The following is a 57,671-nucleotide window of genomic DNA, read 5'->3' as shown; positions in this document are numbered from 1 at the left end:
TGCTCTGCGTGCGGGTTGTATTTGTAATGTTCTTTCAGGTAGTGGAGTGCAGAGATTTGTCCATCATCATAGTAACCTGTAATAGAAAGGACAGGGATCGTAATTCCGGAGAAGTCCTTTTGATAGGGTACCATGTTCTGCCAGTAGGCATCAAATGCAGGATGTAACAGCCACTTTTGCAACCATGGATTGGGCTGACCCTCTATACTATCTATCTTATTGTAAGGCTTGCCGCTTTCGTACCAGCTATTCATCATTTTTCGCCAGCGTTGCGGAGTAGTATAGATGGTATTGTCCATATACTTGTTGTTTGTGACATGAAATGCCCAGCCATAATTGGCATTGATGAAAACATTGTTTTCCATGGGTAATCCTTTTCCTGGAATCGCTGCTGCATAGGGAACGATGGTTTTAAGGGCAGGATGCAGATGTTTGGCTGCTGCCCATTGAGCAAATCCATTATAACTCCCCCCATACATCCCTACTTCTTTGTTACTCCAGGGCTGCCGGATGATCCAGTCAATCACTTCATTCACATCCTTACTTTCCATTTCGTAAGGCACTATAGCATCCGTACTTAGCCCTTTTCCTCTGGTATGGGCTACGACCCCAATATATCCATGAGCAGCCGCATTTTTAGCTTGTGTGATATTTCGCATGTCTGCATAGATAGTATAGGCCAGTGCTGTAGGCTTGGGTTCTGTACTGTTTTTGGGTCTGGCAACAATTGCCCATAGTCTGGCACCATCTTTCGTAGGAATAAGTACATTGTCTTGGATGTCATACCGTTTGTCATCCTGCTCTTTCAGTAGTTTTCGGGCTATTGGTATCATTTGTCTATGTACTTCATACAAAAAGTAGGACTTGCATAACCGAACAGCTTCAGTCAGCGAAAGGCTGTCTCTGTCTTTTAGCTGAGAAACTTCCTGTTGCCAGTCTCTTTCAAAGGGTTGTATATCATTTAAAAATGCTCTCTCATTGAGAAGCAGTGTTTGGTTATCCATCGCCTCAACATATTGGCGGAATGTTTGGGTAAATGTATCCGTGAAAGACTGTTTTGTCTGAGATTGCTGCATACGACTATATGTATACACTTCATATTGTAGATAGAGTGTACCTATAGTCCATCGGGTAGTAGCTAGCTGTCGACACGCTTTCAGAGATTGAAGAGCTTGTTTGTATTCTCCGGCAAGGATCTGGAGGCGAAAAGCTGTATTCAGGTAATCTGATGGATTAGTATCCTGCTGACTTGTGTAGTGTGAAAGGACATTGCGTGAAAAATCAGCCATAATTTTTCCTGTAGTCAGGGTATCTGATAGGCTAATATTCGGACACACAAAGGATTGAGTTATTCCGGATGAAACAGTCAGGAGACTGATACAAAGGACTTTTACGAGTTGTAAATAGATGTGTAGCGTTTTCATAGGTATAGTTTAGGTAATACGATAGCAGGGAGCCATTTGTATGGTTCCTGAAAATCAGGTTTCTGAGATATTATAAGCTATTTATCTTTTTGAATTTGATTGACTGTCGACTCGATACATCCAGTCGCTGACCTGTCGTCAGTTCCAGTTGAAGTTTTCCTTTGGGTAAACGATGGACATCTTTAATATAGGAACGGTTTACAATATGGGTGCGGCTAATCCGGAAGAACAACGTAGCGTCAAGCAGTTCCTCCCACTGATTCAGTGATCGTTTCTGATATGTTTTTTTAGTATTGAAATAAATGCGTGAATAATTTTCCAGTGACTCAATAAGCGAAATGTCGCCTACACGTATAAAATAATAATGCACCCCATCCTTGACAAATAGTTGCTGATCAGCAGTCAGCCGTGTGCTTTCTGCAGTTGTCATCTGATGCACCATTGTATCGGTCTGAATTCTGTCTCGTATTCGTTCCAGAGCTTTGGCAAATCGTTCTTCCCGTATAGGTTTTGTCAGGTAGTCCAGAGCATTGATTTCAAACGCCTGTACTGCATACTGATCAAATGCGGTAGTAAAGATGACAAGAGGTACCCGATTCAGCGATTCCAGCAGATCAAAACCGGACTTTTCGGGCATTTGAATATCTAGAAAAAGCAAGTCAGGCTGCAGTGTTTCAATCTGATCCTTTGCCTCATCTGCATTGCTTGCCTCTGCTATGATTTCAAAATCAGGATGAGGAAGCAATGCCGTTCTTAATTCTGCACGTGCCGAACGTTCATCATCAATCAGTATAACACGGATTTTTTTCATAGTGCAGGAATACAAATGGTTGCCAGAACTTTATCATCTTCCTGTGCTGTCAGTGCAAACATCACCTTTCCTGCAAACTGCAGATTGAGCCGTTCCGTCAAATTTCGTATACCAAGGCCAGGCGTTGTAGAGTCACTAAGCTTTCCGGAGTTTTCTATAGTGATTTTGAGATAGGAGGTCTGTTTTTCTATACAGATGCTTACCAGTCCACCTTCCTTCCGGGTACTGATGCCATGTTTAATGGCATTCTCTACCAAGGTCTGAATACTGAAAGGTGGTATTTCATAGGCCATAACCTCTTCCGGGATATTCATCTGAATCTGCAACCGTTCTTCAAAGCGTAGTTTTTCGAGTTCCAGGTAATCATTCACCAGATTTAGCTCCTGTTTGATAGAAACCACATGTTCCTCTTTTCGATAAAGAGACGTACGCAACAGGTCAGACAACAGGTCGATAGCCCGGCGAGCTTCCTGAGGATTTTCAATCACCAGAAACTTTATATTATTCAGCGAATTAAAGAAGAAATGCGGATTAAGCTGAGCAGACAGATTATTCAGTTGCGTTTGTTTTGCCAGTATACTTAGTTGGGCATTCTCCTCTGCCATTTGTATTCTATACTGAGCATAGTGATACAGATGAAATGCCAGCACCCATACTGCCATCAGACGGACACCTGTAATTAGGAGTGTCATCGAGTTATCTTTAAAAAAGTCTGTAAAAGAACCTACAGACTGATCTATAAAGTACATGCGCACCAGATACAGCTTGATGGCAATCAAAAGCATAAACAGACTGCCCAACACACCTACTGACAAAATAATACGAGGCAAAAGTGAATCCAGATTCAGCTTGTTCCATCCATTTTTCAGAGAAAGATTTCTGTAACTATGGGTAAGGAGAATGCTGATGCTACAATCTCCAATGAAATGAATAGCGGCCACTGTATAACTCTTCTCTATGGAGTTTGCCAATCCCTGATAAGCCCACCACAAACTTGTAAGTGACCACCCGATCAACTGGCATTTCCAGTAGAGTGATACCCAGTGAGATGTGGCAGTGTTTGTTTTCATAGTTGATTACAAAAGTATAGGTTCTTTCCGGAGAGAAAAGAGAAAGTACAGGGACGTAGAATTTTGTAGGACTAACGCAGACAAAAAGTAGAAATCAGATCTTCCAAGTTGATATACTGGTTTGACCGCTTGCTCAATGCCATCAACATAAAATGAGTCATCCCGGATTTTGAGAAAAACAATACCGCATCCTTTAAAAAAGAGAAGCAAAGGAATTACAAAGAGAATTATATTCACTTCAATCGCGAGAGGCAGTGTAGGTGCGCTGGCAATCTTTTCTCCGCGAGGTTGGCCTTTGGCCTTACAGGGGGAAGGATCGCTGGAGGTGTCCTTTTTGGGGTACTTTTTTGGACAAGCAAAAAAGTAACATGGTAGGAAGAGGGATGTAGTGAGGATAAAACCTTTTTGGGCAAGTAAAAAATGAAGAGGCTAGTGGAAGAATAATTCAAGGGATAATAAACCAACTCAACTAAAAAGATTGCTTAAAAATAAACCAGCGCCTATACTCTTTTCAAAAGAATAGACGCTGGTAAAACCCTTATCTAAAATTCGGGATGCTCATATATCCTCCTGAAAGCATCTTTCCGCCTTTGTACTTGGAGAGTATTTTTCTCTCAGAAACTAAGCGCAATTCTATTTAAATATGGTAATGCCAATGCACATGGAATGGAGATTACCAAACAGGAAGGTAGTACAAAGACCAATAGAATATTTACCTGTACTGCTTATAGTCTGTAAGTATGATAGTATGTTAACATGTTTTAGACAAAAATTATCAGTTTCTCTATTTTTAAGTGCACATTACCCAGGTATAGCCTATCTTTAATAATAAAGCTGTTTAGATCGCTTTAGTTGATAGAAAAGAATAAACCTTGCAACCAAATAGTCTATATAAATTAGCTTACTTATGAAAATGCACATCATCAGGACAATGTTTTGTTTGTCCTTTTTATTCCTGTTGGGCATGTCAGGCTATAGCCAGACAAAGGATAGGGAGTATCCGATTCAACCGATTCCGTTTACCTCTGTAAAGGTGAATGACAAGTTCTGGGCTCCCCGTATTAAAAAGAACCATGAGGTAACTATTCCGATTGCATTGGGACATTGTTACAAAACTGGCCGGGTCGATAATTTTTTGTTTGCAGCGCATACCAAAGAAGGAAAGTTCTGTACAGAATATCCTTTTGATGATACAGATATCTATAAGATTATTGAAGGAGCCAGTTATTCTCTTCAAACTTTTCCGGATAAATACCTGGAAGCAAGGCTGGATACATTGATTGATTACATTGGCAAAGCACAGGAACCCGATGGCTACTTATATACTGCACGTACTATTGATCCTGCACATCCTCATCCCTGGGCTGGTATGCAACGTTGGGTAAAGGAGTCGGATCTGAGCCATGAATTATATAATAGTGGACACCTGTTTGAGGCAGCTGTCGCTCATTATCAGGCCACCGGCAAACGTTCCTTGCTGGATATTGCTATCAAAAATGCCGATCTGTTGTGCCGTGATTTCGGACCTGGTAAACTGGATTATGAACCCGGACATCAGATTGTAGAGATGGCGTTGGTAAAATTGTATCGCACTACAGGCACAAAACAATACCTGGATCTGGCAAAATTCTTTCTGGATTCTCGAGGCAAAGGAACAGAATATAGTCAGGATAATAAAAAGGTAGTAGACCAGACAGAAGCTGTTGGACATGCTGTACGTGCTACCTACATGTATTCCGGAATGGCCGATGTTGCTGCTATTACGGGTGATGAAGCCTATGTACATGCTATTGATAAGATATGGGAAGATGTAGTATATGACAAACTATACATTACAGGTGGTATTGGCGCCGCAGGTGGTCATGAAGGATTCGGACCTGCATATGATCTGCCTAACATGGCTGCTTATAATGAAACGTGTGCTTCTATTGGTAATGTATACTGGAACTATCGTTTGTTTCTGTTGCATGGTGACGCCAAGTATTATGATGTATTGGAAAGGACCTTATACAATGGTCTTGTTTCCGGTGTATCTGTCAGTGGAGATCGCTTCTTTTATGACAATCCATTGCAATCTCTTGGACAACATTCCCGTAAAGCATGGTTTGGTTGTGCCTGCTGTCCTAGTAATGTGTGTCGCTTTATTCCTTCCTTACCAGGTTATATGTATGCCAAAAATGCAACTCGTATTTATACAAACTTATATGTAAACAGCACTGCCACCATCGATTTTAAAGGAAGTAAAGTAGAGGTTGCTCAAAAAACAGAGTATCCATGGGATGGAAAAATTAATTTTGTCGTAAATCCTGCCAAATCTCAGAATTTTGAAATGGCTCTGCGTATTCCAGGATGGGCACAAAACGAGCCTTCTCCTGGTAATCTTTACTCATTTGCTACAAAGGATAATACAGCATTTACAGTTAGTATAAATGGTAAGCCTGCTACCTATCAGATGGATCATGGCTATGCGGTGATTAAGAGACAGTGGAAAAAAGGAGATGAGATTAGCTTAATATTGCCTATGCCTGTAAGAAAGGTTGTAGCTAATGCGAAAGTAGAGGCTGATCATAACAAAGTAGCTTTACAGAGAGGACCAGTTGTGTATTGTGCCGAATGGCCTGACTATACCAATGGCGGTGTCCTGAACCTGGTGCTTGACAAAAACGCTTCATTGACTCCTGAATACAAAGCAGAATTACTGGGAGGGGTAGAAGTACTCGAAGGCAGTGCCAGCCAGGCAAAACGTTCCATTGACAATAAAGTAGATTTATCAGCTGTATCGTTTAAAGCTATACCGTATTATGCATGGGCTAACCGTGGCTCAGGTGAGATGGCCGTTTGGCTAGCTACTGAACCAGATGCTGCCCGTCCATCACCCGCCCCAACGATCGCTTCAACCAGCACGATCACAGCTTCTCATACAACAAAAACATTACTAGCTATCAATGATCAGGCTGAACCTAAAAATTCAAACGATAGAGATAATCTGAATTATCACTGGTGGCCATTGAAAGACACGACCCAATGGGTACAATATACTTTTGCAAAACCAGAAAAAGTATCCTCTGTAAAACTTTACTGGTTTGATGACAGTCCATGGGGTGGTTGCCGTGTACCTGAATCCTGGAAGTTGCTTTATCTGGCTGCTGATGGAAAGTGGAAAGAGGTCCAGAACCAGAATTCGTATGGAATAGAAAAAGATAAGTATAATAAAGTGACCTTTAGTCCTGTGCAAACTGAAGCCTTGAAAATAGAGGTTAAATTGCCTAAAGAATATGCCGGAGGCATTTTGGAATGGTCAGTGGAATAAGTTCACAAGTTTCTGAGTAATTAGTTTTTTACTCTTGATTTAAAACGGTTCGTTGTGTGACAGCGAACCGTTTTTATTTTAATAGTATCCATATTGATGTAACGGACAGGAACAAATAATTTGGTGAGCCATGTAATATTTTCTTTAAAATAATGAATTCACCCATCTACAAAAATAGAGATTCTGGTATGTTGTTTTTGCGGATAGAACACGATTACCCTGGATAAATTATCATATAGCAGAATAATGTAGCAACAAAAAGATTATACTGATAAAAATCTTATTGCATACTTAAATCTATTAGTTGGTAACCTCATTTTTATATATACAATAGAAAATAACATATTATATATGACATATACACAACAGTAAAATGCAGTAGAATAGCAGACACTAGTTTCAATACTGGATATAAGTAAGTAAGAATAGGGAAAAAGCAAGATTATCTTTTGTATAGAGGTTGTTTTTGGATTTAATATGGCGGACTTCCGAAATACTTCTAATTTTGTGCGCTATTTATTGATAAACAGATACTTCTGTGACGAATAAGCAATATACTAAAAGAGAGTGATATGAAGAATTTATCAGAGAGGATCAAATAAGGTTATTATTTTCCAATGGTCCTCTTTTGAGAAATAAAAAACACAATTTTGCCATATTTGGTTAAAATTTTTTCACTTTACTTTGCGTTCTAGTATTTCATACAATACTTCCTACGAAACCCAACATGAAAAAAGTACAAGAAAAAATCTTTTTATTTTTAATATTTAGTTTTTTATTCTATACCGCTCAGGCACAGAATGAAGCTGCTGGGTCTGGCGTTAAGTTATTCTTCCCTGGTTATGCCAACTGGAATATGATAGAGGAAGGCAAGGAGTTGGTTTTTACTTTACGTGCTGCTGGTGGTTCTGGTAATCATTATACTTTTGCTATCACCCAAGGAAGACAGGATGGAATGGACTTTGATACCAGTGGATATTTTGCATGGAAACCTGAATATAATTTCGTTGACAGATTGAATAAAGAAAAGTCTATTCAGGTCATTTTTGAAGCACGTAACGAGAAGGGAGAATCTGCCAGCCAAACTGTTGAATTCAAAGTGAAGCATGTAAACCAGCCACCTACCATTGGAGATATGAAGACATGGTATGTAGGCTATAATACCCCTAATAAATATGTGATCAATCCAGGTATGGTAAAGGATGAAGATAATGATCCGATAGTATTTGTGCCCACAGACAACATGCCTGAGGGAATGCAACTGAATGCACAAGGAGAGTTTACCTGGAAACCTTCTCTGACTCAATTTAATGCATTGAAGGCAAAGGCAATGTATGTTGATTTTATCGTAGAAGATCAGCCGGGAAAGCTGCAGAATAAAGGAAGAATCCGAATTGAAGCTACACAACAGGATTTACCTCCGGAAATTACCATTGTGCCTAAAGAGACATTTATAAAATCCAGAGAAAATTCACCTATTGATATCCGCTTTTATATTGCAGATCCTAACGGAGATGATGACGTAACTGCTTTTGATTTTATCTCTGCTTCTTCCAGTATTCCTAAAGATGCTTTACACAAGATTACTGCCAATCGGTATGAATTTATCTGGAAGCCAGGTTATGATTTTGTGAAAGATCCTAATGATTCGTTAAGCACTCAGATTACCTTTTTTGCTTTGGATAAGTCACAGAAAAGAGCTGAACTTAAAGTAAATTTTCTGATTATCAATACAGTAGACGAGCAAGCAAAAGATTTGCAGTTGTATACTCAGTACCGGGTTGCTTTGGTACGTGCATGGGATCTGCTTGAACAGTTGAAAGCGAAGGAACAAGAACTGAAACGTGCCTATAAGAGAGCAAAGAAAGGAAAAGTACACAGATCTATTACCAATGCTTCGTTGGGAGCTATTTCAGGGGTAGCTCCTGTTGTAATAAAACCAAACAGTGCTGCTGTAACTACTGTAGGAGGAACGGCTGTGGCTACAATCAGTACACTTGAAGCTACAGAAGTAATTGGAAGGTCTACAAAGGATATTATTGAGCGATTAAACTATATCATTGAAAAGAAGAACGAGCTACAGACAAAAGGAGATATCTTTGCCCGGAAATATGCATTGAAGTCATCCCGAAACAGCAAGGATTATACAAAAGATCTGGACGACTTTGTGGCTTTGTTGAATTTGAAAGGTATGGTTGCATTGGAACTGGATGCCTCATGGGAAAACAAAAAGCAAGCAACAGACAAAGCTATTAAAGCAACATTTAAAGATTTTAGCCCATTGGAAGAAAGTACTAAATAATATTGAAATACATACTATAAATAAAAAGACCTGTGTTATCAAAGCACAGGTCTTTTTATTTATAGTATGTATTTTTAAGGACCAGTTAGCTAGTCCTTTTAATAACTTATCCTACCATTTCGGCTTTTACCAGAGTGGCTACACGATCAGGACCTGTAGAGATAAATGTTATAGGCAAATTCAATGCCTCTTCCAGATACGCTACATAGTCAGCTAATTGAGAAGGTAGTTGATCAAAAGAATGAACGCTGTTTAAGTTGGATTGCCAACCTGAAAAAGTCTTGTAAACAGGTTCAACCGGAGCATCACACAGATCAAAAGGAAGTTGTTCTGTTTCTGTTCCATCTGCTAAACGATAATGAGTACAAACTTTTATTTCATCAAACTCAGATAATACGTCTACTTTCATCATCACCAGTTGGGTTACGCCATTCAGCATAATAGCATAGCGAAGTGCTGGTAAATCTAACCATCCACAGCGACGAGGACGCCCGGTAGTAGAACCGTATTCATGTCCGATACGACGAAGCTTTTCTCCAGTTTCATCTTTCAGTTCTGTAGGGAAAGGACCTGAGCCTACACGGGTGCAATAAGCTTTAAAGATACCATATACTTCTCCAATATGACTTGGTGCTACTCCCAAACCTGTACAGGCTCCGGCTGTCATAGTTGTAGAACTGGTAACAAATGGATACGATCCAAAGTCGATATCAAGTAATGATCCTTGTGCACCTTCCGCCAGAATGGTTTCTTTCTGTTGAAGTGATTTGTTAATGGTGTATTCTGTATCTTCCAGTTTGTAGGTTTTCAGGTATTCAATAGACTCGAAAAAGTCTTTCTCCATGGAAACCAGATCAAAGTAAATGAAGTTGTGTTGTTTAAGAATAACCAGGTGTTTTTCTACCAGCTTCTTGTATTTTTCTTTAAAGTTTGGAGAAACCACATCACCTACACGCAAACCTTGGCGGGCAATCTTGTCAGAATAAGTCGGACCAATACCTTTAAGTGTAGAACCAATTTTGTCATCGCCTTTGGCTTGTTCATAGGCAGCATCCAATAGCCGATGGGTAGGCATAATCAGCTGGGTACGCTTGGAAATAAACAGATTGCTGCGTAGATCTATGTTAAACTTTTCAATAGCGGATTCTGCTTCACGACGAAAAACAATAGGATCCAGTACTACTCCGTTACCAATGATATTTTTAGTATGCGGCCGAAATATACCTGATGGAATCTGGTGTAATACGTGCTTGATTCCATCAAACTCCAGTGTGTGACCAGCGTTAGGGCCACCTTGAAAGCGCGCTACAACCTGATAACGTGGAGCCAGAAAATCTACAATTTTACCTTTGCCTTCGTCACCCCACTGTAAGCCTAACAAAACGTCTATCATTTGTTCAAATGTTAATAGTTAAAATGGTTAATTATCGAATGGTTGATTGTGATATATACGCAATAAATGGCCAAGCAGCCAAGTTCTGTGAAGCTCTATCTATAAAGGATAACTTCACAGGTCTCAACCATTCAGCCATTGAACTACTAATCTTTTTTATATTCGCATTGATCCTTTGTGCAATTGCCATAGAAAATCAGTGAATGGTGAAGTACATTAAACTTCAGCAAGTCACCCACCATATTCTGAATATTTTGAACTCTGGGATCACAAAACTCAACAACGCGGTGGCAATCTGTACAAATCAGATGGTCGTGTTGGCGGTATCCATACGATTTTTCGTATTGTGACATATTTTTACCAAACTGATGTTTAGTAACCAGATCACAATCGACAAGAAGATCCAGGGTATTGTAAACAGTTGCCCGGCTTACCCGATAATTCTTGTTTTTCATAGATATATACAGTTCTTCCACATCAAAATGGTCTGTACGCGAATATATCTCTTCCAGGATAGCAAACCGTTCAGGAGTTTTGCGCAATTCTTTTTTTTCTAGATACGCCGTAAATATTTTTTTTACCTCGGCGAAATGTGCTTGGTTCAGAGGCATAGCGCGTTCTTAATATGGGGTCAGTAAAGTATTATAAGGTATGTAAAATATTACATTCACTCATATAACAAAAAGACCAGCAATTTAATTTTAATGCAAAGGAAAGAATATCTTTTGACAAAGAAAAAGCAAATGTATATTCTCTGAACCATTTGCCTAAAAAGAGACTGGGTCAAAATAACTAATGTCTTTATGAGGATAGTTAGTAATTGATTTTTGAAGTGTGTAATCTGTTCATTTTTAGTTGTTTAAATAATGGATAGGACTGAGGTCTAACATTTGTTAAGTCTAGCATACCATTCAAAGAGTTTTTGCACCACTGATGGATTTTTTCTTACATTTGAATAAACTACACTCTTACTTTGGCACTCCCAAGTTAAGAAGTCATACGTTTTTGCGATAAAATTCAAGTCTGCCTGCATAAGTACTGCGACTATATATGCAATAGTCGCTACAAAACTCCCATGAAAAGTTATTGAAATTATCTCTGAAAGGAGATAATCCATACCATCAATCCTGATGTTTGTGGCATAATCGTGTATTTAGTCTATTTAACTAACTATGAAAACACTATATTTATTTGAAGCAGGGAAACTTGCCGTTACTACCGTTTTGCTTTTTACTTTTTTTGCCTGGTCTTGTGAAAAAGAAGATGGAAATCCTTCTTTACAATCAATACCACCTACTGTAAATGCTGGAGTTGATAAGGTAATTACCTTGCCTGAATCAATGGTCTTTTTGGCTGGTAGTGCCAGTGATTCTGATGGAACTGTCAAAGCACAACACTGGACACTGGTGTCAGGACCTGGTACGCCAACTTTGCAGAATGCAGATTCTGTTACTTTGTCTGTCTCCAATCTGGTTGAAGGAACCTATATATTTCGGTTAACAGCAGTTGATAATGAAGCTTTAGGCAATTCGGATGATGTATCTGTGATTGTCAACCCAGCCTTGACAGATCCCAATGCTGCGAAAGTCGTAAAGATTACGTATTCTGCTCTCGATTATCAGGATATGACATATGATGATGAGGGTAAGATCGTAACATACTATACTCAATGGCAGTTTGTGCAAAATGATCCGTCTATGATTAAAAAGATTACCTATCGATTTCACTATAATGAAGCAGGACAGGTGAAGCAACTTACTACAGACGAAGCTGGCTACCCCGTTAACTATTATTACAAAAATGGAGTTTTGGAAAAAACGGAAGAATTGAATTACAAGAATGAGGTAGGAGTAAGACGTTATTATACATTTGAAGGCAGCCGATTAAAAGAAGAACGTTGGGAGACAAATATTGCTGCCGGAGATATGGAAAAGTATACCATCCGTTTTGATTATGATACCAAAGGAAATGTAATCAGAGAGTCTACTTTTAAACCTGCTAAGTCAGGCAATGGTGAAGAAATCTATAATATAACAGAATATTCGGATTTTGACGATAAGAAAAATCCTGATAATGCATTAATGCGTTTTCCTTATCTGCCAGGAGTAAAAATACATGTGAATAATCCTGGCAAAAAGGTATTTAAAAGTGCAAATGGAACAGTTATCAGTACAGAAGTCTATATCTATCAATATGGAGTCAATAGGTATCCTTCACAAAAAAAGCGAAAAATATATGCTAATGGAGCAAGTCCTGAACTGACAGGTGTATACTCTTACAATTAATTGATCATGTTGTAATAATTAAAGGCCCGGTAGTGATGGACTTGCGTCCTACAAGATGCGCGTTCTATTAGTATAAGAATAAATAAAAGCCGCGTGAATTAATTTACGCGGCTTTTGCCTTTAACAATGGCAGAAATTATTGGTTATCGAAGCGAGTGACATTGACAATGCCAGGTACTCTGTTTAGTTTTTTCATCAACGTATCCAAATGCTCTGTATCATTAACAAATAGCATGATATTGCCTTCAAAAATGCCATCGTTGGTTTCAATTTTGATGGAACGCATATTCACTTTCAATTCATTGGAGATGATTTTGGTCACATCATTTACCAAGCCTACCCGATCAATGCCCGTAAGACGGAGGCCTGCCAGAAAAGCAAGTTCCTTCTGAGATGTCCATTTCGCTTTAATGATGCGATAACCATAATTAGACATCAGTCCTACAGCATTGGGACAGGTGGTTCGATGGATTTTAATGCCTTCATTGACTGTAACAAATCCAAATACATCATCTCCAGGAATCGGATTGCAACATTTGGCCAGTTCATAGTCAATCTTATCCATGTCCTCACCAATGAGTAACATATCCGAATCGACCCCACGTACTTTCTTTATTTCAACCTCAAATGATTTGGCATCATTAAACTCCTTCTTGTTATTGGTAGCTCGCTGAACCTTCTCATTTTTGAAACGCTTGATATCTGTTTTTGAGATAATACCTTTTCCTACCTTATACAGAAACTCCTGAGGCGTTTTGGCATCAAAAAAGGCTCGCATCTGATTAACAATCTCATGCGTATTAGGATCCAGTTTTAGTTTCTTCAGACGCTGAGCTACAATATCTTTGCCCTCACTGACAAACTGTCTATACTCTTCTTTCAGGCTCTCTTTTATCTTGGCACGTGCCTTTGAGGTAACTACAAACTTTAACCAGTCTTCACTGGGTTTCTGTTTACTGGAAGTCAGTATCTCCAGCTGATCCCCATTATGGAGAATGTAATTAATCGGAACCAGTTTCTGATTCACTTTTGCCCCAAGACATCGCATCCCGATTTCAGTATGGATATCAAAGGCAAAGTCCAGGGCTGTAGCTCCTGCTGGTAAAACTTTGAGTTCGCCTTTGGGGGTAAATACAAAAACCTCCTCATTGAAGAGATTCATTCGGAAGTCGTCTACAAATTCAATGGCTGAAACGTCTTCGTTTTCCAGCATCTGACGTACTTCTTGAATCCAGTGTTCTACCCCTTTTTCATTTTCATGGATCTGCCCGTTTTCTTTATACTTCCAGTGAGCTGCATATCCCTTTTCTGCAATATCATCCATACGCTGTGTCCGGATCTGCACTTCTACCCACTGGCCTGTTTTACTCATGGCTGTAGTGTGTAACGATTCATATCCATTGGCCCGAGGTGTACTGATCCAATCACGTAATCTGTCCGGATTGGGAGTATAATAGTCTGTAACGATGGAATATACCTGCCAGCACGCAGTTTTTTCCTTATCCAGATCTGTTCGCAAAATAATCCGAATTGCAAACTTGTCATAAACCTCTTCAAATGGAATCTTCTGCTTTTGCATCTTCTTCCATATAGAGTAAATTGATTTCGGACGTCCTTTTATAATAAAATCATATCCTTCATCCCGCAGGTTTTTTTCGATAGGGGCAATGAAGTCAGCAATAAATTTTTCCCGGGCAGCTTTTGTCTGTTTTAATTTTTCAGCAATGGATTTATAGATGTCTGGGTCTGTATACTTGAGATATAGATCTTCCAGCTCTGACTTTATCGCATATAAGCCTAACCTGTGTGCAAGCGGAGCATATAGATACATCGTTTCGGATGCAATCTTTAGTTGTCCGTTACGTGCCATACTGGCCAGGGTTCGCATATTGTGTAGGCGATCTGACAGTTTTATAAGGATTACCCGTACATCATCTGATAAGGTCAGAAGCATTTTCCGGAAGTTTTCTGCTTGCTGAGATGTACCATATTCAAATACACCTGAGATCTTAGTCAAACCATCTATAATCTTTGCCACTTTGTAGCCAAACTCCCTTTCTATATCCTCAATCTCCATGTCAGTGTCTTCAACCACATCATGAAGTAGAGCGCATACTACCGAAGTAGGGCCTAATCCAATCTCATCTACTGCAATCTGAGCTACTGCCAATGGGTGATATATATAGGGCTCTCCGGATTTCCGGCGCATTCCCTTATGTGCTTCGGCAGCTGTATTAAATGCTTTCTTTATGATTTTTGCATCTCCATCCTTTAACATGGGTTTTATGGAACGGAGGAGCTTCCGATATTTTCGGAGAATTTCTCTGCGTTCCTGTTCTGCTCTATCCTGTTCTGTGATAGGCTGAGATTCGATTGTCACACTATCTGTCTGCATTTGTAAATCTGCCGGTTTACTTTTTAAATATCTTTTGAATCTTAACTGCCGGATGTAAATAAGCATCCAAGCATATTTTTACTCCAAAAACAAGATAGTATACCAACATATTATGTTACATAACTATCAAGTTTCAAATGTGTGTCAAAACTGTGCAGTCAGACAACTAAATGTCATAAAATAAACAAAAAAATGCAATGATTGATCGCTAGCGCGTATGTTCTTTTCCAAAAAAGAATTTTTTTAAAAAAAAGTAGGCAAGATGTTTGACTTTTTAAAATGCTTTTTTACCTTTGCATTCCTTTTGCGGATGTGGCGTAATTGGTAGCCGCACCAGACTTAGGATCTGGCGCCGCGAGGCGTGGGGGTTCGAGTCCCTCCATCCGCACTAAACCCTCAAAGCAGCTTTCGCAGTTTTGGGGGTTTTTTTACTAATAGCAAATTGGCGGCCGGATTTGGGTATTAGAAGTTCTGGCAAGCTTTCAGTTGAATACAAAATTTTATTGCTGGTTGATGTAAGGTTAATCAGCAGTTAATCATCTAACAAATCCAATTATGAACATCACCTTAGACAAAAAAGATACGACCAATGCCTCCATTCGTATCACACTGGAAGAAGCAGATTATCAGCCCCGCGTAGAGAAAAAATTAAAAGATTACAGCAGAACTGCTTCTATCAAAGGATTTCGCCCTGGCAAAGTACCTGCAGGCTTGCTGAAGAAAATGTATGGTAAAGGTATTCTTGTTGATGAGGTAAATAACCTATTGATTGAATCAGTAGATAGCTATATTAAAGAAAATAAACTGTCTATTGTTGGTGATCCACTTCCAAATCAGACAGAAGCTGAAGGGATTGACTGGGATACTCAACGTGAATTTTCTTTCAGTTATGATATTGGTCTGGTACCTGAGTTTACATATGATGTAAACAAACTGAACCTGACACGTACAGAAGTTGAAATTACAGATAAGGATATTAATGATTCACTTGATAACCTGAAGGCTCGTCATGGAAACTATATCAATCCGGAAGAAGTAGGAGAGCAGGATCTGGCGTTTGGTGGATTGAAACAAATTGAAGGTGGAGAATTTCAAAAAGAGAATGCATATTTGTTTGTAAACAAACTGAAAGAGGAAGCTAAACCATTGTTCCTTGGAAAGAAAAAAGGAGATGTAATTGTTTTTGACATTCAGTCAATTTTTGCAGACAGTGATTCTGTACGTTTGTTTACCCAAATACCTCAGGAAGAAGCAGACAAGCTAGCAGGTAAATTTGAATTGACTATAGCAGATATCGATCGTCAGGTTCCTGCAGAGATGAATGAAGAATTCTTCAAGAAAGTGTATGGTGAAGATGTGAAAAGTGAAGAGGAATTTAAGGAAAAACTTACACAGGAACTTCAGAAGCTATACGATAAAGAAAGCGACAACCGTTTGTTACGCGATATTCAGAACCAACTGGTAGAAACTACAAACATTGACCTGCCTAATGAATTTTTAAAACGCTGGCTGAAAGTATCAAACAAGAATCTTTCAGATGAAGAGATCGCTAAAGAATATGATGAGTTTGTAAAAGGTCTGAAATGGACAATTATCAAAGATAAAATTGCCAAGGATAACGACCTGAAAGTAGAGCATGAAGAGGTATTGGAACAGGCCAAAAATTCTTTCAAAGAAGTCTATAACTTCTTGCAGAACGATACTCCTGAGAACGAAAGCCTTCTGAATCAATTAGCTGATAACTTCCTGAAAGCTGAGAAAGGGCAGAACTATATGAATACTTTCCAGCGCGTATTTACTGACAAAGTGGCAGCGTTCGTAAAAGACCAAATTACTCCTCAGGTAAAGAAAGTAAGTACGGAAGAATTTAATAAAACAGAAGAAGCAGCTTCATAAGTGATTCATATATAGCGAATTGTTATATTGGCTAACTATTTTATCGGGCCAAACCTCTACTATAGAGTGTTTTGCCCGATTTTGTTTTAGCAGGTCATTATTTCCTGCATTTATGTCTTTCTTTAATTATTTAGAAAAAGGTACGGTAATTGTAAATGAGAAGAAAGCCCTTTTTGGCAAAGGGCTTTTTTGTTTCGTTATAATTTGTATTTTGCCATCCGCAACTTTTTTTTGATAATCGTATGTTCTACAAAGATTTAAGTAGCGAAGAATTTCGCAAATATGCCGTGAAAGGGCAAAACATCAGCGGTTCAGCGGTTGATGGCTATGTTCATCATGTCGAAAATATGACCCGTGCCGTTATTGAGGAACGTCCTATGAACTTCCGTGAGGTAGATGTTTTTTCGCGTCTCATGGCTGATCGCATTATATTTTTAGGGATGGGGGTTGATGATAACATTGCTAATATAATTATAGCTCAGTTGTTATTTCTGGAATCTGCCGATCCTAAGAAGGATATTCTATTGTATATCAATAGTCCGGGAGGTTCTGTCTATGCAGGTTTGGGTATTTATGATACCATGCAGTACATTCGTCCGGATGTCGCTACTATTAATGTAAGTATTGCTGCTTCCATGGCTGCTGTATTGCTGGCAGGTGGTACGAAAGGCAAGCGTTCCTCTCTGAAACATGCCCGTACGATGATTCACCAACCATCTGGGGTTGCTGGTGGACAAGCTTCTGACATTCAGATCTCTGTGAAGCAACTTGTTGCACTCAGAAATGAATTGTACACTATCCTGGCAAATCATAGTGGTAAGTCTCATGATCAGGTGAAAGCAGATTCTGATCGTGATTACTGGCTTACTTCCAAAGAAGCACTAGACTATGGATTGATTGATGAAATCCTGATTCGTGAAGAGAAAGAAGCCCCATTAAAGTAATAGATAGTTAATCTTAGCTGAGACATACTTAGTAGTTGACAGTAGTCTCTTCTTTTTAATCCCTTAGCTATTTCAACCATTTAACAATTAAAGATAATATGAATCCTTATAGATATGCTGATGAAGAGCCTGAGATGCCAAAACCAGAAGCGTTAGAAAATGTGTTTGGAGATCGGGTTTTTCAGAAAAAATTTTTAGAACAACGTAAAATATTTTTGTGGGGGGTAGTGGATGATGATTCTGCCCGTTATTTAGTAAACCGGTTGTTGTATCTGGATGCTGAAAAGCCAGGTGAAGAAATTACTTTCTATATTAATAGCCCTGGTGGAGTAGTAACATCAGGTATGGTAATCTATGATACCATGAAAATGATTCAGTCGCCTGTATCTACTGTATGTATGGGACTGGCTGCTTCTATGGGATCTATTCTACTTTCCGCAGGTACAAAAGGTCGTAGATTTATCTATCCACATGGAGAAGTAATGATTCACCAGCCTAGCATTGGTGGTTACTTCCAGGCAAAATCCATTGATTTGGAGATTCAAGCACGTCAGATCGAAAAAACAAAACTGATTGGTGCTCAGATTTTGGCGGATAACTGTGGAAAGACTGTAGAGCAGATCATGAAAGATTTTGACCGTGATTACTGGATGGATGCCAATGAGGCATTAGCTTATGGAATAGTTGATAAAGTTGTTGACAAAATATAAGCAAACATAAATTGCTTCTGCATCAATTATATAAAGAACCTGCTTTCTGACTATAGAAGCAGGTTCTTTATTTTGATAGATAAAAAAACGGATGTAAACAAAAATCTGTTTACTTTTGTCTTCGGTTTACCTTTTGCAGAGTAGACAGATAAATATTATTAAATCGAAATTCAATACGCAGTATTTGAAGACAAAATAATTCAGTGCTGCACAAGTTTCTACTATACATTTATGGCTCAGATTAGCTGCTCCTTCTGTGGGCGAAGCAAAAAAGAAGTTTCCCTGATGCTCTCAGGTATAAACGCACATATTTGTGATCGTTGTATTGAACAAGGACATCAGATTATTATTGAAGAAACTCGCCCAAAAGAGAAAAGTACAACTCCCAAGTTGAATCTGATCAAACCTTCCGATATGAAGAAGTTTCTGGATCAGTTCGTTGTAGGGCAGGATGAAGCAAAAAAGGTACTTTCTGTAGCTGTATACAATCACTATAAGCGTTTGATGCAGCCTAAGACTGAGGATGAAGTGCTTATTGAGAAATCAAATATTATCATGGTAGGCGAAACGGGTACAGGAAAAACATACCTTGCCCGCACTATGGCTCGTCTGTTACAAGTGCCTTTCTGTATTGCTGATGCTACTGTAATTACAGAGGCTGGTTATGTTGGAGAAGATGTTGAGACCATTCTGACTCGTTTGTTACAAGCTGCTGATTATGATGTGGAGAAGGCTGAGAGAGGCATTGTATATATTGACGAAATAGATAAAATTGCCCGCAAATCTGATAATCCATCTATTACCCGGGATGTGAGTGGAGAAGGTGTACAACAGGCATTACTTAAGTTACTGGAAGGTTCTTTGGTAAATGTTCCTCCACAGGGTGGCAGAAAGCATCCTGATCAGAAGATGATCCCTGTTAATACAGAACATATTCTTTTCGTTTGTGGTGGGGCATTTGAAGGTATCCAACGTCACATCAGTAAGCGGATTAATACCCGTCCTATTGGATTTAGTGGAGGTGCTGCCTTTGATACAGTACATGAAAATGAAAGCCTGCTGAAGTACGTGACAGCTCAGGATCTTCGTTCATTTGGTTTGATCCCCGAATTACTTGGACGTCTTCCGGTATTAACTTATCTGGAGCCATTGAGTCGGGAAACTTTACGTCAGATTCTAACAGAGCCTAAAAATGCCATTACCAAACAATATCAGAAGTTGTTTGAAATGGAGAATATTCAGCTTACATTCCATAGTGATGCCTTAGATTATATTGTTGATCAGGCTGTAGAATGTAAATTGGGGGCACGTGGATTACGTTCTATCTGCGAAGCTATCATGACAAATCTCATGTTTGATCTACCATCACGTACTGATATTCGTGAATTTGTTGTAGATTATGAATATGCTCGTAGCGAGTTTGAAAAGTCTAAATATATTGCATTGAAAGCTGTTGCCTAAACAATTGCTCAAAACCATATAACTAAAAAAGCCTGGTATACCAGGCTTTTTTAGTTATATGGTTAGTAATACAAAAGTTATCCGACAGGCATATATGCTAATTCTTTGGGTAACTGACTAAGAATTAATGTAAATGTCTGATCTATTCTTTGCCAATAAACTTCAATATCATTGTTCCATTGTTTCTCATTTTTTTTAGCAATCAATTCGATCCAGACCAGTTGATTGTAAGTTTCGTCCATTCCAAACAACTTCAGATTTCCTTTAATGCAGTGTGCCCATCGTGCTATAGCAGATAAGTTATGGTCTTTGACCGCCAGTTCTAATTGCTCCAGTTCTGCAGGTTTACTTTGAAGAAATAAGGTGATAATTTCTCTCAAACTATCAGGGTTATTGCCTACAGTATCTTTAAGCAAGCCTAAGTCATATAGCTTAGTTTCAGGTGTAGGTTCCTGATTTGTAGATAGTCCGGAAAGAAAAGTTTTTATCTTTGTAAGCATCTTCAAAAACTTTTTTCATATTTTATATAAACATAACAACTTTCATATAAAAGTTGAATCAGAGCTTGTTAAGGTAACTTAATGATATTGTAGCATTCTTACAGTTAGGAAAAAAAAAGCGTTTTAAAGAATAGTTTTATGAAAATAACTTACATAAATAATACAAGGCGTATTAATAGTTGAGAGTGATTTTTATACTAAAAAAGAGTTGTAAATAGATATTGGATGAAAAGTTAAGTAGAAACCAGATGAATCATGTCTTAAAAACATACACATGTAACCTCTGAGAAAATAATATGTATACAGACTTTAATCTATATATTTAGCCTTCTAATCGTAACTTGATGGAATAAATCTTGTACAAACCAAAAAAAGAAGTTTAATCCGTGTCTGTGTCTGTAATCTTTGTAACTTCGTGATAATTGAAGTTAAAATCCTATAAATCAGTTTATACCAGCAATGTAACTATCTACTCCACATTTTATTACGAAAAGCATGAAGTCTTCTAAAATTTTCCCTATTCTGCTACTTTTTTTGTCCGCTACTTTTGTATGGGGACAAAAACGTAGTGTTAGCATTGATCCCAAATCATATGAAATTGAAAATTTGGGTGATTCTGTAAACAGTACCTATGATGAGCTGGGTCCAGTAATGACTCCTGATGGACAAACATTATATTTTGCAATTGATGGTCGTCAGGACAATCTTTTTGGAGCCGATGAATCTCAGGAAATCTGGTTTTGTACAAAAAGGCCCGATGGAAAATGGAGCAAAGCTAAGCGGATGCCATTGCCTTTTAATCTCGAACAGTTTAATTCTGTAGAGAGTGTTACACCTGATGGTGGTACATTGATCATTCGGGGTGCATTTAAAAATGGGAAGTACAAAGGACCTGGTTTCTCTGCCTCAAATCGCACAGCTAATGGCTGGTCTGTACCTCAACAACTGGAAATTGAAGGGTTCCAGGAGATGAATAAAGGTGTATTTACCAATGCAGTTCTGGCTAACAACGGTAAATTTTTGATACTGGCTTTTAGTGAGGTCAAAAATAGTGAAGCGAGTGATTTGTATGTTAGTACGTTGAAGGAAGATGGAAAATGGTCCAGACCTCAATCGTTAGGTGCAGATATTAACACCAACGTAAGTGAAGATACGCCTTTTCTCGCTGCAGATGGTAAAACGCTGTATTTCAGTAGTGATCGTCCAGGAGGTTTAGGTGCACATGATATTTACATTGCTCGTAGAGAAGGTGATGGCTGGCAGAAATGGTCTAAGCCTGTTAATATGGGAAGTCCAATCAATACTGAAGAAGCAGACACATACTATACAATGGATGCTACTGGTGAATATGCTTATTTGGTAGCTGATAAAAATAGTAAGGGGGGAAGTGATGTTGTACGTGTAAAGTTGAAAGAAGAATTTCGTCCTGACCCTGTTGTATTAGTATCTGGTAAGGTTTTCAATTCCAAGACACGTCAGCCTCTGGATGCTATGATTAGCTATGAAGTATTGCCTGGTGGTGGCGAGTTAGGGGTTGCTCGTAGTAATGCTACGACAGGTGAATACAAAATCGTATTGCCTTATGGTAAGAGATATGGTTTCCGTGCGAAAGCTCCTGGTTTTATTTCTGTGTCTGATAATATTGACCTCTCTGGATTAAAAGCGGATGCCAGTCAAACTGCTTCCTTAATGGATACTACACTACGGAATGTAAGTGTGCTGGAAAATAAAGAACAATTTGTGGTAGCTGCAACAGGTAATACCAACGATGCGGTACTAAACTCTGATGATACTCCTCTTTTACCTGCAACATCAAAAGATACTACTGTTAGTGTAGGTAAAATTATAAGTCGCGATTTGTATCTGGTGCCAATAGAGAAAAACGTAGTTGTTAGATTAAATAACGTATTCTTCGATTTTGATAAGATTCAGCTAAATGATGCTTCTTATCCAGAGTTGGATCGTGTTGCCGAATTCATGGTTGAGAATCCGGCAATTACGATCGAAATTGCCGGACATACAGATGCTATGGGTACAGATGAATACAATTTGAAGCTTTCAGAAGGTCGAGTTACCAGCGTAAAAGATTATCTTACTTCTCGTAAAGGTCTTGACCCTAGCCGTATTGTGGTTCATGGATATGGGGAATCTGTTCCTCTTGCAGATAACGAGACAGAAGAAGGACGTGCACAAAATCGACGCGTAGAATTTAAAATTATTAAGAATTAATTACCATTTTAGTTTATATTCCTGACACTTTATCAGGTAATTGTAACATTCCCCCCAGTTTTTTGGTATAACAAAAAGCTGGGGGTTTATATTTGCAGAAAAGCCTAGCAAACTGATTTATAGTAAAATACTGTCAAAACTTACGTTTCTGTATAAGTTAGCACGAATTTTGTATTTTTGTTAAGCAGGTTTATGTTTCAACTATGAATAATTATTAAATACCTTGCGATGAAGAAGAACGTTATAATGTTTTCACTTCTTGCCATTATAGGTCTATGTGGTTTTCATATAGTAGATTCTTATCGTATAGTGGAGAATGAAAGCTTTGGCCCCGGAGAGATTTTGGAATACCGTGTACACTATGGATTTATTAATGCAGGAGAGGGAGTAGTGAAGGTAAGTAACCAAATCCATAAGATTAATGATCGTCCCTGCTTTGAGGTGACTGCATACGGTAAATCTGTAGGTGCATTTGATTGGATTGTAAAAATCAGAGATACCTGGAAATCGTATGTAGATACATCTGCATTGATTCCACATAGGTTTCAGACGGACCTTCAGGAAGGAAAATATAAAAAGCAGGAAACTGTATATTTTAATTATGCCGGAAAGACAATTCGTTCAGAAGAGAAGAATGATGTATCCAAAGAGTTTGATATGCCTACCAATATTCAGGATATCATCAGTGGATATTGTTATATGCGGATTATTGATTTTAATACATTACGTATTGGAGATGTAGTCCCTATACCTGCATTTTTTGATGATAAGGTATATGACTTTAAAGTAAAATATAGGGGGAAGGAAGAGATATCAACGAAATATGGAAAAATTCGTTGTATCAAAATAACGCCTGTTATGCCTAAAAATGAGATGTTTGATGGAGAGTCTTCCATTCGTGTCTGGATTACAGATGACAAAAACCGGATTCCTGTAAAAATAGAAGCAGATATGTTTGTAGGTGCTGTAGAAATGGAACTTAAAAGCTATAAAGGCTTAAAACATAAAATAGTTTTTAAATAATACTTTTGTATAAAAATAATCTTTCCCATAGTATAATAACTTCTATAAAAATGACCGCTTTTATAAAATCATTGATGATTGTTGCTGTATTGAGTGGAGTTACAGCATTTACATATCCTACCAGAACTGGAACCCCAGAGGCTGGTCAGAAGGCTCCGGAGATATCTTTGCCTAATCCTCAGGGAAAGGTCATTAAGCTTTCTTCATTAAAAGGCAAAGTAGTATTACTTGACTTTTGGGCTAGTTGGTGTGGGCCTTGCCGACAGTCAAATCCTGATGTCGTGAAACTATATGAAAAGTATAAAGATCAGGGATTTACTGTATATAGTGTTTCTTTAGATCAGAATAAACAAAAGTGGGAACAAGCTATTTCCAAGGATGGATTAACATGGGAAAACCATGTATCCGATTTAAAGTTCTGGTATAGTAAAGCTGCTGAGGACTATGGTATTGAGGCAATTCCTGCTACTTTCCTGATCGACAAAGATGGAGTAATCCTGGATACTGACCTCCATGGAAAGTCTCTTGAGAATGCTGTAAAAAAAGCTTTGCAAAAATAATATTATTTAAAGAATTGCTACATACGAAAACCGGAATGCAGTCGATTATGCCTTCCGGTTTTTTATTATTGTGCTAGTTTATAGCAGGTGAGATTTTTTATCCAAAAAAAGATAGTATTTTTGAGCAGATAATATAAATCTATCTGTCATTACAGGCAATAAGCAGAATCCTCTTACTGTAAACCTAACCTTTATGAGTATCAATCAAACGTACAAAGTACTGATTGTAGATGACGAAGCAGATATTGCAGAATTACTCCAATATAATTTAACCAAAGAGGGATATGAGGTAAAAGTGGCATCTGATGGCAAAAAAGCTATTGAGATTGCAAAAACATTTATCCCTCATCTGATATTGATGGATATTATGATGCCTCATATGGATGGGGTAGAAGCAGGGCGTCGGTTACGTGAAATGTCTGAGCTTAATCATACTTTTATCATATATCTGACTGCACGGGCTGAAGAATATTCTGAAGTAGCAGCTTTTGATGTAGGTGCGGATGATTATATAACCAAGCCTATTAAGCCAAGAGCACTAATGAGCAGGATAAACGCTTTGTTTCGGCGTGAATCCAAGAAAGGGAAACAGGAAGATAAGGTTTCAATTGGTGATCTGACCATTGACCGGAAAAGTTATACTGTTACCAATCGGGGCAATCAGATTACATTGCCAAAGAAAGAATTTGAATTACTTTATTTTCTGGCTCAAAATCCTAACAAAGTGTTTAGCCGGGATGATTTATTGCAAAATATCTGGGGTACGGACGTATATGTCCTGGCTCGTACCGTAGATGTACATATTCGAAAAGTAAGAGAGAAAATCGGAGAAGATCATATTAAAACGGTCAAAGGTGTTGGATATAAGTTTGATCTGACAGAATAGACTGTTTCTTGTTTATCGTTTTATACTTGCTTGAGTTTTGAGATCTTTACGTAATTGTAGTAATGGGTCAGAATCTCTCAGACAACTATTTAACGTAGTTATCGTGTCATGCTTTTTGGTTCTAAAGGAGTTTCTCTTCTTGCAGCATTATTAATTGCCTGCATTACTACTGTTTTTCTAGCTTTTGTTGATAATGTGTCTGAACGTGCTTTAGTTGTTACGTTTAGTCTGTCATTTTTGTCTTCTTTTCTCTTTATTTATGTAGCATTGGAATTTCTTGTATTCAGAGAACTGAATATGATCTATACTATGCTGGATAAAATTAAGCAAAAAGACTTTAAAGTTCCTAAAAAACGCATCTTCCGGGATGCTAATCCTGTCAAGCGACTGAATGAGGAGATTTATACCTATGCTACCCGCAAGCAACAGGAGATAGATGAACTCAAACGAATGGAAGAATACCGCAGAGAATTTGTTGCAAATATTTCGCATGAGCTTAAAACTCCAATCTTCGCTGCCCAAGGATTCATTCATACCTTGCTGGATGGCGCCATTGAGGATGAAAAGGTTCGGGATAAGTTTCTGGAGAAGTCAGCCCGTAGCCTTGATAACCTCAATATTCTGGTGCAGGATCTGCTGACTTTATCCCGCATGGAAAGTGGCGAGATTAAAATGCAGTTTTCGCATTTTGATCTTTATCAGCTTACCAGTGATATCTTTGAGCAACTGGAAGAAACCGCAATAGCAAAGAATATAAAGCTTAAGTTTGATAAGCATCAAATTCCAAAGATGATTGCCTATGCCGATAAGAATCGTATAAGTCAGGTAATGACTAATCTTATTGATAATGCCATCAAATATGGTAATGAAGCTGGAAAAGTGGTTGTTGAAATTGAAAGTGAAAAAGATCAGTTGGTAGTTTCAGTAAGGGATGATGGACCTGGAATTGAACCAGAACACCTCAAACGAATATTTGAGCGGTTTTATCGTGTAGAAAAAAGTCGTTCAAAAGATAGCGGGGGCACAGGATTAGGACTGGCTATCACCAAACATATTGTAGAAGCACACGGTTCTAAGATTACAGTGACAAGTAAGCCAGGTAAAGGAACTCAATTCCGATTTAAGCTTCCCAAAGGAAAAGGTGAGTAACGAAAAGACTGGTTAGAGATACTTAAGCCAGCCATGTGGATGTAATGCTTTAAAGTGCCCATATGCTTTACAAAGAGGATATAGTAATGCTAGCAGACAGAAACCGACCAGATAAACACGCGGAAGTGTGTAGCCAAAATCGTTAGGTAATCCAGTATAACCAGCTAGTAAATGAACATCTGTCCATGTGAATCCCGCAGAGAGAACCGTGAGCCATGACAGTACCTGAACAAAAAATAACATAGTTATAAAAAAGAATAGGGGGGCTTGTCCAAATACAAGCATCACCTTACGAAAATCGTGTTTACGGTTCATATAAACCATATATTTTTCTGCATCCAGCAACAGGTAGTTCTGAAATAAATAGCCTGCACTCCAACCCAGACATAATAATACTAGCAGTATTACTACCCAGAACCAGAATGAGAACTGAACTAAAAAGGTAAATAGAGGAGCGGAGAAGAGAATACTATATAGAGCTAGAATAATAAATGAAGCAATTGCCACATTATATTTTTCTATAGAGAAATGATATTTTTTGAAAAAGAAGATACTCATCCCCAAAACAAAGATTAAAGCTAATGCACCTGCTTCTGCGAGATATCGGGTAATTGTAACAGCAACTGAAATGGTTTGATTTTGTGAAAAGCGAGCAGATTCGTGAAACCAGACAAGAATACAGCCTAGTGTTAATAAAATCAGGGCGATTCCTCTCAGCATATCGACTACAGCAATGCGTCTTGCAATAGTCTCATTGTCTAGAGATAACAATGTGGTTGAACTGGACATAACAATGGTGTTTCATAATTGGTTGAAGCTGGAGGTTTCATTAATTATCTCCCTCTTTTACCTAATTCAATAGCTTCCAGATTAAAAATCTTTTTATTCTCAAGATCAAAACGTAAAATAGTACGAATTGAGTGAAAACCTTCCTGACCAGCTGCTCCCGGGTTCATATAGATGAAATTCCCAAATTGCTGATCCGGCATTACTCTTAATATATGGGAGTGTCCACAAATGAATATATTCGGCGGATTATCCTTCAAAAGCTTTAAAACTTTTGGATTGTATCTGGGAGGGTGTCCTCCGATATGTGTAATCCAAATATCTGAATTTTCGCAAACAAATCTTTGATTTTCAGGATATTTTTGGCGAATTTCTGGTGCATCTATATTTCCGTATACGGCCCTGACAGGCTTAAAGTTTTCAAGTTGGGTTATTACTTCTGGCTCACCTATATCTCCTGCATGCCATATTTCATCGCAATGTTGGAAATAGTCAAAAACCTTTGAGTCCAAAAAGCTGTGTGTATCTGAAATCAATCCAATTTTCATGCAAAAACGTATTTCTGGTATCTTATAGTAAATCTTTTGTCTCAAATGTAAAGAGTTTAAAACAATCAACAGCAGAATGTTTTCATTTAACAAAAAACACTACCTATAAATATAAACTTAGCTCTTATGCGATTAGAACGAATTACTACTGTGATAAATACATTTCTGGGGATTTACTTTCTGAGTGTACCTGTATATGTGGGTGCCCAATCTTCTTTGTTGTTACAGGATGCTTTTCCTAAACTAAGCACCTTCACAAAACCTATTGAAATTACTCATGCTAACGATTTTTCAAATCGGTTGTTTGTGGTAGAACAGGCAGGTATTATTAAAGTATTTCCCAATGATAGCAATGTAACCAGTAGTCAAGTTGTTACCTTTCTGGATATACGTACCCGTATTACTTCCGGAGGGGAAATGGGATTATTAGGGATGGCATTTGATCCCAACTATCGTTACAATGGTTATTTGTATGTAAACTATACTCGTACAGATAAGGGGCAACTCCAGACCGTAATTTCTAGATTTCATGTAAATCCAAATGATCCGAATCTGGCAGATGTCACCAGTGAGAAACTATTATTGGTTTTTAATCAACCTTATTCAAATCATAATGGGGGAAAACTGGCATTTGGAAAGGATGGGTATTTATATATAGCTACAGGAGATGGAGGGAGTGGAGGTGATCCTCAAAATAACGGGCAAAATCTATCTACCGTATTGGGCAAGATATTGCGTATAGATGTAAACCAGATACCTGGAATTGACACATACTCCATACCATCTGATAATCCATTTGTTACCAGAGCTGGTGCCAGGCCGGAAATTTATGCATATGGGTTGCGTAACCCTTGGAAGTTTAGCTTTGATCCAGTTACAGGCTATTTGTGGGCAGGAGATGTCGGGCAAAATGCCCGCGAGGAGATTAACCTTATTACTAAAGGAGGAAATTATGGATGGCGATATCGGGAAGGAAAGGCTTGCTATAACCCTTCTGCCAACTGTCCAACACAAAGTCTGATAGATCCTATCTGGGATTATATACAATCATCTGGTACAGGTCGTTCGGTAACAGGAGGACTTGTATATAGAGGTAGTCTCTTGCCAGCATTATATGGTAAGTATATTTATGGAGATTTTGTAAGTGGCAATATGTGGACATTAACCTATGATACTACAAGCAAAAGAGCAACTAATGAGTTTTTGATGAAAATGAATGGTAATATTTCCGCCTTTGGTGAAGATCAGCATCATGAGTTATATATATGTAGCTATTCTTCGGGGCGTATCCAGAAATTAAAAGATGCATTAGTATTAGCAAATGAACCTGAACTAGCTACTCACATAGATGTATATCCTAATCCTTCTACTTCTCTAGTTCATATTAAACTTAAGTTAGCTCAGAGTGATCGTATTTCTCTGCGATTATACTCCATGCAAGGGAAACTTGTTTATTCTCTCCTTTCTAATGAAAAAGTAACAGCAGGTGAAACTGAACTTACTTTAGATACAAAATCACTCTCTGCAGGAACATATATTTACCAGTTAGAATCGAAGAAAATAAACCAGTCGGGAAGGATTCAGATAATCAAATAGTCCTGTCAAACATAATAATTTGAAGAAGCTGTAACCTGAATATTGATACTGTTGTATTTAAAAAGGTATTGAAAAGATTGGAAAAGTACAAACTATTTTAGCCTTTATCGTGTTATCGGATAAACACAGAGAATTTAGCACTACCAAGTATAGAGATTGGAAAAATTGTGATCTGAATAGTATTTATTTTGCCTGCTGTTGTCTTAGAGATAGAATCTGATAGTCTTATAGAAAGATGACAAACATAGGCTATTACTACTCAAAAGCACAAATTGTATCTTATTCAAATATATAAAGGACTTTAGTTTATTGATAAAATAGTGAAAGATCTGATTCTTTTTATTCAGAGCATGAAACTAAGAGGTTATATTATGTATAGCTTCAATTACTAATATGAAAAAAACAGCAAGCAGTGGTTATTTATGACAGGAAGGGTTTACTAACTAAAGGAATAGAGAGTAAGCCTGACTTTCTCGATAAAGTTTGAATGTGACCTTTCTTAAAGAGATGCTGGAAAAATTGTTAATCCTTGTAGCTTGAGAAAAGACGATTTAGGCAGAATAGTTACGTTAACGCTCCTTTAGAAAAAATAGTATATTATTTTATAAAAAAAGCATCTATATTCGTACATGTCATAAAGCTGGTACAGATTTTGTGATACAAAGTTAAACTTAACCAAGCTATTTTCTATTTTGATTTTTTAATACTATGAACTATGAGACGTTTACTATTACTTTTATTTATATTGAGTGTACAGGTAGGAGTGTTAAGCCATTCGTTTGGGCAAGTAATAGCCGTTAATTCTGTTAAAGAGAAAGATCCGACCTTTACAGTTAAAGCTAATTATCCAAATCCTTTTCAGGAACAGACTACTATTAGTTTTTATATATCACGTCCTCAAGTAGTAAAGATTACACTTTATAGCATTGTGGGAAGTAAAATCACGGGTATCATAGATGAGGCATTTGAGGCTGGAGAGCATGAGGTTGTCTTTAAGAGACCTGATAATTTGCCTGATGGTATTTACATTTATACTGTAGAAGCTGGTACATCAAGCCGTTCTATGCGTATGATTATTCGAAAATAGTCTATTTCTGTTGAATATATTACACAGAAGCGAAAGACCTGTTAGTCTTTCGCTTTTTTATTACCTACACTCTTTTTACAACGATGGATTTTTCTGAATAGTATCTGGCACGCTGGATTGTTTTTTTATGAGCTTTGCGTAAAACAGACAAAAATTGGTAAGTGGACATTCTGGACATTTAGGCTTTCTGGCCACACATATATATCTACCATGTAAAATAAGCCAATGATGCGATTTATAAACCAGGTCTGTAGGAATATATTTGACCAGTTCTTTTTCGACGGCTAGTGGTGTTGATGCTTTCGCACTTACCAAACCCAAACGTTTAGATACACGAAATACATGGGTATCTACTGCTAAAACTGGTTGATTGTAAACGATAGATGCGATTACATGGGCTGTCTTGCGCCCTACGCCTGGCAGACGTTGTAGATCTTCAACTGTTTCTGGTATTTCCCCTCCAAAATCCGAGATAATCATTTTCGCCATACCCAACAAATGTTTTGTCTTATTGTTGGGATAAGAGATGCTTTTGATGTATGGAAATAATTCGTCAAAATGACTATTAGCAAGTGCGAAGGCATTAGGAAAACGTTCAAATAAAGCGGGAGTAATCAGGTTGACTCGTTTGTCTGTACATTGTGCGCTAAGAATTACTGCAACAAGTAATTGATATGGATTGTCAAAGTTTAGCTCTGTTTGTGGATTTTCCGAATGCTCGCTGAAATAAGCTATAAAATGCTGATACCGTTCCTTCTTTGTCATGCTTATATATTTTTACAAATATCCATAAGCTGCAAAAGACGTACAAAAAAATGTAAGAAATATTCCTGCTATTTGTATGAATTTAATTAACAGATAGCCTTGCCGTATTTTTAGGAATTGTAATCGAAAATTGTGTACCTTTACCTGGTTCGCTTTCAACAAAGATCTTTCCGCCATTTTTCTCCACAAACTCTTTACAAAGTACTAACCCTAAGCCGGTACCTTTTTCATTGGCTGTACCTATTGTTGTAAAGCCAATTTGCAGATCGAATAGTTTTTTCAGATTATCTGGAGATATTCCAACCCCTGTATCTATTATCCTGACACCCAGGAGTTTATTGTCTTGGACATCAAAGGACTCAATAGTAATATTACCACCTCTGGGAGTGAATTTTACAGCATTGGATACAATATTTCGTATCACGAAGTCTAGCATATTGGCATCTGCAAATGCTATAGCTTCTGGATTAATTTTAGAGACAATACTTATGGATTTGTTGGCTGTTTCTTCAGTAACCAGGCTTACTGTCTGCTGAATAAGCTCTTGTAAAATAATTGATTGTGGATTAAACTGAATACTTCCCATCTGAGAACGGGACCATTGTAGCAGGTTATTCAGTAAATCTGTTAAGTTCTTAAGTGACTTCTGGGTACTTTTTGTGATAAACTCAATGTCTTCTTGAGTAAAGCTATCATCTGCATCTGATAATGCTGTAAGAAAAGAGCTAAAAGTGGCTAGTGGAGCTCGCAGATCATGAGCAATGATGGAAAAGAACTTATCTTTTGTTTCATTGGTTTTGCGAAGTTCTGCCTCTGATACAATGAGTTTATCATTTAGTGTTTTTAGTGCTTCATTTACTTTCCTTAATTGTCTGTTTTTATGAATGATAGTCTCATTCTGTACTTTTAACTGTCTGTTAGCCCGAAGATGTGAGATATAAAATGCAATAAGTGTAATAATCAGAAATGTGCCGGCAAGGATAATCGCAATCAGATAGTTCTGGACAGTTTTCTGTCTTTCTATCTCCAGATTTTTTAATTCATTCTCATGCTCAATATGTTGTTGATTCTCTTCCAATTCGAAACGGGTCTGGAGTTCTGCGATTTTGCGGAGACTGGCATCATTTTGAATAGAATCCTGCAACTGAGAGTACAACTGATAGTATTCCATAAAAGAATTGGCATTCTTCATTTGGAGATAACTGTCTGCCAGTGCTTTATATGTATCTCGTTTTAATAAGCGGGATTGACTGTTTTTTACCTTGCTTAGTGCTTGATAATGAAAGGAAAGTGCTGTCTTAAAATCCCCATTTAGTGCATTGAACTTGCCTATTTGATTCAGAATAGGGACCATTTCCAGATCATTCTTTAGATTATAATGAACCCGTAAGGCTGCTGTGTAATAGCGGTATGCTTTTGCCTTATCATGGAGTCCCTGATACGTATTACCCATATGAATATAGGTAGTAGCGGTTTGTTTTGCACTGTTGAGCTGTTCACTGATAGTAAGAGCTTCTCTGAAATATAATAATGATTCCTGAAAGCGATCCTGGCGTAAATATACCTTACCAATATTATCCAGTGCGAATGCAATGCCTCTTTGATTTCCTGTCTGGCGACTAATACGTAGAGATTCCAGGTAATTATGAAGGGCTTTACGCAGGCTACTTTGATTATAATAAAAATCACCTAAAGAGTTAAGTGACTTGGCAATTTCATTGGGATCATTTAATTCTTTTCGAATACGTAGAGATTGTAATGCATATTCTAACGCTTTCTCCGGGACTCCCTGATTCGCATATATATAACTAATGGTATTCTGTGTGTTGGCAATAGCACGCAGGTTATAAAGCTTTTTGTGAAGGGGCAATGTTTGATGCAAATAGTGAAGTGCTTTCTGGTAGTCTCCTTTAAAATAATAAACTACACCAATCTTTGTTAATGAAGTCGCTATAATTTCTGTTTCGGAGATAGTATAGCCAATCTTTAATGCTTGCTGAAATTGTTCATTGGCCTTATCATACTCACCATTATTCAAATAATACTCTCCAATATTATTGAAAGCTTTGGCTTGACCTTGTATATAGTTGGCTGTCTGAGCATGGGTTAAGGCAAGCTGTCCATATTTTAAGGCTTGCAAAGGAATACGAACAGAATAAACTTCTGCGAGATGGTTGAGAAAATTTACTTTCTCAACATCTGGCAATTTTTGTAAATGGGCTTCTAGTGTGTCTTCTCCCTGTGCTTTGGATTGAGCACTGACAAGACAAGCAATAAGGTATATGATTAAAAACTTTATTAATTTTGTCATTAAATCAAGAAATAACTTTCACATCAGCAAAGCAGATGTGCAGTTCAATTCTAAACATTTTTTGTACAGCTGGCTTTTTTTGTTATTTATCTCCCTAATCTATAGAAAGTAACCGACTTTTTATGAAAGAGTTATTGCTAAGAGAGTTCTTGTACTTTTTATATAATGCTGGATGCTAAACTAGTAGAATTATAGCTGTAATAAAAGAAAAAAGGTTAGATCGGAGTACATTCTGATCTAACCTTTCTAATGCTTCTATATAAAATTATACTTGACAAGCTGTATAATTACGGGAAAACTCCAGAATTTTATTTACGGTTTTATCAGATGGTTCTGCAAGAGCTAGTTGGTTAAGCATCTCCTGAGCCTGTTGTAACTCTTTGTATAATGCATTAAATTCTTTGTCTGTTGAGATGAGTGCTGCTATACATTGTTTTTCTGTTTCAGGTAAGTCTTCATATATATACCTGATAATGTCGTTAGAAGTAAAAGTTTTGGTCATAATTATTTTTTAAGTTTCTAAAGTGAGAGGATAGAAGAGTAAAAGGAAGATATTTGTTAGAATAACGCGTGATACATTCTTAAAATTGTATATACGATATATTAAAAAAAAGTAAAAGGCTACCTTGGCTTTTATTTAGCCAGATAGCCTTTTTATAAAATTCGTATTATTTCTAAAACTACTAGTCTTAACTTAGACAGCTTCTAGTTTGATACGTATCTATTCTGATCTGTTGTTGTCATCTGTTTTCTCAGATTAATCAATGCATAACGCATACGACCTAGTGCAGTATTAATACTTACTCCTGTAGCATCTGCTATCTCCTGAAAGCTCATATCATTATAATGACGCATAATCAGGACTTCTTTTTGTACGCTAGGGAGGTTATCAATCATATCCCGCAATCGATTATAAGTTTCCTGACGAATCTGAATCGATTCTGCTGAATCCTCAGAGAATTCAAGTGTATCAAACACATTACTGCCATCCTCCATTACTATAGTTGGATAACGCTTCTCCCGACGGAAATAATCGATAGCAAGATTGTGCGCTATACGCAAAAGCCAAGGTAAGAATTTACCCTCTTCATTATAGCGACCTGATTTAATTGTAGTTACTGCTTTGATAAAGGTATCCTGTAATAGATCTTCAGCTGTGTAAGAATCTTTAACAATTAGATAAATTGCAGTATAGACCTTTGATTTATAACGTTTGACAAGGAGTTCAAAGGCTTTCTCATTGCCATTTTTGTAAAGAGTGACAAGAACGCTGTCGTTCAACAAACTTTGGTTCATATAGCGAAACATTTAGGACGTTTGCGTATAAGTCTACCATAGACAGCGGAATGTGGGTTTTAGTGAGAGATTTTTTTTAAATTGGAATTAATCAAAAGTACATAGTGGATACGTATTTTGCAAGCTGTTTATCGAACTGAGTAATATTTTTTTTCTTTTTGTATAAAAAAAAAGAAAATGAACCTGTTGTCAGTGAAAATGTTGAAAATCTGTGTGTCTACTAAACTTTTTTGTGTAAAATCAGCTTTCATTATAATACCCTGATACTATTTTTGAAAAGTATAAATATAAGCTAAGGCTATATTTATGAACCTGTCAGCGTTTGATCGGTTCTTTATAAATGTAAGTGTTTGACTATGAGTAATAAATCTATGGTTTCCAAAGCAACAACCTTGCCAGGTATAAGTGATCTTGATCCAAGAGAATACATAATTATTAAGGGTGCACGTGTTAACAATCTTAAAAATCTTAGTGTTGCTATTCCTCGGAATAAGTTGGTTGTCATTACTGGCTTATCTGGTTCTGGTAAATCCTCTCTGGCATTTGATACGTTGTTTGCCGAAGGTCAACGGATGTATGTGGAAAGTCTGGGAAGTTATGCCCGCCAGTTTTTAGGAAGAATGGAAAAACCCGAGGTCGAATATATAAAAGGTGTTTCTCCTGCTATTGCTATTGAGCAGAAAGTTAACACCCGCAATCCACGTTCTACAGTAGGTACCACCACAGAAATTTATGATTATTTAAAATTATTGTTTTCACGAATTGGGAAAACTTATTCTCCTGTTTCAGGTCAGGAGGTACGCCGGGATACTGTTACAGATGTAATAGATTATCTGTACAGTTTTGAAGATGGGCAACGATTTCTTGTATTAGCTCCGCTGAAACCTCATACTGAACGTAAATTACTGGATGAGTTGAATATATTATTGCAAAAAGGATTTACACGTATTCAATGGAATGATGAACTTCTTTTTATTGAGGAGATTATTAGTGATACAAAACGGTTAAGTGAAATTGATAAGAAAGTAAAACAAAAACATTCACAAGTATTTATATTGATAGATCGGAACAGTGTTCGACATAATGATGAAGATAATGAGTTCCGTATATCAGATTCTATACAAACTGCTTTCTTTGAAGGTGATGGTGAGTGTATGGTGCAGGTTGTTGATAAGGAAAGTAAACTATTCTCTGATCGTTTTGAATTGGATGGTATTACCTTTGAAGAGCCAAGCGTTAACTTCTTTAGTTTTAATAACCCATATGGAGCCTGTCGCACCTGTGAAGGGTTTGGTACTGTGCTTGGCCTTGATCCGGATCTGATCATTCCAGATAAGACACTTTCTGTGTATGAAGGGGCTATTGCTCCATGGCGTACAGAAAAAATGAGTGAGTGGTTGACTCCCCTTATTAAAAATGGAATACGTTTTGATTTTCCTATTCATCGTCCGTATGAAGATCTCTCGGAAGAGCAAAAGACATTATTATGGAAAGGAAATGAATATTTTAAAGGGATTGATGAGTTTTTTCGCTATGTAGAAGGAGAAACCTATAAAATTCAATATAGAGTTTTGCTATCCAGGTATCGTGGAAGGACTGTGTGTCCCGACTGTCGTGGAAGCCGTATCCGGAAAGATGCAGGCTATGTAAAGATTGGCGGAAAGTCTATTATTGATCTGGTATTAATGCCCGTTACACAGGTTACAAGATTTTTTGATGAAACCGAATTGAGTGAGTATGAACAAAAAGTGTCCGGACGTATTATTACGGAGATACGTAATCGTCTGAGCTATCTGGATAAAGTGGGTTTGGGGTACCTTACTATGAATCGAATCTCTTCTACTTTGTCAGGTGGAGAATATCAGCGGATTAAACTGGCAACATCATTAGGTAGTGCGTTAGTTGGTTCTATGTATATTCTGGATGAGCCTAGTATTGGACTGCATCCACGAGATACACAAAAGCTGATAAGTGTACTAAAAATGCTTCGGGACCTAGGAAATACTGTGATTGTAGTAGAACATGAAGAAGAGGTGTTACGAGCTGCTGATCAGATTATTGATATAGGGCCTGATGCAGGTGCACATGGTGGTGAACTAATCTTTCAGGGTAGTCTGGAAGATGTAGACTCCGCAGATACGTACACAACACGTTATTTGAATGGAACAGATGAAGTGCCTGTACCTAAACGTCGCCGTCAGTGGACAGATGCCATTGAAATTAAAGGGGCAAGAGAAAATAATCTCAAAAATGTCAATGTAAAAATTCCTCTGGGGATATTAACGGCTATTACAGGTGTAAGTGGTTCCGGAAAATCAACATTGGTAAAAAAGATAGTATATCCGGCTTTGGCAAAACATCTTGGCCTACATAATGAAGAATCTGCCAGGTATGAGTCAATTAGTGGTAGCTTGTCTCTATTAACTGCAGTTGAATTTGTAGATCAGAACCCCATAGGAAAGTCATCACGATCCAATCCTGTTACTTACATTAAAGCGTATGACCATATTCGTCAGCTAATGGCTGACCAATCTTTAGCCAAAACCCGTGGGTATACAGCAGGACACTTTTCCTTTAATATAGATGGAGGACGATGTGAGGCATGTCAGGGAGAGGGACATGTAACTATTGAGATGCAATTTATGGCAGATATTCACCTGACCTGCGAGAGTTGTCATGGTAAACGTTTTAAGCAGGAAGTGCTGGAAGTGACATATAAGGATAAGAATATTGCTGATATACTGGATATGACTGTTGATGAAGCTGTTGAGTTCTTTCAAGGTGTTCCGAAAGTTGCGGATAGATTAAAGCCTTTACAAGACGTTGGTTTGGGATATGTACGTTTAGGACAATCATCAGATACACTTTCCGGAGGGGAGGCACAACGGGTAAAACTAGCTTCTTTCCTTGGAAAGGGAAATGCACACCAAGGAAAAACATTGTTCATTTTTGATGAACCTACTACAGGGTTACATTTTCACGATATCAAAAAGTTATTGAATGCAATTAATGCTTTGGTAGAACAAGGTGATAGTGTTGTTCTGATAGAACATAATACTGAGATAATAAAATCTGCAGACTGGGTAATAGATCTGGGGCCAGAAGGAGGAGATAAAGGTGGTTATCTGGTTTTTGAAGGTGTTCCTGAGGAGTTGATTAGGGAAGAAAAAAGTTATACAGGACAGTTTCTTAGAGGGAAATTATAGCATTTTCTGATAGTAGTTTTTGAAAGACTTTGGTGTGTAAACATCAAAGTCTTTTTATTTGTATAAACTCTGCTAAAAATAGGAACATACAATAGTATAAGAAGCATGTAATATCTTTGCTGAATAAGCAAAAAACGCAAATAAAACTAAAGTATTTCTAATGCGTATAAAGGAGATAATTGTACCTGTGACAATAATTTTTGCAGTAAAGCGTTGTTTTTAATAAATTTGTTTGTAAAATTACAACGTAAGTTAAGAAAGTCTTTTGCATATTTTTCAAAGCGATTTCTGCTTGCTCTTCTTTAATGCTAGAAACCATTTATAAACTATTCTTTTCGTCGTCCGAAACGACAAGGAATGCTTCGTTAACCGTTCGAAACTTTATACTTGTAAGCCAATTATTCTATCACTTGCTGGGCCTTGTGATATTTGGTACCTTATTGCGCGAAGTAAACTTTCCCAAGAATATTTACATAATTGTTTTATTACTGGCTTACCTGGGAGCTTATACGCTTGTATTTCGTATTAACAAACAGGATAAAACAGAGACTGCAAAATATATTTTCTATATTATTACGAATATTTTCTTATTTGTTTTTTCCTCTGCTCTGGGTAATAAAGCAGGTATCTACTTATTATATTTTCCTCTGATTACCAGTACTCTGGTAATTTATGGCTTTCATGATAAGGAAAAAATTATATTAATGACTGCCTTGTCATTTGCTTTTTTAGGACTTCTGGATTTTACAGAACACCGATTATGGCTATTCCCTATTTCTGCTGAAACCCAACATTCATTCTATGCAGCAAATTTTATTCTTTCAGTAGGGGTTATCGGATTCTGTATCATTTACCTGATTAGTGTATTGTATCATACAGAAACACGTTTAAGGGAATCGGAAAGCAATCTAAGTAGCATACTGGCTTCGTTAAATGAGGTAGTATGGGCTGCTACTTTGCCAGATGGAGACATTCTTTATATCAATGCTGCTGCAGAGCATGTATTTGCCTTTTCACAGCCAAGTTTCTATGAAAACAGAAATTATTGGTCTCATATAGTATTGCCTGACGATCGGTCTGATTATGAGGCTTTTGAAGCTGAAGTTCATAAGAAAGGATCTGATGAAATAGAATATAGAGTAGTTCGTAAAAATGGAGAGCTCAGATGGTTGCGTGACCGCTGCAAAATAGTATGGGATGAAGATGGAAAACCTTTGCGAATGGAAGGAATTACCACAGATATCACAGAACATAAGCTTGCGGAGGAAAAAGTAAAACAACAGAATGAACAGTTACGGGGAATTCTGGAAAGTACTCAGAGTAGTATTTTTGCATTGGATACAGATTATAACTATCTCATCTATAACTCTACACATAAGGAGTTGATGCAAAAAGCATACGGTGCAAAAGTAACCAAAGGTGTAAATGTAATTGAAGATCATTTACTAGGTTTGGATACAGATAAAATAGTAAATCACCTACAACAGGCTTTTCAGGGAAAACAGTTTATGGTGGTGGAAGAGCTGGGAGAATCTAATCTGCATCGTACATGGTATGAAACTGTTTATAACCCTATTCAGAATGAGTTTGGCAAAGTAACAGGGGTTGCTGTGTTTTCTAGAGATATTACAGAACGGAAACGAGCTGAAAATGAGTTAATACGTACAAATTTTGAACTGGATACCTTTGTATATAGGGCTTCTCATGATATGAGAGCTCCTTTGAGGTCTGTATTGGGTCTGGTAAATCTTATCAAAATTGAAACAGACGAAAAACAAAAAACGGAATATCTGAAGCTGATTGAGAAAAGCGTAGACCGCCTGGATGCATTTTTCTCTGATATATTGAGTTTTTCACGTAATAGCAGATTGGATATTGTAAAAGAGCAGGTTGATTTTAATAAGCTTACTAAAGAGTGCTGGAGCAGTCTGCAATACCTGGAAAATGCGTCTGAAATTAGATTGATAAAAGATATACGTGTACCAGAGCCTTTTTATTCAGATTCTTCTCGAATTGAAATTATACTGCTAAATCTGTTTTCCAATGCTATTAAGTATCAGAAAGCATGTGCTGGTGCCAGAGTTCGAATATCTATTAAGGCAGATAATAGAATTGCTAAAATTGTAGTTGAAGATAATGGGAAGGGTATAGAGGAACAATACATAGACAAAATATTTGATATGTTTTTCCGGGCTTCTCTCGGAACGCATGGGTCCGGATTGGGCTTGTATATAACTAAACAGGTTGTAGAAAAACTAGGTGGTAGCATTAATGTTCAGTCTGAACACGGTGTAGGAACTCAGTTTGTCATTACTATTCCCAGTTATGTTCCTACTCCTGTTGAAATAATGACTCCCCAGAATTAAAAAATATAAATCAGATAGCCCCTGTTCTTATAAACCTAGTATCTTTGGCAGTAAAGTATCTTACTCAACTAGAATATGAGAGTAAGAGCTTCATTGATAAATGATAATACTTAGTCTATATCTTCGTTGTATGTCTGGTGCTTCGGGGAGATAAATAATAATATGGGATTATTAGATCAACAATTTGAATCGGGTGGCGTGATTGTCACCAAAGTAGATGATTTATTAAACTGGGCTCGTTTATCCTCATTATGGCCTATGGGATTTGGTTTGGCTTGTTGTGCTATTGAGATGATGGGATCATTTGCTTCCGGATATGATCTCGATCGTCTGGGATTATTCCCTCGTCCTTCTCCTCGCCAATCTGATGTAATGATTATCTCCGGGACAGTTACATTTAAGATGGCTGATCGCATTCGTCGGTTATATGAGCAGATGCCTGAACCCCGTTATGTTATCTCAATGGGTAGCTGTTCAAATTGTGGTGGTCCTTACTGGCAACATGGTTATCATGTGGTGAAAGGAGTAGATCGGATTATTCCAGTAGATGTATATGTACCGGGTTGTCCGCCAAGACCCGAAGCACTGATTGGAGGTATTCTGAAATTGCAGGAAAAGATTCGGAAAGAATCATTAATCGCACCTCATAAGTTATTGCAGATGCTGGAAGAGGATAAGGAGAAAGAATCTCAGTCACTAATTACTTCACAGAACAGTTAAATGACGTTTTCTGAACTTAAAGATTTACTGATTCAACAGTTTGGAGAAACAGTAATTGTTGCTGAGAATATACAAACTCTACAGTCCAGCATTACAGTCCCTGTTGAACGTATTGCAGATATCTGTCAATTTTTATATGGGCATTCTCAAACATACTTCGATTTTTTAGAATGTCTTACTGCTTTGGATAACGGGCCGGATTTAGGGACAATGGAGATAATTTACCATTTGTATTCTATTCCCTATGAGCATTCATTAGTGGTAAAGATCCTGTTTTCCCGCACTAACAAAGATGCTTTGCCTAAAGTGCCAACAGTTAGTCATATATGGCGCACTGCCAACTGGCATGAAAGAGAAGCATTTGATCTTATGGGGATACAGTTTGTCGGACATCCGGATTTGCGTCGTATTCTATTACCTGCTGATTGGGAAGGTTTTCCTTTAAGAAAGGATTACACTGAACAGGAAACCTATCATGGGATTAAAGTAAAGTATTAAAAGTGGTGCAACTTATCTGTTGTTTTCCCGTTTGAAGAATGGTATAACACAACTTCCGTTTTTCATGAAAAAAGTTCTTTTTTCTGTCATTTTTGCTGCCTTATCTATTGCAGTACATGCACAGACATTTCCTACCCTTAAAGGAACAACTCTGGATGACAAATCAATCATTCTTCCACAAGCAGTAGCTGGGAAATATTCCATTCTGATACTTACCTATTCAGCCAAAGCATCAGAACAAATAGCACCTTGGTTTGATAATCTGTATGATTATTTTATTATGGACCCTGATTATGATATGAATCTGTATGTGGTTCCTATGATTACGGGAGCAAAATCCTTAATTGCAGGAAAAATTGAGAAACAGTTAAAGAAAAGTGTACAGCAGGGGTATCAGAAACACTTCGTTCTGTATCAGGGTGATATTGAGGATTACAAGAAAACTCTACGACTTGATAATAAAGACGTACCTTATGTATTTCTATTGGATAAGAGTGGTAAGATTGTTTATCAGGCTGCCGGACAATATTCAGATGCTTATCTTGATAAAATAGAAGATAAGCTGCCGGAATAAGTTGTGGCTTTCTTCTTAGAGTTATGAATCTGAGTCATTCCAAATCTTCTCTATTAAGACGTCACTTCTTAATAGAGAAGATTTTTTTGTTTGCGCATAGTTTACAGCAACAACTTTTTCGCATGCAAAGTTGTTGGTCTGTTCCATGCACAGCTTGCATTTTTTACATCATTTTTTATTTTGATCACTTTCTCCGGGACCCATAATTCACCACAAGTAGTTGGCTATTGTGAATTATGGGTATTAATCTCTCTTACCACGAATTTGGCGCAAGAGTATGGTGTGCCGTAAATCCAGTCTATGTGGCTCATGCAGACTAGTCTCTATCTATAATTCGGAATGAATCATGTTTTTTATTAAAAACATAATCCTATACATTTGTATGGATAGATAACAAAGAATTCAATTCCTGATTTAAGGTGAGTCAAACCATTCAACATATAGTCAAATCTGATAATCTACTTATTTCTGAACCCAATAAGTTTCAGGCAGAACAGCTTCGTTCTGAAGAGATGATTATCAATGTAGGGCCTCAGCATCCCTCAACGCATGGTGTTCTTCGACTGGAAGTAATCAGTGATGGAGAGACCATTGTAGACGTAGTCCCACACTTAGGCTATTTGCACAGATGCTTTGAAAAACATGCAGAATCTTTACCCTATAATCAGACCATTCCATTTGTAGACCGGATGGATTACATGGCTGCAATGAATAGTGAACATGTATGGGTTATGGGAGTGGAAAGAATGTTGGGTATAGATAAGGATATTCCTAAACGAGTAGAATATATAAGAGTATTGGTGGCTGAGCTTAATCGCATTGCCTCTCACTTTGTGGCGATAGGTACTTATGCACTTGATATTGGTGCTTATACTCCTTTTTTATGGTTAATGAGAGATCGGGAACATATTCAGCGATTGCTTGAGTGGATATGTGGCGCCCGGATGTTATACAATTATATATGGATAGGAGGGCTATACTATGATCTGCCTGTGGGTTTTGAAGATCGTTGCCGCGATTTTATAAAATATCTGAAACCCAAATTACTTGAACTTCAGCAATTGGTAATTGATAATAAAATATTTGTGCAGCGCACTGCAAATGTTGGTGTTTTACCATTGGCAGTAGCCGTGAACTATGGCTGTACCGGTCCTGTATTGCGTGGCTCAGGGTTACGATGGGATTTAAGACGAGTAGATAACTATTCTGTATATCCGGAACTGGATTTTGAAATACCTGTTGGAAAAGGGGAGATGGGGATATTGGGTGACTGTTGGGATCGTAATAATGTGAGAGTATTGGAATGTTATGAGTCACTGAAAATTGTAGAACAATGCCTGGAGCAGTTGCAAGGGAAGTATGTGCGAACCCGCGAATTTGATCCGCAAGCATTAGTGCCTAAAAAGATCCGACCCAAATCTATGGAGTTTTATATAAGAGGAGAGAGTGCAAAAGGAGAACTCGGATTTTTCTTTAAAACAGATCCTGCTGGAAAAAGCGATACTCCTTTTAGAGTGAAAGCTAGAGCCTGTAGCTTTCATAACCTTTCCGTTTTACCTGAAATATCCCGTGGAGCATTGCTGGCAGATTTAATAGCTGTAATTGGTTCTCTGGATCTGGTAATGGGTGAAGTAGATCGTTAGTTGTAAACTGTATCCTTCTGCAAGACTATTGCTTCACAATAGAAAAAACGCGAATTTTGTCAGATAACCGAATTCCCTATATGAACCACCTGTTTTATAAATTTCTCGTTTTTACCATTTTAGTTACACCTTTGGTTGTTTTTGGACAAACTGCAGATTCTGCATCTGCTGCTCAGGAAGCTCGGATTTGGGCGGATGTCCGTAAACCTTATTTCAAAGCAACAGTTGATGATTCACTATTTGTCGTAAATAATAGTAATTTTCCTTTTCACTATGACTATTATACACGTGCCGAGCTAGCTGGATTTATGGAACAAATGTTCTTTAATGCAAGGATTGGTGACATTGTTGGCCCTTTGTTTTTAGATGGATATGCGATTTTATATAAAGTAATTGAGTTTGATAGTACCTATCGGATGAAAGCAAGTCAGATCTTCCTAAAACCTGAAGGGAACACTGCAAAAGACACTGCAAACGCTGTTAAGAAGGCTAATAAGATAGTGAAAGAAATTACAAAAGGATTAGATTTCGCAGAAGCAGCTAAAAAATATGGGGCAGATGAAGCTTCCAAAAAAGGTGGTGACATTGGTTGGTTTGGGGAAGGTTTGATGGTTAAAGAAATTGAAACCCCAGTTCTTAATGGCAAAAAAGGGGATATATTTGTTGCCAAGACCCCTTTTGGAATACATATTGTTAAAATTACAGATGATAAAGTAAAGGAACCTCATGGTCGGATCAAGGTAATACCCCTAATGAAAAGAATCGGAGAGCCTTGAGATAACACAGCAAACATTAAGATTCCATTAAAACTCAGGAACTTTATACCAAATAAAGTGGGTTCTCGTTTGTATAATAATAATGATTTCCCCAGATTCTTTTCTTTCTGTAGTATAATAGTAAGTTTCTATTGTCTCATATATGAAAAAAAAGATAGATAGAAGTCCGATTGATAACAAATTACGTATATTTGCATTATTACCTTAAAAACTCTCATTATGGAACTCTCAGCCATTTTTGCATTTCTGGGTAACTTAGGCGGTCCCGAAATATTTCTGATTGTATTGTTTGTATTGATTTTCTTTGGAGCAAAGAAAATTCCTGAACTGGCGCGGGGCTTAGGTAAAGGGATTAAGGAATTCAAAGATGCAACTCGTGAAGTGCAAAACGAAATCGAAGACAGCGTAAAAGACGAACCTAAGAAAGCTATTAAATAATTTCTTAATACAGTTTTATAGCCACATAAAGAGAGATGGTATTGAAATCGTTTCTCTGTATGTGGTTTTTCTTTTGTATAAGGTTCGTGATTTTACCAGATAAACCTTCTTTCCTAGCTGGTTAGAAATCTTTCATATGTTCTAGGTTGTGTTATCTCGGTGATTCTACCTACATTTGACACATATTTTTTAACAAGCCCCTTATTTGCTGTTTTGAAAAGATACAACACACTACAGGAAATCTCATCGGATATCAAGTCTGGCATTGTTACCTGTCGGCAATTAGTAGAATATTATCTTCTGAATATTGAAAAGCAAAAACATTTAAACGCTTTTGTGGAAGTATATACTAATGAAGCTCTTTTACGTGCAGATGAAATCGATGCGAAGATTTCAGCGGGAAAGGCTGGAAGGCTAGCTGGAATGGTGGTGGGTTTGAAAGATGTGTTATGTTATACAGGACATAGAGTACAGGCTGGTAGTAATATTCTCGAAGGCTTTGTATCTCCTTATACAGCTACTGCTGTGCAACGTTTGCTTGACGAAGATGCAATAATCATTGGTCGTCAGAACTGTGATGAATTTGCTATGGGTTCATCTAACGAAAGCTCTGCTTTTGGGCCTGTATTGAATGCGGCTGATCCTACACGAGTGCCTGGAGGTTCATCCGGAGGGTCGGCTGTGGCTGTGCAAGCAGATATGTGTTTAGCATCACTGGGGTCTGATACAGGCGGGTCTGTAAGACAACCCGCTGCATTTTGTGGAATAGTGGGAGTAAAGCCGACGTATGGCCGGATTTCAAGATATGGACTTATTGCTTACGCATCTTCATTTGATTGCATTGGTACCTTTACCAGAAGCGTAGAGGATGCTGCCTTATTACTGGAGATTATGAGTGGGAAAGATGAGTGGGATAGTACTTCTTCGCAAACACCAGTTAACACATATTCCCAACAAAAAGAAACCCGTCAAAAATACAAGATTGCTTACATCCGTGAAACCATTGAAAACGATGCAATCGCACCTGAAATCCGTGAAACAATACTTAAAACACTTTCATGGTTAAAAGATAACGGGCACGAAATAGAAGCGATAGATTTTCCTTTACTTGAATATATTTTACCCACCTATTATATTCTTACTACAGCAGAAGCAAGTTCTAACTTGTCCAGATTTGATGGTGTAAGATATGGATATAGAACTAAAGATGCGGATTCGCTGGATAATTTGTACAAAAAGACTCGCTCAGAAGGATTTGGAGAAGAAGTGAAACGTCGTATCTTGTTAGGTACATTTGTTCTGAGCGCTAATTATTATGATGCTTATTATACAAAAGCACAACGTGTCAGAAGATTGATTCAGGAAAAAACGAAGGAGCTATTTGCTGAACATGACTTTATTTTATCTCCTGTAGCACCAACTACAGCATTTAAACTAGGAGAAAATACCTCAGATCCATTAGAAATGTATTTAGCTGATATTTTTTCTGTGCAGGCAAATGTGGTAGGTATTCCTGGCATTTCTATTCCAACAGGTGTTGACTCACAAGGTTTACCAATTGGGATTCAGATTATGAGTGACTTTTTTGAGGAAGATGAGCTTTTGACATTTGCACATTATTTGCAAAAGGAAGCTTTTTAAGCAGAAAAGTGAGAATAATAAGAGTTGTGTAAATAGTGTATTTGGTAGAAAAATGATTGTTTGATTTTTTTTAGAGAGTGAATATAAAATGCCATTAAGGTAAATTTTACTATCTTTTTTACTTGAGCAGGGTTCTATAAAAATAGCATTTTTGCTGTATAAAGTACATCAGATCTTAACAATTAGGTAATATTTTGTAGTTTTACCGTGTTTAAGGATTTGTTCTAACCTACTAAACCTTGTCTGATATGAATCAGAAACTGACGCAGCGTATGCGCCACGTGATATGGCTTTTTGTTTTTTCTCCTTTCTTTATTCTGACTATTGCTCAGGCTCAAGAAACTCAGGATATTCCCTTACCTCCTCCTTTACCTATTGACGTTCCTCCAATTGTTCTCGATGAAGAAGATTCTGTTCGTATACAACCTGTTCAGGATACTACCTTTGAGTTTCCGGAAGAACTGATTAAAGAACGGTTAACCCAGATCGAATCTGATATACCTCTCCATTATAATAAGGATATTAAGGCGTTCATGGAATTATTTACTATGCGCAAGAGGGATTATGTTCGACGTGTATTAACTCAACAGTCTTTCTATTTCCCCATTTTTGAAACAGAGCTAAAAAAGAATGGTATGCCTACAGAGCTTAAATATTTATCTGTAGTAGAATCTGCCTTAAATCCTAAAGCTGTTTCTCGTGCTGGTGCTGTTGGATTGTGGCAATTTATGCCGTATACTGGTAAAGAGAGTGGGTTGTATCAGGATGCTTATATTGATGAGCGTATGGATATCTATAAATCTACCCGTGCAGCATGTGCTTATCTGAAAATGTTATATGGAATGTTTTCGGATTGGGAACTGGCAATGGCTGCTTATAATTGTGGCCCAGGTGCTGTTCGTAAAGCTATCCGCCGCGCAGGGAACAAAACTAGCTTCTGGGAGATTTATCCTTTTCTTCCTAAAGAAACACGATCCTATGTACCAATCTATGTTGCTACTACCTATGTAATGCAGTTTCATCAGGATTATTTATTCTCAGTTGCAGAACCTAGACCTTATATAGAATCTGATACTGTTCATATTACACAGCCTGTAGATCTTGAGTTGTTGGCAAATGAGTTGAATATTAGTATGACTGAAGTGCTTGCATTCAATCCTCATCTGAAAAAGAGTGTAATTCCTGCTTATATGAAGAATTACCCATTGCGATTACCTATGGAAAAGCTAGCGGTTTTACGGGAATATAAAGCAGATATGTTTTTAGCCGCAGCACCTAAGAAGCCACTACCAGAGCCTTCGTTTACACCTGCAGTTATGGCTGCTAGTATGAATAAACGTTCCAGTATACCTAATACTGCTGCTGTTGCCGGGCGTAAGAAGGTAACTCATACAGTTGAGTCAGGAGATGTACTAGGTCGTATAGCAGAATTGTATAATGTTGGTGTGAGTGAATTAAAACGTTGGAATAATTTACGTAATAACACAATACAGGCAGGGCAGAAATTAGCTGTTTGGGTACAGTCTCATACATGGAAGCAAACAAATAAAGCAGAAGGTGATCATGAAGTGACTGCTGGCGCTAATGTGAAAAAAGGTGTTTATGAAGTGCAGGCAGGAGATACACTCTGGAGTATTTCTAAAAATCAAGGTGTTAAAGTTGATATCATTAAGAAATTAAACAAGTTGAAAGGGAATGACTTAAAGCCTGGACAGAAACTCATTATGGGATAAGATTACTTATTCGTTATAACACAAAAAAGCTCATTTGTTTGAACAAATGAGCTTTTTTGTGTTATAACATAGTTGTAGTAGTTATGCAGCATATTGCTTATTAAGTTCTTCCTGAACCATTTGTTTTAATAGCTTTTTATACCGCATTTTAGTGGTTTTTACAACGTCTTCGCTATTGTAACCAAGTATTTTAGTAATCTCTCTGAGACTTTTCTTCTCATAATAGAATAGCTGGATAATAGTTTGGCCCTTTGATGATAGCTTTTGAACAGTCTCATTAATTACATCTATTGTTTCTTCAAACCAATCATTATGAGGGTCTGAAGATGAAATAGTATCTGCTAGTGTGTCTAATTCTGAAAAAGTACCAATATGACTTTTTTGTTTCGTTCTTTTCTTTAAGTAAACATATATAAGGTTTTTGGCAATCCCGTAAAAGTAAGTTTTTACCGTAGATCGTAATTCTTGCAGCTTTCCTTTTTGATAATTCTCAAAAAGAACAATTACTGCATCCTGATAAATGTCAATAGCCTCTTCCGGTGATAGACTGTAGTGTTTGTATGCCCATTTTAAAAATTCAACCCGATGAGTAATGTAAAACTGATCTAAAAAGCACAGTTCATCAGACGTTTGCTTCTCTGATGTACAATTTTCAGTATTGATAGGTGAAACCGAGCGATGCATAGGAATAGTTGTATAGTTATAGTATATGTTGCGAGAAGTTAATTATGAAATCAGATTCTGCTGAGAAATTGGCTTGTCAGTTACATATGTAATTTTTATCAAAGATTCACCTTATTTATTCATTAGTAAATACCCAATAATAAGGTTTTTATCTACCTACTTTTGGGGATATTTTGTCTACCTATTTTCGGGGAGAGATAGTTTAGGTAAGAAATATGAGGAGAAAGAAAAGATAAAACCTGGAAATACTGTCAGATGAATGCCGTATTTCCAGGTTAAAGAGAATAAGATAAAAGATGGATTTTAATCAGATTAAACCGTTCTGGACAGCATATTTAATGAGAGAGTAGGAATTTTTTAGCCCTAATTTTTTCAACATATTCTTTTTGTGCGTCTCAACTGTATCTGGACTTATATAAAGTTTCTGGGCTATTTCAGGAGCTGTAAATTCCTGAGCTAATAACTTTAGCACATCTAATTCCCGATGTGTTAACTTTACTCTTTGTTCTGATTGGTTTGTCTGAGGCATATACTCATAAGCCAGATGAAGCATTACAGCTTCACTGAAGTACTTCTTACCTTCTGCTGCACTATAAATTGCCTTTTGGAGTTCTTCTTTGCTCGAGTCTTTGAGTATATAAGCTGATACATTTGCTCGTAGAGCTTCCTTTACATATTCAGGGTTTACATTCATACTGACTAGTACCACTTTTACTTTAGGATAGGTGATACTAATACGTTGGGCAGTACTTAATCCATCCGAAACAGGCATATTTATGTCCATCACAACGACATCACAGGTATGTTTCTGTAATAGCTGAATTACCTGTTCACCATTATTGGCTGTCGCTGCAATAGTTACATTTTCAATCTGCGTCAGAATTGCCGCAATACCATCTAAAAAAAGACGGTGATCGTCTGCGATAATAATTTTTATCATAAAACTTAAATCTGTGCAAAGGTTGCCAGATTTTTACTCTTTACATAGTAGTAGAGAGTAAAATATATAGACCTGAATATAGTATTTTGGTGTTGAGATGCCAATCAGTTAATTCGAACGCTTGCTCAAAGATCCGTGTGATTTTCTATATTCTACCCATGATGGGTAACGGCTTTATAAGTGAAACAAGAATTTTGAATTTAAATTATTCAGAAATATACTAAAGATTAATGGAATACGTATATTAAATAAGTTGATATTCAAATAGTTGTTGTTTGTTTAAGTAGGCTCTATATTTATATATTTACGATCTGAATAAAAAATACACACTTTGTCATTCAAGTCTATAGAAATTGTACAAAGTTATGTAACTTACATAATTCTTGCTGAAAGATGAGAAACCTTTTATGATTCAAAAGCTAGTACTGTTTCTGTTGCTTTCAAGTAGCCTTATTTTATCTGTACGATCTCAAAATCAGATATTCAGACATTTAGAGGCTCCTGCTGAAATAAACAATCTGGAGATCTTCTGTACTTTTCAGGATAGTAATGGATTAATGTGGATTGGCACAAATAATGGCCTATATTCATATGATGGATACAGTTTCAGGCATTACGAGAATCCAGTAGAAGGTGATTTTTCTATTACTGTTATTCAAGAAGTTGATCATAAACTTTGGTTGGGCGCCTGGCGCAATTCAGGTTTATGGATGTTTGATAAAACTACAGGTATCTTTACAAACGCAAAAGACTTACCAGGTTTTGCTTCTTTTTTAGCCAATGTGTTTTCTGTTAGAAACATATATCTGGACGGAAATATAGTTTGGTTTATTGCTACACTCATGCAAAGAAAAAGTAGTGTGTTGGTAAAGTACAATCTTCTGACCCGAGAATTTAATTACTACTATTTCAGAAACCCTGCCCACATTGATCATCTGGAATTTAATACTTTTACAAAGACCATAGAGGCGGGAAGAGAAATAATGTGGATTGGAACTCACATGAATGGATTGTATGAATTTGATCTGGAAACCAGAAAATATACTATTCACTTGCCTGATTCCAAAAAAACGACCTCTTTAAGTCACTATGATATCCGATATGTATATGCGTCTCCATCTGAACCTGCTTTATGGATCGGTACCAAAGAAGGGTTAAATAAGATGGATCTGATGACCCGTCAGATTACACAAAAATATTTCTATAAACCTGGTTCAACAAACAGCATAACAGATGATCGTATCTGGACTGTTCTGGAAATAAACCGAAAGGTATGGGTGGCTACTGAAAACGGATTGAGCTGTATTAATCTGATGACAAATCAGGTGTCCCGGTTTCGTCATATAGCCAAAGATCCTGAAAGTATTACAGGTAGTTTTATTCGGGGACTTTATCCTTGCCAGGGCTTGTTATGGATATCCACTTTCGGGGGCGGGATAAACCAGATTGATCTGCAGTCTGCTAATTTTCAGCATTACCCCTTAAGTTCTATGAATGACGATGGATTGATTGGTAGTAGTATAACTGCATTGGATGTAGGAGACGATCAGGGAAAATCTGGAGTCTGGATTGGAACAGAAAATGGACTTTTCTTTCTGGATACAAAGTCTAAAAGTATTAAAAAGCATGTTGGTACAGAAAATGATCCCATGGCTTTTCATTCTATTCTTGCAAAAGATAATGCACTATGGCTTGAAACCAGTAAAGGATTTAGGAAATATACTATTGCTACACACAATTTGTCAACTAGTGGTTTTAAACGTGAAACGGTAGATAGTCTTAGTAATAACAGCTGGTTTAGATCTTCTTTTGCTACTGATCCAACTGGTATATGGATGGGAAGCTGGGAGCATGGACTTACACATTTGGAGACATCCTCAGGAAGGATAAAAAACTATACACCTACACTGTTAAATAATGTAGGAGGACGAGGAAGCAGACAGGCTACTTTTCCATGTATTGTAACTCATAAAGGAAAGAAATATGTGTTCTTTATATCTACAGTACCTTATATTTCTGCTAATGTTCAGACTGAACGTAATTGTTTGGTAAGATTTGAGCCGGAAACCAATGAATATACCTATTATACACAGGAACCTCAAACTCCTTATAGCCTTGCTGCAAATTATTTAACATCATTAAAAAGTTCTGGAGATAGTGTACTATGGTTGGGTACACATAAAAATGGATTGGAGAAGTTTGATATTTCAACAGAACGCTTCACTCATTTTCGGGTAAAGGAAGGTATTAAGGCTACTACTATCTTCAATCTTACTACTGACCTGCATGGAAATCTTTGGATGAGTACAAATGAAGGAATTTCCAAGTTGGATATACATACAAAACATGTTACCGACTTTAAAGGAAAGTTTCTGGAAGGAAACTACTGGATGATAATGGTAAGAGATAATTCAGGATATATTTATTATGGAACCAATAATGGAGTATTGGTTTTTCATCCGGACAGTCTGAAAGTAAATCCTTATCCTCCATCTACTACTATTACCTCACTTCGGGTATTTGACAAGGAGTATGATCCCAATACTCTGATTACACCTGGCAAACATATTACATTATCTTACAAGAACAATTTTGTTTCCTTTGAATTTGCCGCCTTGAATTTTCGAGAGCCAGAGCGTAATGAATATATGTATCAGATGGTTGGGGTAGATGAGCAATGGAATTATGCTGGTAGCCGAAGATATGTTAGCTATGCTAACATAGAGCCTGGAGATTATGAATTTAGAGTAAGAAGCAGTAACAATGATGGTATATGGAATTCTAAATGGACTTCTGTATTTATCTCTATTACACCGCCCTGGTGGGCAACATTGTGGTTCCGAGCACTAATGGCGATCGTAGTGCTCTTTTCTGTATGGGGTTTTTACAGGTTGCGTATTGATACATTAAAGCAACGACAGGTACAATTGGAAATGCAGGTGAGAACACGTACCTCTGAAATAATTTATCAGAAGGAAGAGATTGCTGTACAACAGAATGAACTAGCCAGAATGAATGAATACCTGAAAGTGCTTTCAGATACTTTGGAAGACCGGGTACATCTAAGAACTTCTGAGCTGGTAAGAGCAAACGAAGAATTACGCCGGAAAAATGAGGAGATTCAGCAGGCCTTAATACAAGGGCAAACACTGGAACGAAAACGAGTTGCAGCCGAATTACATGATAACCTGGGTGGTTTATTATCTGCTTTAAAATTTAGTCTGGAGACATTGGATCTTCAAAATTTGTCAGAAGGAGAGAAAAATGTATACGAGAATGTATTGACTATGGTAGCCAATGCATGTGTTGAGGTTCGTAATATCTCTCATAATATGTTGCCTGAAGTATTGGAAAAAGAAGGATTGGAGGTTGCCTTGAAGCGATTTATTTATTCCATTAATGCTACCAAGAAAATTGATTTTGAACTGGATTTGTTTGGGCTGGAAGAACGATTGGAAAAAGATATTGAGTTTAGCATTTATCCTATTTGTGTAGAATTAGTCAATAATATATTCAAGCATGCGGAAGCAACTACTGCTTCTTTACAAATTATTTATTCCGAAAATGAACTTTCTATTGTAGTAGAGGACAATGGAAAGGGTATTAAGAATAAGGATGGAGCAGATGGAATGGGACTAAAAAATCTGAAGTCACGTATAGAGGCGATGTTAGGTGTTTATTACATTGATAGCGTACCAGAGAGGGGGACTACCATTTCAATTGAGATACCTCTGGAGAAGCGAAAAAATAAAAAATTAAATGTAAGTTGATTTCAATGCTTATCTACATAGTGTTATTAATCTTTTGTAATTCCAATCTAACATCTCCAATTTTTACAGGTATTGTTCCTACATTAACGGATTTTCCAGTCATATAACATAATTTGCAAACTTTTTTTCTTTCTTCGTTTATCCTCTACCTTTGCGCGCAGATTTAGTAAATCAATAATCAGACTTGCAGTGGTTCTGGTAGATACCGGATTAATTAGTAACATAAAATAGACAAAATCAACAAAACTCTCAATACATGAGTATTCGTATTCCCTTTGTGCCTCTAAAAATTCGCCGTGAAGATGCGTTGGCATATCATGAACAGGGCCAGCCTGGTAAAATTGAAGTGGTGCCAACAAAAATGCTCAGCTCTCAGTTAGATCTAGCGCTGGCATATTCGCCTGGTGTGGCTGAACCTTGTAAAGAAATTGCAGAAAATCCGGAAAATGCATATCGGTATACATCAAAAGGCAACCTTGTTGCTGTCATATCTAATGGAACAGCTGTATTAGGCTTAGGAAACATTGGAGCACAGGCGTCTAAGCCTGTAATGGAAGGCAAAGGTGTCTTGTTTAAAAAGTTTGCAGGAATTGATGTCTTTGACATAGAGATAGATTGTTCGGATCCACAGGAATTTATTCGTATTGTAAAATCACTGGAGCCTACTTTTGGAGGAATTAATCTGGAAGATATTAAAGCTCCAGAATGTTTTGTCATTGAACAGGAGCTCCGGAAGCAGATGAATATTCCGGTTATGCATGATGATCAACATGGAACAGCTATTATTTCCTCTGCAGCCCTTCTGAATGCATTGGAGATAGTAAAAAAGAAAATTGACGAAATCAAGGTAGTTGTTAATGGTGCGGGTGCTGCTGCTGTGGCTTGTGTGAAATTGTATATTGAGCTGGGTGTAAAAAAAGAGAATATCGTGATGAACGATATTAATGGAATTTTACATGTAGATAGAGAGGATCTGGATGACATGCGTCGGGTATTTGCAACCAGCCGTCCAGTAGCTAACCTAATGGAGGCAATGAAAGATGCAGATATGTTTTTGGGACTATCTGTTGGAAATGTACTAACTCCAGACCATCTGAAGCAGATGGCTCCTGATCCGATTATTTTTGCCCTGGCTAATCCAGAGCCAGAAATTTCATATGAGCTAGCTATTGCCACACGTCCGGATGCAATCATGGCAACAGGGCGCTCCGATCATCCTAATCAGGTAAACAATGTACTCGGTTTTCCTTATATTTTCAGAGGAGCCATGGATGTACGTGCAACAGAAATTAATGAAGCTATGAAACTGGCTGCTGTTCGGGCATTGGCACAATTGACCAAAGAACCGGTTCCTGAATCAGTAAATAAAGCCTATAATGATCAGGCCCTGGTATTTGGGCGAACTTATCTAATTCCAAAACCTCTTGACCCTCGCTTGATTACTACCGTATCTCCAGCTGTGGCCAAAGCTGCTATGGATTCAGGCGTTGCCAGACTATCTGTTGCTGATTGGGAGGTATATCACCAGCAATTGGAGAAACGAGTAGGTATTAACCAAAAACTCATGTCTCCGATTATTGCTCAGGCTCGCAGACAGCCTAAACGTGTAGTTTTTGCTGAAGCAGATACCTATAAAATTTTGAAAGCTGCTCAGATTCTGGTAGATGAGCACATTGCCTTTCCAATCCTGTTGGGAGATAAAAAGAAAATCCAGCAGATTATGGAAGACAACTATATAGAGATAGACAGATGTGAGATCATTGACGTTACCGAACAGCCTGAAGAAAAGCTCGAATCATATGCTCAGATGTTATACCAGAAGCGCCAGCGTAAAGGAGTAACATTGTATGACGCTAGAAAAATGATTCTGGATCGTAACTACTATGGAGCCATGATGGTTCACGCTAATGAGGCTGATGCATTGATCTCTGGCTTAACAAAAGAATATGCTCGTATCATACGTCCTGCTTTACAGGTAATAGGTGTTGAGCCTGGAGTGAATCGGGTTGCTGGTATGTATATCATTACTAACACCAAAGGTGAATCTTATTTCTTTGCAGATACTACTGTAAATGCTAATCCTACTGCGGATGAGTTGGTGGACATTATTGGATTAACTGCACGTAAAGTTCGCTTCTTTGGTATAGAACCACGAATGGCAGTTTTATCATACTCAAACTTCGGCTCAGTAGCAGGAGAACAGCCTGAAAAAGCACTTTTAGCTGTACAAAAAGCAAAACAAAAATATCCGAATCTGATCATTGATGGAGAGATTCAAGCTAACGTTGCATTGGATACTCAACTATTACAAGAAAATTATCCTTTCAGTGATTTAGCAGAATCTGGTGCAAATACTTTGATATTTCCGGAACTAACTTCGGGTAATATCTCGTATAAGCTGTTACAGGAAATTGGCGGTAATGAAGCCATTGGTCCAATTCTGATGGGAATGAAAAAACCTGTTCATGTATTGCAGCTAGGCAGCTCTATTCGGGAAATTGTAAATATGGTAGCAATTGCTGTTGTAGAAGCACAGCGATAAACTGTATAAAGATTTCTGCGGGCAAATACCCGCAGAAATCTATCTATTTTAAATTGAGGAAAAATAATTTTTTTTTAATTGCTACGTTTAGACTGTGTGATCTGAATTATAGTGATTTTACTATCTTTTTGTATCGTTTAACCACGCCCTATTAACTGTACGTTTACTATTTATGATTGCTTATATTGAAGGGAGACTCACTCACAAAGAGCCTGCATACGTAATAATTGATGTCAATGGTGTCGGATATGAGATACGAATTTCTTTACAAACCTATAGTGCCTTGCCTGAAGGCGAGAAGTGTCGGTTACATACCCACTTTCATGTAAGAGAAGATGCTCAGATCCTATATGGATTTGCTGATCGATCAGAAAAGAAAATATTTTTGGATCTAATGAGTGTATCCGGTATTGGTGCAAATACTGCTTTAATGATGCTCTCATCTCTTTCCTCTATGGAAATACAGCAAGCTATTGTCTCCGAAGATGTAAGAACCATTCAAAGTGTGAAGGGCATTGGAAGTAAGACTGCACAACGAGTGATACTGGAGTTACGTGATAAAGTGAAAAAAGACCTATATCTTACATCCAATACTCAAACCTTACCGGTTACCTCTGGAAATACTATTCGCAATGAAGCGTTATCTGCATTGACTACTCTTGGTATCCCAAGAAATGTCGCAGAAAAGAGTGTGGATACAGTAATGAAGCAGGAAGGCAGTTCGTTAAGCTTGGAACAGGTTATAAAGCTAGCCTTGAAAGTCAGCTAGTTTAAATACGACGCTAATCTAAATAAAAAAACAAGTCCTTTCCCTAATTAATAGGACTCCTATTTACGCTTACTAACAGATCTATTACTGATGTGTTGTCGGAGAGACTGTGGTCTATATTCTACTTTTGATAGTCAATCATAGTAAGACCAGAAACTTAGTGTTTGTTAATACTGATTTTCTGTTTATTTCATACATGCGACACTATCAACGCGGATTTCTAACAGAAATGGGAAACAAACCCGTGTATTTTGTATTACCAAAGGAAATGCTATCTGTATAACTACTTGATAAATAGTACTTCCTTACGATATAATCTGAAATTATCCATAACAATCCTGTTATCAGACATTGAAGTTTAGCAGTTACATTCTAGTTTCGGGTGGAGTATTGTTTTCGCTTAGTTCCTGGTGGTCAGAATCCGAGAACGATAAACGGGGATATAAGCTTTATCCGAAATTATCTCAGGTTACCTATTCGGTAGGTGCCCCTCCTGATAGTATTCGAAAAGACAGTAGCTTGAGAGATACCCTTAAAAAAGGAAAAAGAGGCTTATCATTTTATAAGCGAGACCGGTATGGCGATCCTTTTACTGATCGGCAAGGCCGCTCTCCCCTGGAACTGAAAGACCCTT

General features: G+C 37.5%; 43 protein-coding genes and 1 tRNA gene (1 of these 44 running past the window's edge). 29 read left to right on the top strand and 15 right to left on the bottom strand.

The features are described from left to right. The 3 genes from QNI22_RS39060 to QNI22_RS39050 all read right to left on the bottom strand — a co-directional run. A protein-coding gene (locus QNI22_RS39060) for a CocE/NonD family hydrolase (protein WP_314519926.1) crosses the window boundary here: on the bottom strand, positions 1-1,424 show its 5' portion. It extends 853 nt beyond the left edge of the window; 1,424 of the gene's 2,277 nt are visible here — the first part of the coding sequence; it begins with the start codon at positions 1,422-1,424; its stop codon lies beyond the left edge, outside the window. 70 nt (positions 1,425-1,494) lie between these two features. Then, entirely contained in the window at positions 1,495-2,235 is a 741-nt protein-coding gene (locus tag QNI22_RS39055; RefSeq protein ID WP_314519924.1) for a LytR/AlgR family response regulator transcription factor, read from the bottom strand. Beyond that, positions 2,232-3,305, bottom strand: coding sequence for a sensor histidine kinase (locus QNI22_RS39050; RefSeq protein WP_314519921.1), 1,074 nt, complete (start codon positions 3,303-3,305; stop codon positions 2,232-2,234). Before QNI22_RS39050 ends, QNI22_RS39055 begins: the two co-directional genes overlap by 4 nt. 964 nt (positions 3,306-4,269) lie before the next feature. Between QNI22_RS39050 and QNI22_RS39045 the strand changes: the two genes are divergently transcribed. Then, the gene (locus QNI22_RS39045; RefSeq protein WP_314519919.1) at positions 4,270-6,615 is read left to right on the top strand and encodes a glycoside hydrolase family 127 protein; all 2,346 of its coding nucleotides are present in this window, start codon (positions 4,270-4,272) and stop codon (positions 6,613-6,615) included. A gap of 727 nt (positions 6,616-7,342) precedes the next feature. Then, positions 7,343-8,917, top strand: a complete 1,575-nt coding sequence (locus QNI22_RS39040) for a hypothetical protein (protein ID WP_314519917.1) — start codon at positions 7,343-7,345, stop codon at positions 8,915-8,917. 106 nt (positions 8,918-9,023) lie between these two features. Here the strand turns inward: QNI22_RS39040 and QNI22_RS39035 are convergent, their stop codons facing one another. After that, a complete protein-coding gene (locus tag QNI22_RS39035) occupies positions 9,024-10,310 on the bottom strand; it encodes an adenylosuccinate synthase (RefSeq protein ID WP_314519915.1) in 1,287 nt (428 codons plus the stop codon). Positions 10,311-10,456: 146 nt separating this feature from the next. Then, a complete protein-coding gene (locus QNI22_RS39030; RefSeq protein WP_313986656.1) occupies positions 10,457-10,921 on the bottom strand; it encodes a Fur family transcriptional regulator in 465 nt (154 codons plus the stop codon). A 561-nt stretch (positions 10,922-11,482) separates the two neighbouring features. On the opposite strand from QNI22_RS39030, the gene QNI22_RS39025 reads away from it, so the two are divergent. Then, a complete protein-coding gene (locus QNI22_RS39025) occupies positions 11,483-12,595 on the top strand; it encodes a PKD domain-containing protein (protein WP_314519913.1) in 1,113 nt (370 codons plus the stop codon). 136 nt (positions 12,596-12,731) lie between these two features. Here QNI22_RS39025 and QNI22_RS39020 read toward each other — a convergent pair whose 3' ends face one another. After that, complete coding sequence (locus QNI22_RS39020; protein ID WP_313986666.1) at positions 12,732-14,990, bottom strand: RelA/SpoT family protein; 2,259 nt, start codon at positions 14,988-14,990, stop codon at positions 12,732-12,734. A 306-nt stretch (positions 14,991-15,296) separates the two neighbouring features. Here QNI22_RS39020 and QNI22_RS39015 point away from each other — a divergent pair. The 5 genes from QNI22_RS39015 to clpX all read left to right on the top strand — a co-directional run bounded on the left by QNI22_RS39015 (position 15,297) and on the right by clpX (position 20,001). Then, positions 15,297-15,378: transfer RNA gene (locus tag QNI22_RS39015), tRNA-Leu, on the top strand. A gap of 167 nt (positions 15,379-15,545) precedes the next feature. Next, the gene (gene tig, locus QNI22_RS39010; protein WP_314519911.1) at positions 15,546-16,886 is read left to right on the top strand and encodes a trigger factor; all 1,341 of its coding nucleotides are present in this window, start codon (positions 15,546-15,548) and stop codon (positions 16,884-16,886) included. A gap of 242 nt (positions 16,887-17,128) precedes the next feature. After that, the gene (locus QNI22_RS39005) at positions 17,129-17,830 is read left to right on the top strand and encodes a ClpP family protease (RefSeq protein WP_314002941.1); all 702 of its coding nucleotides are present in this window, start codon (positions 17,129-17,131) and stop codon (positions 17,828-17,830) included. 98 nt (positions 17,831-17,928) lie between these two features. After that, positions 17,929-18,540: a ClpP family protease gene (locus QNI22_RS39000; protein ID WP_314519910.1), complete on the top strand. Its 612-nt coding sequence runs from the start codon at positions 17,929-17,931 to the stop codon at positions 18,538-18,540. A gap of 231 nt (positions 18,541-18,771) precedes the next feature. Next, complete coding sequence (gene clpX / locus QNI22_RS38995; RefSeq protein WP_314519909.1) at positions 18,772-20,001, top strand: ATP-dependent Clp protease ATP-binding subunit ClpX; 1,230 nt, start codon at positions 18,772-18,774, stop codon at positions 19,999-20,001. 77 nt (positions 20,002-20,078) lie between these two features. On the opposite strand, the gene QNI22_RS38990 is transcribed toward clpX, so the two are convergent. Next, entirely contained in the window at positions 20,079-20,501 is a 423-nt protein-coding gene (locus tag QNI22_RS38990; RefSeq protein WP_314519908.1) for an Hpt domain-containing protein, read from the bottom strand. 495 nt (positions 20,502-20,996) lie between these two features. Here QNI22_RS38990 and QNI22_RS38985 point away from each other — a divergent pair, with 495 nt between their 5' ends. The 5 genes from QNI22_RS38985 (at position 20,997) to QNI22_RS38965 (ending at position 26,348) form a co-directional block, all read left to right on the top strand. Continuing rightward, positions 20,997-22,730, top strand: a complete 1,734-nt coding sequence (locus QNI22_RS38985; protein ID WP_314519907.1) for an OmpA family protein — start codon at positions 20,997-20,999, stop codon at positions 22,728-22,730. Positions 22,731-22,958: 228 nt separating this feature from the next. Further along, positions 22,959-23,753 (top strand): DUF3108 domain-containing protein, encoded by a 795-nt coding sequence (locus QNI22_RS38980; protein ID WP_314519906.1) that lies wholly within the window; start codon positions 22,959-22,961, stop codon positions 23,751-23,753. Between the two features lie 50 nt (positions 23,754-23,803). Beyond that, complete coding sequence (locus QNI22_RS38975) at positions 23,804-24,313, top strand: TlpA family protein disulfide reductase (protein ID WP_314519905.1); 510 nt, start codon at positions 23,804-23,806, stop codon at positions 24,311-24,313. 193 nt (positions 24,314-24,506) lie between these two features. Then, the gene (locus tag QNI22_RS38970) at positions 24,507-25,199 is read left to right on the top strand and encodes a response regulator transcription factor (RefSeq protein ID WP_313986686.1); all 693 of its coding nucleotides are present in this window, start codon (positions 24,507-24,509) and stop codon (positions 25,197-25,199) included. 108 nt (positions 25,200-25,307) lie between these two features. Beyond that, positions 25,308-26,348, top strand: coding sequence for a sensor histidine kinase (locus QNI22_RS38965; protein ID WP_313986688.1), 1,041 nt, complete (start codon positions 25,308-25,310; stop codon positions 26,346-26,348). A gap of 12 nt (positions 26,349-26,360) precedes the next feature. Here QNI22_RS38965 and QNI22_RS38960 read toward each other — a convergent pair whose 3' ends face one another. Both QNI22_RS38960 and QNI22_RS38955 read right to left on the bottom strand, forming a co-directional pair. After that, positions 26,361-27,137, bottom strand: coding sequence for an acetyltransferase domain-containing protein (locus tag QNI22_RS38960; RefSeq protein WP_314519904.1), 777 nt, complete (start codon positions 27,135-27,137; stop codon positions 26,361-26,363). A 44-nt stretch (positions 27,138-27,181) separates the two neighbouring features. Further along, positions 27,182-27,682 (bottom strand): metallophosphoesterase family protein, encoded by a 501-nt coding sequence (locus tag QNI22_RS38955; protein WP_314519903.1) that lies wholly within the window; start codon positions 27,680-27,682, stop codon positions 27,182-27,184. Positions 27,683-27,808: 126 nt separating this feature from the next. On the opposite strand from QNI22_RS38955, the gene QNI22_RS38950 reads away from it, so the two are divergent. Both QNI22_RS38950 and QNI22_RS38945 read left to right on the top strand, forming a co-directional pair. After that, positions 27,809-29,278 (top strand): PQQ-dependent sugar dehydrogenase, encoded by a 1,470-nt coding sequence (locus QNI22_RS38950; RefSeq protein WP_314519901.1) that lies wholly within the window; start codon positions 27,809-27,811, stop codon positions 29,276-29,278. Between the two features lie 715 nt (positions 29,279-29,993). Continuing rightward, positions 29,994-30,365 (top strand): T9SS type A sorting domain-containing protein, encoded by a 372-nt coding sequence (locus tag QNI22_RS38945; RefSeq protein ID WP_314519899.1) that lies wholly within the window; start codon positions 29,994-29,996, stop codon positions 30,363-30,365. Positions 30,366-30,440: 75 nt separating this feature from the next. On the opposite strand, the gene nth is transcribed toward QNI22_RS38945, so the two are convergent. From nth to QNI22_RS38925, 4 genes are all read right to left on the bottom strand, one after another. After that, positions 30,441-31,130, bottom strand: a complete 690-nt coding sequence (nth, locus tag QNI22_RS38940) for an endonuclease III (protein ID WP_314519896.1) — start codon at positions 31,128-31,130, stop codon at positions 30,441-30,443. An 82-nt stretch (positions 31,131-31,212) separates the two neighbouring features. Continuing rightward, positions 31,213-33,441 carry a tetratricopeptide repeat-containing sensor histidine kinase gene (locus QNI22_RS38935; RefSeq protein WP_314519894.1) on the bottom strand — a complete coding sequence of 743 codons (2,229 nt, stop codon included), beginning with the start codon at positions 33,439-33,441 and terminating at the stop codon, positions 31,213-31,215. 265 nt (positions 33,442-33,706) lie between these two features. Further along, a complete protein-coding gene (locus tag QNI22_RS38930) occupies positions 33,707-33,943 on the bottom strand; it encodes a hypothetical protein (RefSeq protein ID WP_314519892.1) in 237 nt (78 codons plus the stop codon). Positions 33,944-34,146: 203 nt separating this feature from the next. Continuing rightward, positions 34,147-34,737, bottom strand: coding sequence for an RNA polymerase sigma factor (locus tag QNI22_RS38925; RefSeq protein ID WP_314519891.1), 591 nt, complete (start codon positions 34,735-34,737; stop codon positions 34,147-34,149). Between the two features lie 356 nt (positions 34,738-35,093). Here QNI22_RS38925 and uvrA point away from each other — a divergent pair, with 356 nt between their 5' ends. The 10 genes from uvrA (at position 35,094) to QNI22_RS38875 (ending at position 48,332) form a co-directional block, all read left to right on the top strand. Continuing rightward, the gene (gene uvrA / locus QNI22_RS38920; protein ID WP_314519889.1) at positions 35,094-37,943 is read left to right on the top strand and encodes an excinuclease ABC subunit UvrA; all 2,850 of its coding nucleotides are present in this window, start codon (positions 35,094-35,096) and stop codon (positions 37,941-37,943) included. A gap of 305 nt (positions 37,944-38,248) precedes the next feature. Then, positions 38,249-40,309, top strand: a complete 2,061-nt coding sequence (locus tag QNI22_RS38915; RefSeq protein WP_314519887.1) for a PAS domain-containing sensor histidine kinase — start codon at positions 38,249-38,251, stop codon at positions 40,307-40,309. A 162-nt stretch (positions 40,310-40,471) separates the two neighbouring features. Continuing rightward, positions 40,472-41,029, top strand: a complete 558-nt coding sequence (nuoB, locus tag QNI22_RS38910; protein ID WP_314519885.1) for an NADH-quinone oxidoreductase subunit NuoB — start codon at positions 40,472-40,474, stop codon at positions 41,027-41,029. Then, entirely contained in the window at positions 41,030-41,527 is a 498-nt protein-coding gene (locus QNI22_RS38905) for an NADH-quinone oxidoreductase subunit C (protein WP_314519883.1), read from the top strand. A 64-nt stretch (positions 41,528-41,591) separates the two neighbouring features. Further along, complete coding sequence (locus QNI22_RS38900) at positions 41,592-42,101, top strand: hypothetical protein (RefSeq protein WP_314002967.1); 510 nt, start codon at positions 41,592-41,594, stop codon at positions 42,099-42,101. A gap of 464 nt (positions 42,102-42,565) precedes the next feature. After that, on the top strand, positions 42,566-43,744 hold the full coding sequence (locus QNI22_RS38895; RefSeq protein ID WP_419836275.1) for an NADH-quinone oxidoreductase subunit D: 1,179 nt from the start codon (positions 42,566-42,568) through the stop codon (positions 43,742-43,744). Between the two features lie 80 nt (positions 43,745-43,824). Continuing rightward, a complete protein-coding gene (locus tag QNI22_RS38890; protein ID WP_314519876.1) occupies positions 43,825-44,520 on the top strand; it encodes a peptidylprolyl isomerase in 696 nt (231 codons plus the stop codon). A 219-nt stretch (positions 44,521-44,739) separates the two neighbouring features. Continuing rightward, a complete protein-coding gene (locus QNI22_RS38885; RefSeq protein WP_313986729.1) occupies positions 44,740-44,958 on the top strand; it encodes a Sec-independent protein translocase subunit TatA/TatB in 219 nt (72 codons plus the stop codon). A 213-nt stretch (positions 44,959-45,171) separates the two neighbouring features. Beyond that, positions 45,172-46,599: an Asp-tRNA(Asn)/Glu-tRNA(Gln) amidotransferase subunit GatA gene (gene gatA, locus QNI22_RS38880; protein WP_314519873.1), complete on the top strand. Its 1,428-nt coding sequence runs from the start codon at positions 45,172-45,174 to the stop codon at positions 46,597-46,599. 248 nt (positions 46,600-46,847) lie between these two features. After that, entirely contained in the window at positions 46,848-48,332 is a 1,485-nt protein-coding gene (locus QNI22_RS38875; RefSeq protein ID WP_314519871.1) for a lytic transglycosylase domain-containing protein, read from the top strand. An 81-nt stretch (positions 48,333-48,413) separates the two neighbouring features. Here the strand turns inward: QNI22_RS38875 and QNI22_RS38870 are convergent, their stop codons facing one another. Both QNI22_RS38870 and QNI22_RS38865 read right to left on the bottom strand, forming a co-directional pair. Then, positions 48,414-49,016 carry an RNA polymerase sigma factor gene (locus tag QNI22_RS38870; protein WP_314519868.1) on the bottom strand — a complete coding sequence of 201 codons (603 nt, stop codon included), beginning with the start codon at positions 49,014-49,016 and terminating at the stop codon, positions 48,414-48,416. 307 nt (positions 49,017-49,323) lie between these two features. Continuing rightward, positions 49,324-49,956: a response regulator transcription factor gene (locus QNI22_RS38865; RefSeq protein WP_314519866.1), complete on the bottom strand. Its 633-nt coding sequence runs from the start codon at positions 49,954-49,956 to the stop codon at positions 49,324-49,326. Between the two features lie 407 nt (positions 49,957-50,363). Here QNI22_RS38865 and QNI22_RS38860 point away from each other — a divergent pair, with 407 nt between their 5' ends. The 4 genes from QNI22_RS38860 to QNI22_RS38845 form a co-directional block, all read left to right on the top strand. Then, positions 50,364-53,726 carry a ligand-binding sensor domain-containing protein gene (locus QNI22_RS38860; RefSeq protein ID WP_314519864.1) on the top strand — a complete coding sequence of 1,121 codons (3,363 nt, stop codon included), beginning with the start codon at positions 50,364-50,366 and terminating at the stop codon, positions 53,724-53,726. A 256-nt stretch (positions 53,727-53,982) separates the two neighbouring features. Then, positions 53,983-56,268, top strand: a complete 2,286-nt coding sequence (locus tag QNI22_RS38855) for an NADP-dependent malic enzyme (protein ID WP_314519863.1) — start codon at positions 53,983-53,985, stop codon at positions 56,266-56,268. 172 nt (positions 56,269-56,440) lie between these two features. After that, the gene (gene ruvA, locus QNI22_RS38850) at positions 56,441-57,037 is read left to right on the top strand and encodes a Holliday junction branch migration protein RuvA (protein ID WP_314519861.1); all 597 of its coding nucleotides are present in this window, start codon (positions 56,441-56,443) and stop codon (positions 57,035-57,037) included. A gap of 351 nt (positions 57,038-57,388) precedes the next feature. Then, the coding region (locus QNI22_RS38845) for a hypothetical protein (protein ID WP_314519859.1) at positions 57,389-57,671 on the top strand (283 nt) is incomplete at its 3' end.

The organism is Xanthocytophaga agilis, from assembly GCF_030068605.1.
Classification (GTDB): domain Bacteria; phylum Bacteroidota; class Bacteroidia; order Cytophagales; family 172606-1; genus Xanthocytophaga; species Xanthocytophaga agilis.
The sequence above is the reverse complement of the archived record's forward strand: the minus strand, read 5'-3'. Positions and strand labels throughout refer to the sequence as shown.

Excerpts from the sequence above, each read along its gene's own strand:
- QNI22_RS38890 (WP_314519876.1), top strand. The coding sequence starts at position 43,825 with ATGAACCACCTGTTTTATAAATTTCTCGTTTTTACCATTTTAGTTACA.
- QNI22_RS38990 (WP_314519908.1), bottom strand. The coding sequence starts at position 20,501 with ATGCTTACAAAGATAAAAACTTTTCTTTCCGGACTATCTACAAATCAG.
- QNI22_RS38900 (WP_314002967.1), top strand. The coding sequence starts at position 41,592 with ATGAAAAAAGTTCTTTTTTCTGTCATTTTTGCTGCCTTATCTATTGCA.
- QNI22_RS39040 (WP_314519917.1), top strand. The coding sequence starts at position 7,343 with ATGAAAAAAGTACAAGAAAAAATCTTTTTATTTTTAATATTTAGTTTT.
- QNI22_RS38860 (WP_314519864.1), top strand. The coding sequence starts at position 50,364 with ATGATTCAAAAGCTAGTACTGTTTCTGTTGCTTTCAAGTAGCCTTATT.
- QNI22_RS38970 (WP_313986686.1), top strand. The coding sequence starts at position 24,507 with ATGAGTATCAATCAAACGTACAAAGTACTGATTGTAGATGACGAAGCA.
- QNI22_RS38945 (WP_314519899.1), top strand. The coding sequence starts at position 29,994 with ATGAGACGTTTACTATTACTTTTATTTATATTGAGTGTACAGGTAGGA.
- QNI22_RS39025 (WP_314519913.1), top strand. The coding sequence starts at position 11,483 with ATGAAAACACTATATTTATTTGAAGCAGGGAAACTTGCCGTTACTACC.
- QNI22_RS39030 (WP_313986656.1), bottom strand. The coding sequence starts at position 10,921 with ATGCCTCTGAACCAAGCACATTTCGCCGAGGTAAAAAAAATATTTACG.
- QNI22_RS39045 (WP_314519919.1), top strand. The coding sequence starts at position 4,270 with ATGTCAGGCTATAGCCAGACAAAGGATAGGGAGTATCCGATTCAACCG.
- QNI22_RS38925 (WP_314519891.1), bottom strand. The coding sequence starts at position 34,737 with ATGAACCAAAGTTTGTTGAACGACAGCGTTCTTGTCACTCTTTACAAA.
- uvrA (WP_314519889.1), top strand. The coding sequence starts at position 35,094 with ATGAGTAATAAATCTATGGTTTCCAAAGCAACAACCTTGCCAGGTATA.
- QNI22_RS38950 (WP_314519901.1), top strand. The coding sequence starts at position 27,809 with ATGCGATTAGAACGAATTACTACTGTGATAAATACATTTCTGGGGATT.
- clpX (WP_314519909.1), top strand. The coding sequence starts at position 18,772 with ATGGCTCAGATTAGCTGCTCCTTCTGTGGGCGAAGCAAAAAAGAAGTT.
- QNI22_RS38905 (WP_314519883.1), top strand. The coding sequence starts at position 41,030 with ATGACGTTTTCTGAACTTAAAGATTTACTGATTCAACAGTTTGGAGAA.
- QNI22_RS38975 (WP_314519905.1), top strand. The coding sequence starts at position 23,804 with ATGACCGCTTTTATAAAATCATTGATGATTGTTGCTGTATTGAGTGGA.
- QNI22_RS39050 (WP_314519921.1), bottom strand. The coding sequence starts at position 3,305 with ATGAAAACAAACACTGCCACATCTCACTGGGTATCACTCTACTGGAAA.
- QNI22_RS38955 (WP_314519903.1), bottom strand. The coding sequence starts at position 27,682 with ATGAAAATTGGATTGATTTCAGATACACACAGCTTTTTGGACTCAAAG.
- QNI22_RS38885 (WP_313986729.1), top strand. The coding sequence starts at position 44,740 with ATGGAACTCTCAGCCATTTTTGCATTTCTGGGTAACTTAGGCGGTCCC.
- QNI22_RS38875 (WP_314519871.1), top strand. The coding sequence starts at position 46,848 with ATGAATCAGAAACTGACGCAGCGTATGCGCCACGTGATATGGCTTTTT.
- QNI22_RS38855 (WP_314519863.1), top strand. The coding sequence starts at position 53,983 with ATGAGTATTCGTATTCCCTTTGTGCCTCTAAAAATTCGCCGTGAAGAT.
- QNI22_RS39055 (WP_314519924.1), bottom strand. The coding sequence starts at position 2,235 with ATGAAAAAAATCCGTGTTATACTGATTGATGATGAACGTTCGGCACGT.
- nuoB (WP_314519885.1), top strand. The coding sequence starts at position 40,472 with ATGGGATTATTAGATCAACAATTTGAATCGGGTGGCGTGATTGTCACC.
- QNI22_RS39005 (WP_314002941.1), top strand. The coding sequence starts at position 17,129 with ATGTTCTACAAAGATTTAAGTAGCGAAGAATTTCGCAAATATGCCGTG.
- ruvA (WP_314519861.1), top strand. The coding sequence starts at position 56,441 with ATGATTGCTTATATTGAAGGGAGACTCACTCACAAAGAGCCTGCATAC.
- QNI22_RS39035 (WP_314519915.1), bottom strand. The coding sequence starts at position 10,310 with ATGATAGACGTTTTGTTAGGCTTACAGTGGGGTGACGAAGGCAAAGGT.
- QNI22_RS39000 (WP_314519910.1), top strand. The coding sequence starts at position 17,929 with ATGAATCCTTATAGATATGCTGATGAAGAGCCTGAGATGCCAAAACCA.
- QNI22_RS38935 (WP_314519894.1), bottom strand. The coding sequence starts at position 33,441 with ATGACAAAATTAATAAAGTTTTTAATCATATACCTTATTGCTTGTCTT.
- nth (WP_314519896.1), bottom strand. The coding sequence starts at position 31,130 with ATGACAAAGAAGGAACGGTATCAGCATTTTATAGCTTATTTCAGCGAG.
- QNI22_RS39020 (WP_313986666.1), bottom strand. The coding sequence starts at position 14,990 with ATGCAGACAGATAGTGTGACAATCGAATCTCAGCCTATCACAGAACAG.
- QNI22_RS38930 (WP_314519892.1), bottom strand. The coding sequence starts at position 33,943 with ATGACCAAAACTTTTACTTCTAACGACATTATCAGGTATATATATGAA.
- QNI22_RS38980 (WP_314519906.1), top strand. The coding sequence starts at position 22,959 with ATGAAGAAGAACGTTATAATGTTTTCACTTCTTGCCATTATAGGTCTA.
- QNI22_RS38985 (WP_314519907.1), top strand. The coding sequence starts at position 20,997 with ATGAAGTCTTCTAAAATTTTCCCTATTCTGCTACTTTTTTTGTCCGCT.
- QNI22_RS38865 (WP_314519866.1), bottom strand. The coding sequence starts at position 49,956 with ATGATAAAAATTATTATCGCAGACGATCACCGTCTTTTTTTAGATGGT.
- QNI22_RS38870 (WP_314519868.1), bottom strand. The coding sequence starts at position 49,016 with ATGCATCGCTCGGTTTCACCTATCAATACTGAAAATTGTACATCAGAG.
- QNI22_RS38915 (WP_314519887.1), top strand. The coding sequence starts at position 38,249 with ATGCTAGAAACCATTTATAAACTATTCTTTTCGTCGTCCGAAACGACA.
- tig (WP_314519911.1), top strand. The coding sequence starts at position 15,546 with ATGAACATCACCTTAGACAAAAAAGATACGACCAATGCCTCCATTCGT.
- QNI22_RS38965 (WP_313986688.1), top strand. The coding sequence starts at position 25,308 with ATGCTTTTTGGTTCTAAAGGAGTTTCTCTTCTTGCAGCATTATTAATT.
- QNI22_RS38960 (WP_314519904.1), bottom strand. The coding sequence starts at position 27,137 with ATGTCCAGTTCAACCACATTGTTATCTCTAGACAATGAGACTATTGCA.